The organism is Xanthomonas sp. LMG 12459 (assembly GCF_009192905.1).
Classification (GTDB): Bacteria; Pseudomonadota; Gammaproteobacteria; order Xanthomonadales; family Xanthomonadaceae; genus Xanthomonas_A; species Xanthomonas_A sontii.
The window spans coordinates 1-57,172 of the sequence record NZ_NSGT01000015.1 but is presented as its reverse complement, the minus strand read 5'-3'; the positions used below and the strand labels follow the sequence as shown (position 1 = coordinate 57,172).

48 protein-coding genes and 1 tRNA gene (1 of these 49 cut by a window edge) are annotated in these 57,172 nt (G+C 70.1%); 32 read left to right on the top strand and 17 right to left on the bottom strand.

Features of this window, described 5'->3' with window-relative positions; all coding sequences use genetic code 11:
- Positions 1-877, top strand: partial view of a cation:proton antiporter gene (locus CEK65_RS03530; RefSeq protein WP_152180789.1) — the 3' portion only. The gene continues 407 nt to the left of window position 1, outside the view; only the last 877 of its 1,284 coding nucleotides appear in the window; its start codon lies beyond the left edge, outside the window; its stop codon occupies positions 875-877.
- 74 nt (positions 878-951) lie between these two features.
- A complete protein-coding gene (locus CEK65_RS03525; protein ID WP_152180788.1) occupies positions 952-1,293 on the top strand; it encodes a zinc ribbon domain-containing protein in 342 nt (113 codons plus the stop codon).
- Between the two features lie 167 nt (positions 1,294-1,460).
- On the opposite strand, the gene CEK65_RS03520 is transcribed toward CEK65_RS03525, so the two are convergent.
- Positions 1,461-2,420, bottom strand: coding sequence for a DUF3011 domain-containing protein (locus CEK65_RS03520; protein WP_152180787.1), 960 nt, complete (start codon positions 2,418-2,420; stop codon positions 1,461-1,463).
- 157 nt (positions 2,421-2,577) lie between these two features.
- Between CEK65_RS03520 and aspS the strand changes: the two genes are divergently transcribed.
- From aspS to CEK65_RS03495, 5 genes are all read left to right on the top strand, one after another.
- Entirely contained in the window at positions 2,578-4,329 is a 1,752-nt protein-coding gene (gene aspS, locus CEK65_RS03515) for an aspartate--tRNA ligase (RefSeq protein ID WP_017912694.1), read from the top strand.
- 34 nt (positions 4,330-4,363) lie between these two features.
- Positions 4,364-4,675 (top strand): DNA primase, encoded by a 312-nt coding sequence (locus CEK65_RS03510; RefSeq protein WP_152180786.1) that lies wholly within the window; start codon positions 4,364-4,366, stop codon positions 4,673-4,675.
- Between the two features lie 3 nt (positions 4,676-4,678).
- A complete protein-coding gene (locus CEK65_RS03505; RefSeq protein ID WP_043091795.1) occupies positions 4,679-5,197 on the top strand; it encodes a GNAT family N-acetyltransferase in 519 nt (172 codons plus the stop codon).
- 97 nt (positions 5,198-5,294) lie between these two features.
- Positions 5,295-5,606 carry an I78 family peptidase inhibitor gene (locus CEK65_RS03500; RefSeq protein WP_223875595.1) on the top strand — a complete coding sequence of 104 codons (312 nt, stop codon included), beginning with the start codon at positions 5,295-5,297 and terminating at the stop codon, positions 5,604-5,606.
- A 7-nt stretch (positions 5,607-5,613) separates the two neighbouring features.
- A complete protein-coding gene (locus CEK65_RS03495; protein ID WP_226980460.1) occupies positions 5,614-6,240 on the top strand; it encodes an alpha/beta fold hydrolase in 627 nt (208 codons plus the stop codon).
- Between the two features lie 100 nt (positions 6,241-6,340).
- On the opposite strand, the gene CEK65_RS03490 is transcribed toward CEK65_RS03495, so the two are convergent.
- Complete coding sequence (locus tag CEK65_RS03490) at positions 6,341-7,237, bottom strand: hypothetical protein (protein ID WP_152180784.1); 897 nt, start codon at positions 7,235-7,237, stop codon at positions 6,341-6,343.
- 283 nt (positions 7,238-7,520) lie between these two features.
- Here CEK65_RS03490 and CEK65_RS03485 point away from each other — a divergent pair, with 283 nt between their 5' ends.
- The 16 genes from CEK65_RS03485 (at position 7,521) to CEK65_RS03410 (ending at position 21,035) form a co-directional block, all read left to right on the top strand.
- Positions 7,521-8,255: a YebC/PmpR family DNA-binding transcriptional regulator gene (locus CEK65_RS03485; RefSeq protein ID WP_148828955.1), complete on the top strand. Its 735-nt coding sequence runs from the start codon at positions 7,521-7,523 to the stop codon at positions 8,253-8,255.
- Positions 8,256-8,337: 82 nt separating this feature from the next.
- Positions 8,338-8,934, top strand: coding sequence for a crossover junction endodeoxyribonuclease RuvC (gene ruvC / locus CEK65_RS03480; RefSeq protein ID WP_226975086.1), 597 nt, complete (start codon positions 8,338-8,340; stop codon positions 8,932-8,934).
- A gap of 124 nt (positions 8,935-9,058) precedes the next feature.
- The gene (ruvA, locus tag CEK65_RS03475) at positions 9,059-9,643 is read left to right on the top strand and encodes a Holliday junction branch migration protein RuvA (RefSeq protein WP_017907444.1); all 585 of its coding nucleotides are present in this window, start codon (positions 9,059-9,061) and stop codon (positions 9,641-9,643) included.
- Positions 9,644-9,773: 130 nt separating this feature from the next.
- The gene (locus tag CEK65_RS03470; protein WP_225851637.1) at positions 9,774-11,615 is read left to right on the top strand and encodes a potassium transporter Kup; all 1,842 of its coding nucleotides are present in this window, start codon (positions 9,774-9,776) and stop codon (positions 11,613-11,615) included.
- A 182-nt stretch (positions 11,616-11,797) separates the two neighbouring features.
- Positions 11,798-12,835 carry a Holliday junction branch migration DNA helicase RuvB gene (gene ruvB, locus CEK65_RS03465; protein ID WP_152180783.1) on the top strand — a complete coding sequence of 346 codons (1,038 nt, stop codon included), beginning with the start codon at positions 11,798-11,800 and terminating at the stop codon, positions 12,833-12,835.
- 39 nt (positions 12,836-12,874) lie between these two features.
- Positions 12,875-13,348 carry a tol-pal system-associated acyl-CoA thioesterase gene (gene ybgC / locus CEK65_RS03460; protein WP_039725849.1) on the top strand — a complete coding sequence of 158 codons (474 nt, stop codon included), beginning with the start codon at positions 12,875-12,877 and terminating at the stop codon, positions 13,346-13,348.
- The gene (tolQ, locus tag CEK65_RS03455) at positions 13,345-14,121 is read left to right on the top strand and encodes a protein TolQ (RefSeq protein ID WP_017907448.1); all 777 of its coding nucleotides are present in this window, start codon (positions 13,345-13,347) and stop codon (positions 14,119-14,121) included. Before ybgC ends, tolQ begins: the two co-directional genes overlap by 4 nt.
- A 37-nt stretch (positions 14,122-14,158) precedes the next feature.
- Positions 14,159-14,596, top strand: a complete 438-nt coding sequence (gene tolR, locus CEK65_RS03450) for a protein TolR (protein WP_017907449.1) — start codon at positions 14,159-14,161, stop codon at positions 14,594-14,596.
- Positions 14,597-14,642: 46 nt separating this feature from the next.
- Positions 14,643-15,587: a cell envelope integrity protein TolA gene (gene tolA, locus CEK65_RS03445; RefSeq protein ID WP_193314681.1), complete on the top strand. Its 945-nt coding sequence runs from the start codon at positions 14,643-14,645 to the stop codon at positions 15,585-15,587.
- 165 nt (positions 15,588-15,752) lie between these two features.
- Entirely contained in the window at positions 15,753-17,072 is a 1,320-nt protein-coding gene (tolB, locus tag CEK65_RS03440; protein WP_017912301.1) for a Tol-Pal system beta propeller repeat protein TolB, read from the top strand.
- 68 nt (positions 17,073-17,140) lie between these two features.
- Complete coding sequence (pal, locus tag CEK65_RS03435; RefSeq protein WP_010344309.1) at positions 17,141-17,659, top strand: peptidoglycan-associated lipoprotein Pal; 519 nt, start codon at positions 17,141-17,143, stop codon at positions 17,657-17,659.
- A gap of 7 nt (positions 17,660-17,666) precedes the next feature.
- The gene (gene ybgF / locus CEK65_RS03430; protein WP_193314680.1) at positions 17,667-18,494 is read left to right on the top strand and encodes a tol-pal system protein YbgF; all 828 of its coding nucleotides are present in this window, start codon (positions 17,667-17,669) and stop codon (positions 18,492-18,494) included.
- Positions 18,495-18,540: 46 nt separating this feature from the next.
- Positions 18,541-19,218, top strand: coding sequence for a 7-carboxy-7-deazaguanine synthase QueE (queE, locus tag CEK65_RS03425; protein WP_152180781.1), 678 nt, complete (start codon positions 18,541-18,543; stop codon positions 19,216-19,218).
- A 189-nt stretch (positions 19,219-19,407) separates the two neighbouring features.
- Positions 19,408-20,073, top strand: a complete 666-nt coding sequence (queC, locus tag CEK65_RS03420) for a 7-cyano-7-deazaguanine synthase QueC (RefSeq protein ID WP_026143259.1) — start codon at positions 19,408-19,410, stop codon at positions 20,071-20,073.
- Positions 20,074-20,137: 64 nt separating this feature from the next.
- A tRNA-Lys gene (locus CEK65_RS03415) sits at positions 20,138-20,213 on the top strand.
- A 483-nt stretch (positions 20,214-20,696) separates the two neighbouring features.
- Entirely contained in the window at positions 20,697-21,035 is a 339-nt protein-coding gene (locus CEK65_RS03410) for a hypothetical protein (RefSeq protein WP_152180780.1), read from the top strand.
- A 255-nt stretch (positions 21,036-21,290) separates the two neighbouring features.
- Here the strand turns inward: CEK65_RS03410 and CEK65_RS03405 are convergent, their stop codons facing one another.
- Positions 21,291-21,908, bottom strand: coding sequence for a LysE/ArgO family amino acid transporter (locus CEK65_RS03405; RefSeq protein ID WP_152180795.1), 618 nt, complete (start codon positions 21,906-21,908; stop codon positions 21,291-21,293).
- A 107-nt stretch (positions 21,909-22,015) separates the two neighbouring features.
- Between CEK65_RS03405 and CEK65_RS03400 the strand changes: the two genes are divergently transcribed.
- Positions 22,016-22,924, top strand: coding sequence for a LysR family transcriptional regulator ArgP (locus tag CEK65_RS03400; protein WP_152180779.1), 909 nt, complete (start codon positions 22,016-22,018; stop codon positions 22,922-22,924).
- Between the two features lie 278 nt (positions 22,925-23,202).
- On the opposite strand, the gene CEK65_RS03395 is transcribed toward CEK65_RS03400, so the two are convergent.
- From CEK65_RS03395 to CEK65_RS03380, 4 genes are all read right to left on the bottom strand, one after another.
- Positions 23,203-23,829, bottom strand: coding sequence for a TetR/AcrR family transcriptional regulator (locus CEK65_RS03395; protein ID WP_017908754.1), 627 nt, complete (start codon positions 23,827-23,829; stop codon positions 23,203-23,205).
- 577 nt (positions 23,830-24,406) lie between these two features.
- Positions 24,407-24,901, bottom strand: coding sequence for a hypothetical protein (locus CEK65_RS03390; protein ID WP_017908753.1), 495 nt, complete (start codon positions 24,899-24,901; stop codon positions 24,407-24,409).
- Between the two features lie 148 nt (positions 24,902-25,049).
- Entirely contained in the window at positions 25,050-26,858 is a 1,809-nt protein-coding gene (gene recQ / locus CEK65_RS03385; protein WP_152180778.1) for a DNA helicase RecQ, read from the bottom strand.
- A gap of 250 nt (positions 26,859-27,108) precedes the next feature.
- Positions 27,109-27,675 carry a Dps family protein gene (locus CEK65_RS03380; protein ID WP_010344296.1) on the bottom strand — a complete coding sequence of 189 codons (567 nt, stop codon included), beginning with the start codon at positions 27,673-27,675 and terminating at the stop codon, positions 27,109-27,111.
- Positions 27,676-27,768: 93 nt separating this feature from the next.
- Between CEK65_RS03380 and hrpA the strand changes: the two genes are divergently transcribed.
- Positions 27,769-31,905, top strand: coding sequence for an ATP-dependent RNA helicase HrpA (hrpA, locus tag CEK65_RS03375; protein ID WP_152180777.1), 4,137 nt, complete (start codon positions 27,769-27,771; stop codon positions 31,903-31,905).
- Positions 31,906-32,286: 381 nt separating this feature from the next.
- Here the strand turns inward: hrpA and CEK65_RS03370 are convergent, their stop codons facing one another.
- The 6 genes from CEK65_RS03370 to pqqB form a co-directional block, all read right to left on the bottom strand.
- Positions 32,287-34,062 carry a chloride channel protein gene (locus CEK65_RS03370; protein WP_150409796.1) on the bottom strand — a complete coding sequence of 592 codons (1,776 nt, stop codon included), beginning with the start codon at positions 34,060-34,062 and terminating at the stop codon, positions 32,287-32,289.
- Between the two features lie 11 nt (positions 34,063-34,073).
- Positions 34,074-34,586: a hypothetical protein gene (locus tag CEK65_RS03365; protein ID WP_017912272.1), complete on the bottom strand. Its 513-nt coding sequence runs from the start codon at positions 34,584-34,586 to the stop codon at positions 34,074-34,076.
- Between the two features lie 96 nt (positions 34,587-34,682).
- Entirely contained in the window at positions 34,683-35,804 is a 1,122-nt protein-coding gene (gene pqqE, locus CEK65_RS03360; RefSeq protein ID WP_152180776.1) for a pyrroloquinoline quinone biosynthesis protein PqqE, read from the bottom strand.
- A complete protein-coding gene (gene pqqD, locus CEK65_RS03355; protein ID WP_148829440.1) occupies positions 35,801-36,079 on the bottom strand; it encodes a pyrroloquinoline quinone biosynthesis peptide chaperone PqqD in 279 nt (92 codons plus the stop codon). Before pqqD ends, pqqE begins: the two co-directional genes overlap by 4 nt.
- The gene (gene pqqC / locus CEK65_RS03350) at positions 36,076-36,822 is read right to left on the bottom strand and encodes a pyrroloquinoline-quinone synthase PqqC (RefSeq protein ID WP_152180775.1); all 747 of its coding nucleotides are present in this window, start codon (positions 36,820-36,822) and stop codon (positions 36,076-36,078) included. Before pqqC ends, pqqD begins: the two co-directional genes overlap by 4 nt.
- 34 nt (positions 36,823-36,856) lie before the next feature.
- Entirely contained in the window at positions 36,857-37,756 is a 900-nt protein-coding gene (pqqB, locus tag CEK65_RS03345; RefSeq protein WP_152180774.1) for a pyrroloquinoline quinone biosynthesis protein PqqB, read from the bottom strand.
- Positions 37,757-38,169: 413 nt separating this feature from the next.
- Here pqqB and CEK65_RS03335 point away from each other — a divergent pair, with 413 nt between their 5' ends.
- Together CEK65_RS03335 and CEK65_RS03330 are read left to right on the top strand one after the other, a co-directional pair.
- On the top strand, positions 38,170-40,326 hold the full coding sequence (locus CEK65_RS03335) for a bifunctional (p)ppGpp synthetase/guanosine-3',5'-bis(diphosphate) 3'-pyrophosphohydrolase (protein ID WP_193314678.1): 2,157 nt from the start codon (positions 38,170-38,172) through the stop codon (positions 40,324-40,326).
- A gap of 228 nt (positions 40,327-40,554) precedes the next feature.
- Entirely contained in the window at positions 40,555-41,967 is a 1,413-nt protein-coding gene (locus CEK65_RS03330) for a hypothetical protein (protein ID WP_152180794.1), read from the top strand.
- A gap of 251 nt (positions 41,968-42,218) precedes the next feature.
- Here the strand turns inward: CEK65_RS03330 and CEK65_RS03325 are convergent, their stop codons facing one another.
- Positions 42,219-44,315 (bottom strand): glycosyltransferase, encoded by a 2,097-nt coding sequence (locus CEK65_RS03325; protein ID WP_152180772.1) that lies wholly within the window; start codon positions 44,313-44,315, stop codon positions 42,219-42,221.
- 93 nt (positions 44,316-44,408) lie between these two features.
- Here CEK65_RS03325 and mrcB point away from each other — a divergent pair, with 93 nt between their 5' ends.
- The 4 genes from mrcB to tsaB all read left to right on the top strand — a co-directional run bounded on the left by mrcB (position 44,409) and on the right by tsaB (position 50,320).
- Positions 44,409-46,838, top strand: a complete 2,430-nt coding sequence (gene mrcB / locus CEK65_RS03320) for a penicillin-binding protein 1B (RefSeq protein WP_152180771.1) — start codon at positions 44,409-44,411, stop codon at positions 46,836-46,838.
- A gap of 23 nt (positions 46,839-46,861) precedes the next feature.
- Entirely contained in the window at positions 46,862-47,383 is a 522-nt protein-coding gene (locus tag CEK65_RS03315) for a tetratricopeptide repeat protein (RefSeq protein ID WP_010343249.1), read from the top strand.
- Between the two features lie 162 nt (positions 47,384-47,545).
- Positions 47,546-49,555, top strand: a complete 2,010-nt coding sequence (locus CEK65_RS03310; protein ID WP_152180770.1) for an ATP-dependent DNA helicase — start codon at positions 47,546-47,548, stop codon at positions 49,553-49,555.
- 60 nt (positions 49,556-49,615) lie between these two features.
- On the top strand, positions 49,616-50,320 hold the full coding sequence (tsaB, locus tag CEK65_RS03305) for a tRNA (adenosine(37)-N6)-threonylcarbamoyltransferase complex dimerization subunit type 1 TsaB (protein ID WP_152180769.1): 705 nt from the start codon (positions 49,616-49,618) through the stop codon (positions 50,318-50,320).
- A gap of 25 nt (positions 50,321-50,345) precedes the next feature.
- Here the strand turns inward: tsaB and CEK65_RS03300 are convergent, their stop codons facing one another.
- Both CEK65_RS03300 and CEK65_RS03295 read right to left on the bottom strand, forming a co-directional pair.
- Positions 50,346-52,346 (bottom strand): pyridoxamine 5'-phosphate oxidase family protein, encoded by a 2,001-nt coding sequence (locus tag CEK65_RS03300; RefSeq protein WP_152180768.1) that lies wholly within the window; start codon positions 52,344-52,346, stop codon positions 50,346-50,348.
- Positions 52,347-52,376: 30 nt separating this feature from the next.
- Complete coding sequence (locus CEK65_RS03295; protein ID WP_152180767.1) at positions 52,377-53,036, bottom strand: glutathione S-transferase; 660 nt, start codon at positions 53,034-53,036, stop codon at positions 52,377-52,379.
- Positions 53,037-53,162: 126 nt separating this feature from the next.
- On the opposite strand from CEK65_RS03295, the gene CEK65_RS03290 reads away from it, so the two are divergent.
- Positions 53,163-54,143, top strand: coding sequence for a LysR family transcriptional regulator (locus tag CEK65_RS03290; RefSeq protein WP_152180766.1), 981 nt, complete (start codon positions 53,163-53,165; stop codon positions 54,141-54,143).
- A 26-nt stretch (positions 54,144-54,169) separates the two neighbouring features.
- Here the strand turns inward: CEK65_RS03290 and CEK65_RS03285 are convergent, their stop codons facing one another.
- Positions 54,170-57,169 (bottom strand): TonB-dependent receptor, encoded by a 3,000-nt coding sequence (locus tag CEK65_RS03285; RefSeq protein ID WP_152180793.1) that lies wholly within the window; start codon positions 57,167-57,169, stop codon positions 54,170-54,172.
- Positions 57,170-57,172: the final 3 nt, after the last annotated feature.

Sequence of the window (57,172 nt, the reverse complement as noted above, 5' to 3'; positions counted from 1 at the left end):
GGACGAAGAAGAGCGCTTCTGGGTCACCAGCAAGGCCATCGCCGGCGAACTGCTGGCGCTGGCGGCGCTGTTCGTGATCCTGCAGGCCGGCGATCCCTGGCAGATGGGCCTGTCCAGCCTGGCGCTGCTGGCGATGCTGGTCGGCCTGCCGCTGCTGTTCGTGGCCCTGGGGCGCTGGGTGGCGCCGCAGGCGCCGGGGTCGGAGTTTTCGCTGCTGGTGATGGTCGGCCTGATCGCCGCCTACATCACCTATTCGTTGGGCGTGTACTACCTGGTCGGTGCGTTCATCGCCGGGCTGGTGGCGCGGCTGCTGCGCCAGCGCATGCCGCTGCTGGCCTCCGACGAGAACCTGCAGGCGGTGCGCCTGTTCGCCTCGTTCTTCGTGCCGTTCTACTTCTTCAATGCCGGCACCAAGGTGCCGAGCGGGGCGCTGAGCCTGCAGGCGCTGGGCCTGGGCCTGGCCATGACCGCCTGCGTGCTGCCGCTGCGCATCGGCATCCTCTGGCTGCAGCGGCGGGTGCTGTTCGGCGAGGGCGCGCGCAGCAGCCTGCGGGTGTCGCTGGCGCTGTCGCCGACGCTGATCTTCACCCTGGTGCTGGCCGGCATCCTGCGCGACCGCTTCGCCATCGCCGACGCGCTGTTCGGCGCCCTGCTGCTGTACGCGGCCCTGACCACGCTGCTGCCGGCGCTGCTGCTGCGCATGCCGTTCGATGTCAGCCCGCTGGAGGCGGCGCCGGCTGCATTGGCAGATCCCGCGTCGGCGCAGGCACCGACGGCGCCGGACGAGCCGGTGGCCGAGGCGCCGTTGGCGGACGCAACGACGCCGCCTGCCGGCGCGCCGGAAACGGCGCCGCGGCCCCAGCCCGGGCCGGCGTGATGAGCGGGAACGCTTGAAAGCCAGCGTGCGGCCCCCATACTGGCCGCCTCCGTTGCTCTCGCGTTTTTGCCGCCATGCCGATCTACGCTTTCCAATGTGCCGCATGCGGTCACAGCTTCGACCGCCTGCAGAAACTGTCCGATCCCGATCCGGAGACCTGTCCGGCCTGTTCCGCTACGGCGGTCAAGCGCCAGCTCACCGCGCCGGCGTTCCGCCTGTCCGGCAGCGGCTGGTACGAGACCGACTTCAAGAAGGACGGCGACAAGAAGCGCAACCTGGCCGAGTCGGGGAGTACGGCCAGCAGCGGGGAGAGCAAGCCCGCAGCCGCCGCGACGACGTCCGACGCGCCGGCCAAGCCCGCTGCGGCGGCCACGCCTGCCGCCGCGCCTGCCGCGGCCAAGCCTGCGGCGACCTGAGTCCCGCCAGGCCGCGCCAAGCCCGCGGCCTCTCGTAGGAGTGGCTTCAGCCGCGACCGAGCCTTGCCCGGTCGCGGTCGATCCAAAAGGGGCAAGCGCCGCCCCAACTCGACTTGTCACGCCACGCATCCGGCCGCGCAGCACGCCGCGCGGCCCCTTGCCTTGGCTCAGCGCGCCCCGAAGCGTGCCCGGCAGCCGCCGTTGACCCACACCGTATTGCCTTCGTAGCCCCAGGTGCGGCCTTCCGCGCAGGTGGTGCCGGACAGCTGTTCGATCACTTCCGGGCGGCCCTGGCGGCGGTCCCAGGCGCAGGTGCGCAGGCGCTTGTCGTCGCTGCTGCAGGTCACCGTGTAGCCGCTGTCCAGCGGCGGCCGGCCCGGCCCCCAGCCACCGCCGCCGCGGCCCTGGGCGAACTCGCCGCGACAACCGTCGTCGACCCATACCGCGCCATCGCGCGAGCCCCAGGTGCGGCCCTCGATGCAGCGGGTGTCCGACAGCTGCCGCACCAGCATGGCGTTGCGCCAGCCGGTCGGGCAGATGCGCTGGCGCTGGTCCTGGCTCTCGCAGCGGACGGTGCCGGCCACGCCGCCACTGCCGCCGCCGTCGCCCCAGTTGCCGCCCCAATTGCCGCGACCTTCGACGAAGCGACCACGGCAGCCCTGGTCCACCCACACCACGCCGGGCGCCGAGCCCCAGGTGCGGCCTTCGATGCAGGGCGAATCGGACAGGGTGCCGACCAGTCGCGCAGGCCCGCGAAACGGCGTGGCGCATTGCTGGCGGCGGCGGTCGTTGCTGGAGCAGGCGACGGTGCGGCCGTCGAAGCCCGGTTCCTGTCGCCAGCCGCCGCCGCTGCCGCTGCCGCGCAGCGAGGTGGCGATGTCCTGCTGGATGTTGCCGAAGCCCCAGCCGCGGTCGATCTGGTCCAGGTAGAACTCGAGCTGGTCGTCGGGGATCTGCCGCCCGCGCGACTGGTCGGCGTACTCGCGCTCGATCACCCGGACCCGGCCGGGGACCGACAGTTGCCGCAGGTCCTGCGGCGCGTAGGCGCGGGTGCTCTGGGCCGCGGCCGGGGCGCTGGCCAGGGCCAGCGCGGCGATCACCAGCCAGCCACCAAGGTGCTTCAACATGGGTTCTCTCCTCCCCGTGAATGGTGCGCGGACTATAGCCGCAGTCCAACTTAAGCCAGGATGAGTCATGCGCGATTTGCCCGGGCCGACGCGCCGCCGCAGAATACCGGGCTTGCCGGCGCCTTCTGCGCCGGGCGCCCCCTGTTTGGAGCTAGCGATGCGTACCCACTTCTGCGGCCTGGTCGACGAGACCCTGATCGGCCAAACCGTCACCCTGGCCGGCTGGACCGACGTGGCCCGCAACCTCGGCGGCGTGTGCTTCATCGACCTGCGCGACCACGAAGGCATCGTGCAGGTGATGGTGGAGCCGGAGAACGCGGAGGTGTTCAAGGTCGCCGCCAGCCTCGGCTACGAGGACGTGCTGCAGGTCGAGGGCGTGGTGCGCGCGCGGCATGCGGTCAACGACAAGCTGCGCAGCGGCAAGGTCGAGGTGATCGCCACCGCCATCACCGTGCTCAACAAGGCCGCGCCGCTGCCGTTCCACGCGCACGAGAATCCGGGCGAGGAAACCCGCCTGAAGTACCGGTATCTGGATCTGCGCCGCCCGGAGATGCAGCGCATGCAGCGCACCCGCATCAAGCTGGTGCAGGCGCTGCGCCGCTACCTGGACGAGCGCGGCTTCCAGGACATCGAGACGCCGATCCTGACCAAGGCCACCCCGGAAGGCGCGCGCGACTTCCTGGTGCCGGCGCGCATGCATCCGGGCGAGTTCTACGCGCTGCCGCAGTCGCCGCAGCTGTTCAAGCAGATCCTGATGGTGGCCGGCTTCGACCGCTACTACCAGATCGCGCGCTGCTTCCGCGACGAGGCGCTGCGCGCCGACCGCCAGCTCGAATTCACCCAGCTCGACATGGAGTTCGCCTTCGTCCGCGAGCGCGACGTGCAGGACTTCGTCGAAGCCATGGTCCGCGCCATCTTCAAGGAGGTGGTCGACGTCGAGCTGGCCGCCGAATTCCCGCGCATGACCTGGGCCGAGGCCATGCGCCGCTATGGCTCTGACAAGCCGGACCTGCGCATCGCCCTGGAACTGACCGATGTCGCCGACTTGGTCAAGGACAGCGACTTCGCGGTGTTCACTGCGGCGGCCGCCGACCCCGACGGCCGCGTCGCCGCGTTGCGCATTCCCGGCGGCGCCAGCCTCTCGCGCAAGCAGATCGACGAGTACGCCGCGCACGCTGCCAAGTACGGCGCCAAGGGCCTGGCCTACGTCAAGATCGCCGACAGCGGCGAGATCAGCTCGCCGATCCAGAAGTTCTTCGGCGAAGCCGCGTTCGCCACGCTGCTCGCCCACGTCGGTGCCGGCAACGGCGACATCGTGTTCTTTGGCGCAGGCGCCTACGGCAAGGTCTCCGACTTCATGGGCGCGCTGCGCCTGAAGGCCGGCAAGGACTTCAACCTCATCGCCGATGGCTGGCGGCCGCTGTGGGTCACCGATTTCCCGATGTTCGAATGGGACGAGGAGGCGCAGCGCTACGTGGCCTTGCATCACCCGTTCACCGCGCCGGCGGTGGACGACATCGCCGAACTGCGCACCCACGCCAAGACCGCGGTGTCGCGCGGCTACGACATGGTGCTCAACGGCAACGAGATCGGCGGCGGTTCGATCCGTATCCACCGCCCGGACATGCAGAGCGCGGTGTTCGAGCTGCTCGGCATCGGTGCCGAGGAAGCGCGCGCCAAGTTCGGCTTCCTGCTGGATGCGCTGAACTACGGCGCGCCGCCGCACGGCGGCATCGCCTTCGGCATCGACCGCATCGCCGCGCTGATGGCCGGCACCGAGTCGATCCGCGACGTGATCCCGTTCCCCAAGACCACCGGCGCGCAGGACCTGATGACCGACGCGCCGTCGCCGATCGCCGACGCGCAGCTGGCCGAAGTGCACGTGCAGGTGCGCCCGCAGGCGCAGTGATCCCCTTTCTTCCAACCGTAGCGCAGGCCGACACATGAGCGAGACCGCATTCAATCTGGAGTGGGAAACCCTCGGCAACGAGGGCGCAGTGGAGGCCATCGTCACCCAGCGCGCGCGCGTGTTCGGCGGCTGGCTGGTGCGCGCCGGCAGCGGCGCCAACGCGCCGCTGGCGTTCGTGCCGGATCCGGAGGGCCGTTGGGACGGCGAGGACTTCGGCGAGGACGACTACGAGTACGAGGAAGACGACGAGGAAGAAGAGGACGAGGAAGAGGAAGGCGACGACGAGGACGAAGACGAGGGCGACGGCGAAGAGGCCGACGCCGACGCCGCGCACCCGGCGCGCTGAGCCGTGCTGATTCGTCGCGCCACGCCGGACGATGCCGCGGCGGTGACCCGCATCGCCACGGCCACCTTCTGCGAAACCTTCGGCCATCTGTATCCTGCGCAGGACCTGCAGGCCTTCCTCGACGAAGCCTATTCGATCGAGCGCGCCCAGGTCGTGCTGGCGCATCCGGACTACGCGATCTGGCTGGTCGAGCACGACGGCGAGGTGGTGGGACACGCTGCCGCCGGCCCTTGCGGCCTGCCGCATCCCGACGTGACGCCTGGCGATGGCGAACTGAAGCGGCTGTACCTGCTGCGCGCGCACCAGAACGGCGGCTGGGGTGCGCGGCTGTTCGATACCGCCCTGGCCTGGCTGGAGCGCGACGGCCCGCGCACGCTGTGGCTCGGCGTGTGGTCGGAGAACCTGGGCGCGCAGCGTTTCTACGCGCGCTACGGTTTCGAGAAGGTCGGCACCTACGAATTCCCGGTAGGGCAGGTGCGCGATCTCGAATTCATCCTGCGCCGGCCGCCGCGCGCGGCCTGACGCCTGCAGCCGGACGTCGTCCGGGCATGCCGCGTCGACACAGCGGCAACGAGCGCGCGCTACAGTGCTGGCCTGTCCAGCTTGAGGAGAGCACGCCATGTTCCGACCGTGGATGGGAATCGCCGCCGTGGTGCCGCTGCTGGCCGCGTGCGCGCCACCGGCGTCGCTGCAGCCGGCCAGTGCCGGGCCGACGGTGCAGGGCGATGGCCGCTGCAACGTCGAGGCCGTGGCCTGGGCGGTGGGCCAGGAGGCCACCCAGGCGACCATGAGCCGGGTCTGGAAGGAGAGCGGAGCCGGCGTGGTGCGGCCGATCGCGCCGGGCCAGGCGGTGACCCGCGACCTGCGCCTGGATCGGCTCAACGTGTTCCTGGATGGCAGCAATCACATCGTCCGTACCACCTGCGGCTGAGTCGCCGATGGCCGCCGCGCCCCAGGTGCTATTGCTGCACGGCATCTGGAACGCGCGGCCGTGGCTGCTGCCGCTGGCGCTGCGCCTGCGCCGCGAGGGCTGGCGCGTCGCCAGCTTCGGCTATTCGACCGCGTTCGGCGGCGCCGAGGCCGCGCTCCCGCGGCTGCAGGCCCGCATCGAACGTATGGCCGCCACCGGTCCGGTGGCGCTGGTCGGGCATAGCCTCGGCGGCCCGGTCGCCTTGCAGGCCTTGCAGGAGGTGCCCTCGCTGCCGGTGACCCGGGTGGTGTGCCTCGGGAGCCCGCTGGCCGGCAGTGCCGCCGCGCGCGCCCTGGCGCAACGGCGGCTCGGACTGGCGCTGGGCCGCAGCGCGGCGCTGTTGCAGCAGGGTGTGGCGCGCTGGGACGGGCCGGCCGAGGTCGGCGTGGTCGCCGGCACCGTGGCGCGCGGGCTGGGCGCACGCTTTGTCGCGCTGGGGCCGGAGTCCGACGGCAGCGTAGCCCTGGCCGAGACCCGCGTGCCCGGCCTGGGCGATCACTGCCGGGTGCGCGCCAGCCACAGCGGCTTACTGTTCTCGGCGCAGGCCGCGCGGCAGACCGCCGCCTTCCTGCGCGACGGCCGCTTCGCCGCCTGAGCCGGTCGCCAGACATCGAGCGTCCGGCGGCGGCGGTGGCCGGCGCCGCGTCGCGGTGTCCGCCCGATCGCCTTGGTGCCGGCACAGGCGATGCCGCCGCTTACGGCGTCACGAAGGTCTTCAACCAGTCCAGCGTGGGGTTGAGCGCCCAGGCGGCGGTGCCGCTGCGGTAGTTGCCGTCGACCAGCACGCCCGTGCACTGGGTGCCTGGATAGCCGCCGAAGCCCATGAAGCAGTGGTCGGCGTAGAGGTCCTGCACCTCCCGGTCCTTGACGACGTACCAGCCGCTGCCGTTGCTGCGGAAGCACGACTGCTGCCCGTCGCAGCGCAGGCCGGTGACCAGTTGCGCCTGGGTGCGGGCGACGTTCTCGGTGCCGCCGACGAACATGTCGCGCTCGCCGTTGATGATGCGCAGGCGATCGGACGGCAGGCTGTGGTTGCCGTCGGCGATGCAGGAGGCCAGGTTGTAGTAGGCGGTGTAGGTCGTACCGGTGCCCTGGCCGAACGAGGCGGCGACCCGGGGATCGTAGTCGTGCGCCAGCACCGAGATGATCGAGCCCTGGCTGAGCCCGCCGGTCACCACGCCCTTGGAGCAATCGGCCTTGTCGCGGGCGCAGAGCTGGGCGATGGCGCTGTTGATGTTCTGCGCGTCGAAGATGGCCTTGGCGCGGTTGCCGATGACGCCGCAGCTGCCGAAGCTGGCGTTGTCGTACTCCACCGAGGCCGCCACGAAGCCCTTGGCCGCGGCGGCATTCACCGCGGCCATCGCCCAGTTGCTCTGGTAGTTCTCGCCGGTCCCGCCGATATGCACGTAGACCGGGTACTTGCCCGTCGTGCGGGGTTCCTGGCCGCTGATCGCATAGGTGCTGACGCCGGCGTTGTAGCGGCCCCTGAAGGCATCGGTCTGGGCGCTGGCCAGGCCCGGGGCGGCAAGGGCGAGCAGGCCCAGGCAGCGCAGGGCCAGCGACAGGAACGGGGCGGAGGTGGTGCGGGACATGAGGGATCTCCTTTCGGTGCGATGGAAAGCGGGCGCGACTTACGCGTTCAGCCTCCAGGTGGGGCGTGACAGTTCTGGCAGCGATGTGGCGCGCATGGGTAGACAGTCCGCCAAGGTTCGACCGGCGGCACGGGCCGGTGCGCGCTGGAGTGGGCGCCGGCCGGGGAGCGGGCGGCATGCGCCGGTCGCACGCGCGGTCGGTCGTCGGCCCAGCCGGGCCGCGGGATGTGCGCGGCATCAGGTAAAATCCGCGTCTTGTCCTTACAACTGTCCGGAACGCCCCATGGGTAGAGGCCCCTCGATCGAAGCCCGCAAGAACGCATCCGATGCGAAGCGCGGCAAGATTTTCACCAAGATCATCCGCGAGATCGGCGTCGCCGCGCGCGCCGGCGGCGGCGATCCGTCCAACAACCCGCGGCTGCGCGTGGCGATGGACAAGGGGCTGGCCTCCAATATGTCCAAGGACGTGATCGAGCGCGCGATCAAGAAGGCCACCGGCGAACTGGAAGGCGTGGAGTACGAGGAAGTGCGCTATGAGGGCTATGCCCCGGGCGGGGTGGCGGTGATCGTCGACTGCCTGACCGACAACCGCGTGCGCACCGTGGCCGACGTGCGCCACGCCTTCAGCAAGTGCGGCGGCAACATGGGCACCGACGGCTCGGTGGCCTTCATGTTCAAGCGCCTGGGCGTGCTCAGCTTCGCCGCCGGCGCCGACGAGGAGAAGATCACCGAGGTGGCGATCGAGGCCGGCGCCGACGACATCGTGGTCTACCCCGAGGACGGCGCGATCGACGTGCTGACCGCGCCGGAGGCGTTCCAGGCGGTCAAGGACGCCATGGACGCGGCCGGCCTGTCCGCCGACCATGCCGAAATCACCTTCCGCGCCGACAACGACATTGCCGTGGACGGCGACACCGCGGTGCAGGTGCGCAAGCTGCTGGACATGCTGGAAGACCTGGACGACGTGCAGAACGTCTATTCCAACGTCGACCAGGCCGCGCTGAGTGACGGGGGCTGACATCATGAAACCCGGGGCCCGGGGCCCAAGACCCGGAACCCGGAGCGGCGTCGTGCCGGTGCCGGAGGCATCGCCGACGTCGATGGCTGCCACGGGCATCTCTGCCCGCACGGGCGCTGCTTTCACGATTCCCGATTCCCGATTCCCCAATCCCGGCTCCACCCGCATCCTCGGCATCGACCCCGGCTCGCAGCGCACCGGCGTGGGCATCATCGACGTGGACGCGGCCGGCCGTACCCGCCACGTGCACCACGCGCCGCTGGTACTGCTGGGCGAGGGCGACTTCGCCCTGCGGCTCAAGCGCCTGCTGCACGGGCTGGATGCGCTGATCGAGGAGTACCGGCCGCAGGAAGTGGCGATCGAACGCGTGTTCATGGGCAAGAGCGCCGACGCGGCACTGAAGCTCGGCCATGCCCGCGGCGCGGCGATCTGCGCGGCGGTGCTGCGCGAGTTGCCGGTGCACGAGTACGCCGCCAAGGAGATCAAGCTCGCCGTGGTCGGCAAGGGCGCGGCGGAGAAGCAGCAGGTGCAACACATGGTCGGTCTCATGCTGAGCCTGACCGGCAAACTTCAGGCCGACGCCGCCGACGCACTGGCCGTCGCCATCACCCATGCCCACGTGCGCGCCACCGCGCAGCGCCTGGGCGTCAGCACGCAGCAGGCGTGGAGCAGAAAATGACAAAGGCTGGGAGTCGGGAGTCGGGAATCGGGAATCGGAACAGCAGAAGCGGTGAAGCGGTCGCCCGCTTTGCCGATTCCCCATTCCCCATTCCCCAATCCCGGCGCCTCGCACGAGGCGCCCAATGATCGGCCGTCTGCGCGGGATCCTGGCCTACAAGCAGCCGCCGTGGCTGGTGATCGATGTGGGTGGGGTGGGGTATGAACTGGAGGCGCCGATGAGCACCTTCTACGACCTGCCCGACGTCGGCCGCGACGTCATCCTGTTCACCCACTATGCGCAGAAGGAGGACAGCGTGTCGCTGTACGGCTTCCTGCGCGAGGGCGAGCGGCGGCTGTTCCGCGACGTGCAGCGGGTCAGCGGGATCGGCGCGAAGATCGCGCTGGCGGTGCTGTCCGGGGTCAGCGTCGACGAGTTCGCGCGGCTGATCACCGCCGCCGACGTCACCGCGCTGACCCGCATCCCCGGTATCGGCAAGAAGACCGCCGAGCGCATGGTGGTGGAACTGCGCGACCGCGCGGCCGACTTCAGCGGCGGCGCGCCGATCACCGGGCAACTGGGCACCGACGCGGTCTCCGAGGCCACGGTGGCGCTGCAGCAGCTCGGCTACAAGCCGGCCGAGGCGGCGAAGATGGCGCGCGACGCCGCCGCCGACGGCGACGAGGTCGCCACGGTGATCCGCAAGGCCCTGCAGGCGGCGCTGCGCTGACCTCGGGTCGGCTCGGCTTCCCGTTCTTTCTTCACGTTCTGGCGCTACTCTTCCCACCATGTCCAGCTCCTCCAGTTCCGCCGCCCGCCCGGGCAGCCACGATCCGCACGCCAAGACGGGCTTTGGGGTGATGCTGACCGCCATCGGCGTGGTCTTCGGCGACATCGGCACCAGTCCGCTGTACACGCTCAAGGAAGCGTTCTCGCCGCACTACGGGCTGACCCCGGACCACGACACCGTGCTGGGCATCCTGTCGCTGGTGTTCTGGGCGCTGATGCTGGTGGTCACGGTCAAGTACGTCACCGTGATCATGCGCGCCGACAACGACGGCGAGGGCGGCATCATGGCGCTGACCGCGCTGGCCCAGCGGACCCTCCCGGGCGGCTCGCGCTCGATGTACGTGGTCGGCATCCTCGGCATCTTCGGCGCCTCGCTGTTCTTCGGCGACGGCGTGATCACCCCGGCCATCTCGGTGCTGTCGGCGGTGGAGGGCCTGGAGGTGGCCGCGCCCAAGCTGGAACCGTTCGTGGTGCCGATCACCCTGGTGGTGCTGGGCATGCTGTTCATGGCCCAGCGCTACGGCACCGAGCGGGTGGGCAAGGCGTTCGGGCCGATCACCCTGGTCTGGTTCGTGGCGCTGGGCGCGATCGGCGTCTACAACATGACGCGCGCGCCGGAAGTGCTGCACGCGCTGAACCCGTGGTGGGGCGTGCGCTTCTTCGCCGAACATAACTGGCACGCGGTGTTCGTGCTCGGTGCGGTGGTGCTGGCGGTGACCGGCGGCGAGGCGCTGTACGCGGACATGGGCCATTTCGGCGCCAAGGCGATCCGCCGCTCGTGGCAGTGCGTGGTGCTGCCGATGCTGACCCTGACCTACCTGGGGCAGGGCGCGCTGGTGCTGCGCGACCCGGCCGCGGTCAGCAACCCGTTCTACGAGGCGGTGCCGGAGTGGGCGCTGTACCCGATGATCGTGCTGGCCACCGCGGCCACGGTGATCGCCTCGCAGGCGCTGATCACCGGCGCCTACTCGGTGGCCAGCCAGGCCATGCAGCTGGGCTACATCCCGCGCATGCACATCCGCCACACCTCGCACTCCACCATCGGCCAGATCTACGTGCCGGCGGTGAACTGGTGCCTGCTGGCGCTGGTGGTGGTGGCGGTGATCGGCTTCGGCGACTCCACCTCGCTGGCCACCGCCTACGGCGTCTCGGTCACCGGCACCATGCTGATCACCACCGTGCTGATGGTCATCTACGCGCGCGCCAACCCGCGCGTGCCGGCGCCGCTGCTGTGGCTGTTCGCCCTGGTCTTCCTGGCGGTGGACTGCGCGTTCTTCTACGCCAACATCATCAAGTTCCTGGACGGCGCCTGGTTCCCGCTGCTGCTGGGCCTGATCCTGTTCACCCTGATGCGCACCTGGCGCCGCGGCCGCAAGCTGCTGCACGACGAGATCCGCAAGGACGGCATCAAGCTCGACACCTTCCTGCCCGGGCTGATGCTGGCGCCGCCGGTGCGCGTGCCCGGCACCGCGGTGTTCCTGACCGCCGACCCGATGGTGGTGCCGCATGCGCTGATGCACAACCTCAAGCACAACAAGGTGCTGCACGAGCGCAATGTGTTCCTGACCGTCGAAACCCTGCAGGTGCCGTACGCGGCGGCCGGGCAGCGGTTGAAGATCGACGCGATCGGCGACGAGTTCTATCGCGTCTACGTGCGCTTCGGCTTCATGGAGACCCCGGACGTGCCGCTGGCGCTGATGCGCTCCTGCGACCAGGGCGGGATCTACTTCGACCCCATGGACACCACCTATTTCGCCAGCCGCGAGACCATCGTGGCCAGCGCCAACCGCGGCATGCCGATCTGGCGCGACAAGCTGTTCGCAGTCATGCACCGCAACGCCGCCCCCGCCACCGGCTTCTTCCGCATCCCCGGCAACCGCCTGGTGGAACTGGGCGCGCAGGTGGAGATCTGAGGCCGCGACGGTGTCGCGGCCTTGGGAATGGGGAGGCGGGAATGGGGAATAGGGAAAGGCAACGGCCGCGGCGTCTGGCCTGAAAGCAGGCGGCGACCATCAAAGTAAGCGCCAGCCGTGCCGCCAACCGCTACTATTGTCCGCTCGATTCCCCAATCCCGATTCCCCAATCCCGGCTTTCCATGGACCGCATCATCGCCAGCAGCGCCACCCGCGAGGATGACGCGGCCGAGGCCAGCATCCGCCCCAAGCGGCTGGACGACTATCTCGGCCAGCAGCCGGTGCGCGAGCAGTTGTCGATCTACATCGAGGCGGCCAAGGCGCGCGGGGAGGCGATGGACCATGTGCTGATCTTCGGGCCGCCGGGCCTGGGCAAGACCACGCTCAGCCACGTCATCGCCAACGAGCTGGGGGTCAATCTGCGGGTCACCTCCGGTCCGGTGATCGAGAAGGCCGGCGACCTGGCAGCGCTGCTGACCAACCTGCAGCCGCACGACGTGTTGTTCATTGACGAGATCCACCGCCTGTCGCCGGTGGTCGAGGAAGTGCTGTACCCGGCGATGGAAGACTTCCAGATCGACATCATGATCGGCGAGGGCCCGGCCGCGCGCTCGATCAAGATCGACCTGCCGCCGTTCACCCTGATCGGCGCCACCACCCGCGCCGGCCTGCTGACCGCGCCCTTGCGCGACCGCTTCGGCATCGTCCAGCGCCTGGCCTTCTACACCCCGGACGAGCTGGCGCAGATCGTGCGCCGCTCCGCCAGCATCCTCGGCATTGCCTGCAACGCCGATGGCTGCGCCGAGATCGCGCGCCGCGCGCGCGGCACCCCGCGCATCGCCAACCGCCTGCTGCGGCGGGTCCGCGACTTCGCCCAAGTCCGCGCCGGCGGGCAGATCGACCTGGCCGTGGCGCAGGCCGCCACGCAGATGCTCAAGGTCGATGCCGAGGGCTTCGACGAACTGGACCGGCGCATGCTGCGCACCATCATCGAGTACTTCGACGGCGGCCCGGTCGGTGTCGAGTCGCTGGCCGCCTCGCTGTCGGAGGAGCGCGGCACCCTGGAGGACGTGATCGAGCCTTACCTGATCCAGCAGGGCTACCTGATCCGCACCGCCCGCGGCCGCATGGCCACCAACAAGGCCTATCTGCACTTGGGCTTGCAGCCCAAGCACCGTGAATTGGGAATCGGGAATGGGGAATCGGGGGTGCTGTTCTAGGATGTTCTGGTTACCCAGCTATCGACAGGAGCGCCGCTCTTGACTGCCGATTCCCCATTCCCCGTTCCCGATTCCCGGCTATTCAGTTGGCCGACACGCGTCTACTGGGAAGATACCGACGCCGGTGGCGTGGTCTACCACGCGCGCTACGTGGCCTTCCTGGAGCGGGCGCGCACGGAGTGGTTGCGGGCGCTGGGGTATGGTCAGGAGCGTCTGCGCCTGCAACACGATCTGGTGTTCGCGGTGCGCGCGATGCAGCTCGACTTCCTGCGCCCTGCACGCCTGGACGATTCCCTGCAGGTCGGCGTCGCGCTGTCGCAATGCAAGCGCGCCAGCCTGGTGTTCGCGCAGTCGATCCGCCGCGACGACGGGGAGTTGCTGTTGCGCGCGCAGGTGCGGGTGGCCGCGCTCAGCGCCGGCAGCTTCCGCCCGCGCGGCATGGACGACGCGCTGCACGATGCATTGAAAGTTCTTGAAATCACTGAAGCCGAATTACTGAGGAACGACGGATGATCGCATTGCTCCTGGCCCTGCAGGACACGGTGGTGGAGGCGCTGCCGCAGGACGTGACCCAGACCGCCACCCAGGCCGTCGCCAGCACCGCTGCCCACGGCGGCATCAACTACCTGGACCTGATGGTCAAGGCCAGCCTGCCGGTCAAGGTGATCGTGCTGCTGCTGCTGCTCGGCTCGCTGATCAGCTGGGTCATCATCTTCCGCAAGGGCAAGGTGTTCAAGGACGCCAACCGCGAGGCCGACGACTTCGAGAACCGCTTCTGGTCCGGCACCGACCTGAGCAAGCTCTACGCCGGCGCCACCGACCGCAACCGCGTGGTCGGCGGGCTGGAGGCGATCTTCGAGGCCGGGTTCCGCGAATTCACCCGCCTGCGCGACAAGCGCCGGCTCGATGCGCGCATCCAGCTGGAAGGCGCGCAGCGGGCGATGCGCGCCACCTACGCGCGCGAGGTCGACCGCCTGGAGCGCAACCTGGAACTGCTCGCCAACATCGGCTCCACCGCCCCGTACGTGGGCCTGGTCGGCACCGTGTTCGGCATCATGGTGACCATGCACGACATGATCAACAGCGGTCAGCAGGCGGGCATCGCCGCGGTCGCGCCGGGCATCTCCGAAGCGCTGTTCGCCACCGCCATCGGCTTGTTCGTGGCGATCCCGGCGGTGTGGGCCTACAACCGCTTCACCACCCGGGTCGAGCGCCTGGCCGTGCGCTTCGAGACCTTCTCCGAAGAGTTCAGCTCCATCCTGCAGCGCCAGGCCAGCGGCGACTGAGCGTCGCCCGCCTGTCCACGACTCCCAGGATTCCCGCATGACTGCCGCCATTTCCCGCCGCAAGCGCCGCAAGCTCAAGTCCGAGATCAACGTCGTGCCGTACATCGACGTGATGCTGGTGCTGCTGATCATCTTCATGGTCACCGCGCCCTTGCTCAGCCTGAGCGTGGACGTGGACCTGCCCGATTCCACCGCGCGCTCGGTGGAGAGCAAGAAGGATCCGGTGATCGTCACCGTCGACGCCGAAGGCCGCTATACCCTGACCCTGCAGGACGGCAAGCCGGAGAAGATCGCCGCGCCGGAGCTGAAGGCGAAGATCCAGGCCTTCGTCGGCCAGAACAAGGACGTGCCGGTGTTCGTCGCCGCGCCCGGCACCTCGAACTACCAACTGGTCATGGACACCATGGTCATGCTGCAGCAGGCCGGCGTGCCCAAGGTCGGCCTGATGAGTCAGCCCGGAAACAATGCGCGCTGAAGCCGAAAACCGACCGCCGCTGGCCAGGGGCGACAACGACGGCCTGATGTACGGCATCGCGCTGGCGGTGGGCGTGCACGTGCTGATCGCACTGCTGTTCTTCCTGGCCTGGTGGTGGTCGCCGGTGCGTCAGGTCGAACCCGCCGCCGGTTCGCCGATGGTCGAGGCCTCGCTGGTGGTCTCGGCCGCCGACGTGCGCTCGGCGCAGAAGGCGGTGAAGGATGCGCCCAAGCCCTTGCCCGAGCCGCTGCCCGAACCGGTCAAGGACGTCGCCGAAGAGGACACGGTGCCGCCGCCGCAGCCGCTGCCCACGCCCAAGCCGCAGCAGGCGCCGACCCCGCAGCAGCAGAAGGCGCAGGACTTCGTCCCGGTGCCGGACAAGGTCGACCAGGACCGCGCCACCCGCACCGCGATCTCCCAGGAAAAGGAGAAGCAGGAGCAGGAGGCCAAGCGCCGCCAGGAACAGATCGACCTGACCGAGCAGAAGCGCCAGCAGGAGGCCGAGCAGAAGCAGCGCCTGGCCGCGCAGCAGGAAGAGGAGCGGCAGAAGAAGATTGCCGACATCCGCAAGCAGCGCGAAAAGCTGGAGCGCGAGGCCCAGCTGGCGCAGCAGAAGCTGCAGCAGATCGCCGACCTGAACGCGAAGAAGGCGTCGGCGGCCGCGGCCACCACGCCGCAGCAGGCGCCGGGCCAGAACGGTACCAACAACGACCTGCTGGCCAAGTACGCCGCGGCGATCCAGCAGGCGGTGCTGAGCCAGTGGGTGCGCCCGGATTCGGTGCCGCTGGGGCAGAAGTGCAAGATCGCGATCCGGCAGGGCGTGGGCGGGCATGTGATCGACGCAAAGGTCAGTCCGGACTGCCCTTACGACGAGGCCGGGCGACGCTCGATCGAGGCGGCGGTGCTGCGCGCACAGCCGTTGCCGTACCGCGGCTTCGAACCGGTGTTTTCGCGAGAGCTGACCTTCAACTTCACCGCCCAGGACCAATGACACCGGCGGCTGGCGCCGCATCGCGCGCGCCATCCACCCGACATGCGATGGGCGATAATGTGCTGCGTCCTGCCATCGGCTTCACATGGCGATGGTTCATGATTGCGAATACGTTCACCCGCGCATTGCTATCTCTTGCGCCTTTCCGATCCTGCTGAGCGACCCATGAAGAAACTGCCGCGCTGGCTTGCCGTTCTCACCGCCCTGTTGCTGCCTCTCGCTGCGTCCGCGCAGGACAAGGGCCTGGAAATCGACATCGTCGGCGGCAATGCCTCGGCGACCCCGATCACCGTCGTGCCGATGCCGTACCAGGGATCGGCGACCCCGCCGAGCACCGACGTCGCCGCGGTGGTGCGTGCCGACCTGGATCGCTCCGGCCAGTTCCGCAACCTGCCCGAATCGCAGATCGTGGAGCGCCCGACCCGCGGCAGCGAGGTGCAGTTCGCCACCTGGCGTGCGCTGAAGCAGAGCTATCTGGTCGTCGGCCGTGTGATGGATGCCGGCGAAGGCGCCTATCGCGTCGAGTACGAACTGTTCGACGTGGGCAAGGGCGAGCGCATGCTCGGCCTGGCGATGACCGCTCGCGCCAACGCCATGCGCGACGTCGCCCACCAGATGGCCGACGCCATCTACGAGAAGATCACCGGCGTGCGCGGCGCATTCTGGACCCGCATCGCCTACGTCACCGCCAGCGGCAAGGGCGGGGCGATGCGTTATGCGCTGATGGTGGCCGACTCCGACGGCTACAACCCGCAGACCATCGTCCGCTCGGCCGAGCCGCTGCTGTCGCCGAACTGGAGCCCGGACGGCAAGAAGCTGGCCTACGTGAGCTTCGAGCGCGGCAACTCGTCGATCTACATCCAGGACATCGCCACCGGTGCGCGCCAGCTGGTGTCCAGCTTCCGCGGCATCAACGGCGCGCCGTCGTTCTCGCCGGACGGCAAGAAGCTGGCGCTGGCGCTGTCGCGCAGCGGCAACCCGGAGATCTACGTGATGGACCTGGGCAGCAAGCAGCTGACCCAGCTGACCAACCACTTCGGCATCGACACCGAGCCGACCTGGGCGCCGGACGGCAACAGCATCTACTTCACCTCCGACCGCAGCGGCCGCCCGCAGATCTACCAGGTGCCGGCCACCGGCGGCAGCGCCACCCGCATCACTTTCCAGGGCAACTACAACGCGACCCCGAGCGTGTCCTACGACGGCAACAAGCTGGTCGTGGCCCAGGGCAGCGGCAACACCTACAAGATCGCGATGATGGACCGCAGCCTGGGTTCGCCGCGCTGGAGCACGCTGTCGACCGGTTCGCTGGACGAGTCGCCGAGCTTCGCCCCCAACGCCAGCATGGTGCTGTATGCGGCGCGTGAAGGCGGCCGTGGCGTGCTGTACGCGGTCTCGGCCGATGCCCGCGTGCGGCAGCGCTTGGTGCTCGCCGATGGCGACGTGCGCGAACCGTCCTGGTCGCCGTATCGCACCGCACGTTGACATGTAAGTTTGGTGTTAATATTTCGCTGTTGAACCCCTCATCGGCCCAGGAGCCACAAGGTATCGCCATGAACAAGACCACCCGCGTTCTGCTTGTTTCGCTGTTGTCCGTTGCAGCTCTGGCCGGCTGCGCCAAGAAGGTCAAGGAACAGCCCCAGACCGACACCACCGGCACCACCGGTACCACCGCCCCGACCGGCCCGTCGACCTCCGGTCTGTACGGCCCGGGCGACCTGGACACCGATTCCTGCCTGCGTCAGCGCGTGGTCTACTTCGACCTGGACAAGGACACCGTGAAGCCGGAGTTCCAGGCGATCATGGCCTGCCACGCCAAGTACCTGCGTGACCGTCCGTCCTCGCGCATCACCCTGCAGGGCAACACCGACGAGCGCGGTTCGCGCGAGTACAACATGGGCCTGGGCGAGCGTCGTGCCAACGCCGTGTCCTCGGCGCTGCAGGCCAACGGTGGCTCGGCTGCGCAGCTGACCGTGGTCAGCTACGGCGAAGAGCGTCCGGTCTGCACCGAGTCGAACGAGTCCTGCTGGTCGCAGAACCGTCGCGTCGAGATCGTCTACACGGCGCAGTAAGATAAAGATGCGTATCGGTGTCCTTACATCGATGATCGTCGCGGCGGCCCTCGTGGCCGCCGCGCCGGCTCATGCGCAGCGCGCAAGCCTGGCCGACCGCGTTTCCGCGCTCGAGCAGCAGGCCATGAATACCCAGGCCAACACCGACATCCTGAACCAGCTCAACCAGCTGCGCACGCAGATGCAGTCGATGGAAGCCACGATCGAACAACTGCAGCACAGCAACGACCAGCTCAAGCAGCAGATCAAGGACCAGTACCTGGACCTGGATGGCCGCGTGGGCCGGCTGGAGAGTGGTGCAGGGGCAGGGGCGACGCCGTCGCTGCCGCCGGCCAGTGGCACCGCACCGGCTGTCGCGCCGGCCGCGCCCGGAGGCAAGCCGTCCGCCGTCGCCGAGCCGCCGCCGTCTGTGCACGGCGACGCCGGCACCCTGGCCGCCGCGGGTGACGAGCGGGCCGCCTACAATGTCGCCTTCGATGCCCTGAAGGCGGGCAAGTACGCCGACTCGGCGAACCTGTTCCAGAACTTCCTGCAGGCCTACCCGAACGGCGTGTATGCGCCGAACGCGCTGTACTGGCTGGGCGAGAGCTACTACGCCACCAAGAACTTCCAGTTGGCCGAGGCCCAGTTCCAGGACCTGATCGGCCGCTATCCGACCCACGACAAGGCGCCGGGCGCGCTGCTCAAGCTGGGCCTGTCCCAGTACGGCGAAGGCCGCGTCCAGGATGCCGAGCAGACCCTGCAGCAGGTCGGCGCGAAGTATCCTGGGTCCGATGCCGCGCGGACCGCGCAGGACCGCCTGCAGTCGATCCGTCTCGGCCAGCAGCTGCGCTGACCCCCTTACGCTGCCGCCGCCGTCGCGGGAGCATCTTTCTCCCGCCATGGCCGCCGTTCCCAGCGATATCGTCCAAAGCCCGCTGCCCCGCCTGAAGCTGACGGAGATCTTCCTGTCGCTGCAGGGCGAAGCCGAGAGCGCCGGCTGGCCCACCGTGTTCGTGCGCCTGACCGGCTGCCCGCTGCGCTGCAGCTACTGCGACACCGCCTACGCCTTCCATGGCGGGCAATGGTGGGACATCGACGCGATCCTCGACGAGGTGGCGCGCCACGGCGTGCGCCACGTCTGCGTCACCGGCGGCGAACCGCTGGCGCAGAAGCGCTGCCTGCAGCTGCTGCAGCGCCTCTGCGACGCCGGCTACGACGTGTCGCTGGAGACCTCCGGCGCGCTGGATATCGCCGAAGTCGACCCGCGGGTGTCGCGGGTGCTCGACATCAAGACCCCGGCGTCGCAGGAAGCGCACCGCAACCGCTGGGAGAACCTGCCGCTGCTGACCGCGCGCGACCAGATCAAGTTCGTCCTGTGCGGCCGCGCCGACTACGAATGGGCGCGCGCCGTGGTCGCCGAACACCGACTGGACACGCGCTGCACCGTCTGGTTCTCGCCGAGCAAGAGCGAACTGACCGCACGCGACCTGGCCGACTGGATCGTCGCCGATCGCCTGCCGGTGCGGTTCCAGATGCAGTTGCACAAGCTGCTGTGGAACGACGAGCCGGGGCGGTAGCTGCACGCTGGCGCGCAGCTGGGAATCGGGAATGGGGAAACGGGAATCGGAGAGCACCGCGCGGTAGGCGTGGCTCTACCTGATCCGCTTTCGCTTCTCGAAGACCTTCGATCTTCCCGGTCCAGCCTGACTGCTACGCTCTTCTCATTCCCGTTTCCCCATTCCCCATTCCCCACTCCCGGCACCCAGATGAAAAACGCCGTCGTCCTTCTTTCCGGTGGCATGGACTCCGCCGTCGTCGTCGCCATCGCCCGTGCGCAGGGGTTCGCGGTGCATGCCTTGAGCGTGCGCTACGGCCAGCGCCATACCTCCGAACTGGATGCGGCCGCGCGCGTCGCCTCGGCGCTGGGCGCGGTGGCACACAAGACCGTCAACGTCGACCTGCGCAGCATCGGCGGCTCGGCGCTGACCGACGACATCGAGGTGCCGGACGCCGGTGGCGACGGCATCCCGGTCACCTATGTGCCGGCGCGCAACACCATCATGCTGTCGGTGGCGCTGGGCTGGGCCGAGGTGCTGGGCGCGGCCGACATCTTCTGCGGGGTCAACGCCGTGGACTATTCCGGCTATCCCGATTGCCGCCCCGAGTTCATCGACGCATTCCAGACCCTGGCCAACCTGGCGACCAAGGCCGGGGTGGAGGGTGCCGGGCTGCGCGTGCATGCGCCGTTGCAGCACATGAGCAAGGCCGACATCGTGCGCGAAGGCGTGCGCCTGGGCGTGGACTTCGGCCTGACCGTGTCCTGCTACCGCGCCGACGACGCCGGCCGCGCCTGCGGCCACTGCGATGCCTGCCGCCTGCGCGCGGCCGGCTTCGCCGACGCCGGCGTCGCCGACCCGACCCGCTACGCCTGATTTCGCGAAACGCCCCGTGCTGGGGTAGACTACGCGCCCCGGTGCAACGCCGGGGTCTTGTTTTGGGCCGTTAGCTCAGTCGGTAGAGCAGAAGACTTTTAATCTTTTGGTCGATGGTTCGAATCCATCACGGCCCACCACTCCGCTCAGCGGGTCACGCGTCGCATTTGGCGGTTTTTTCACCGCCTCCTGAAAACTACGGAGATTTCGCTGGTTCCACGGTCGGCAGCGCAGTCGTCGCCTTGCCGCATCACCTCTGTCTTTGGATAGCCCAGTTCTCTGATTTACATGAGAGCTGCCCAGATGCTTCATGCACTGCTTTGCAACGCAACGCAACGCGGCCGCCAGCGGCGATCGCGCTCTCCGTGATCGTGTGCTTCGTCGAGCGCTGTTGAACCCGCTCTTCGGAAGCTTGCTTTCGTTTGCGACACGTGGGCGATCTTCCGGCTGCACCGGATCGCGAGGCCGCTGCATGCGTATCTCAATGTCGGATCGCCGGCAGCGTCAGCTGCAGACATCCGGAAGAGCCAACCGAAGCTGCGCGCATCGGGCAACTGGACGCACTGCTGAAATTGCTATGCTAGAAGCTGTCTACGGGGGAATTTGTTTTGCGATCAAACGCTTTGATTCTTGCCGCTGTCCTGGCGGTTCTTTCCGTGCCGGCGCATGCCGCCCAATCCGGCCGCTATGTGGTCGTGCGCAAGCAACTCACGATTGCGAGCCTGCCGGATGACGACATGCGCCCGCAGATCGTCGGGACCGTGGTCGCCGTGAGCGCCGAAGGCACCACTCTGAAAGGCGGCGCCCGCGTACCTGCCAAGGGCGCAAAGAAGGGCGACTTGGCGACGTTCGCCTGCCGTTCGATCGATGCCGATAACCCGCCGGTCTCGACCGACTGCGAACTGGTCAGTTCCCAGGCACCAGACAAGAAGGCGCGCGACTACAACAACTTCTGGGACTGACCCGACGCCGTTGGCGCCGCGATCAGTACCTTTCTAACCCTGGCCGCGCGCCGGGGTTTTTGTTGCTCGCTTCATGCGCGTCGCGGCGGACAGCTAAAACGCACGCACTCGCGCGATCATCGGTCGTATTGAAAGTCTGCGCCCGCCGAGCGGTGATCCGGTGTGGGCGGAGCTGGCACGTGCATGGCGTCTCGGACGCCGGCGTAGTTGCATCGGCGCAGTCGGGCTTTGTCGGTGGTCAATGCTTCCGATCGCTCACCCCAAAGGCTGCAGGAGCAACGCGAGGCACAAGCCCAGCATGAACAGCGCGACCGCCGCGTCCAGCAACCGCCACGCAGCGGGCTTGCGGAACACCGGCTGCAGCAGCCGCGCGCCGTAGCCCAGGCTGCTGAACCAGGTCGCGCTGGCCAGGCAGGCGCCGAGTGCGAACGCCCAGCGCAGCTGTCCCGGGTAGCGCGTGGAGAGGCTGCCCAGCAGCACCATGGTGTCCAGGTAGACATGCGGATTGAGGAAGGTGAAGGCCAGGCAGGTCAGCAGGACGCGTTGCCAGCTCCGCTGATCCTCGCCGTGCGCCAGCAGGCCGCTACTGCCGCGCCAGGCGCGTCGCGCCGCCAACAGCGCGTATGCGCCGAGGAAGGCCGCACCGCCGAAGCGCAATGCCTGCAGCACGCCGGGCCAGGCATCGACCACCGCACCGATGCCGGATACGCCGAGGACGATCAGCGCCATGTCGCTGGCGGCGCATACGGCCACGACCAGGCCAACATGCCGACGCTGCAGTCCCTGGCGCAGCACGAAGGCGTTCTGCGCACCGATGGCGACGATCAGGCCGGCGCCGGCGACGAAGCCGGCCAACAGTGCTTGCAGCCACATAGCGATGAGGTCCTGGGACATGGGGCGAGCATGCTGCACGCGTCGCTGTGATTAGCCAAACTCGTTTTTCTGTACGCTCTGAAGAATCTCTAATCCGCATAACCGCCATGGATCTGCTCCACCCCCAGCTGTCCGCCTTCGCCGCCGTGCTGGAAGAAGGGAGTTTCGAGGCCGCCGCACGCCGGCTGGCGCTGACGCCGTCGGCCGTCTCGCAGCGGATCAAGGCGCTGGAAGACCGGCTTGGCCAAGTGCTGATCGTGCGCCAGGCTCCATGCCGGCCGACCCCCGCCGGGGAGCGCCTGCTGCGCAGCGTGCGGCCGATGCAGGTGCTGGAGGCCGAGGCGGTGGCCGACCTGTTGCCCGCGCCTGCGAGCAGTGCAGTGGCACGCAGCATCGCCATCGCCGTCAACGACGACTCGCTGCAGACCTGGTTCCTGGACGCGCTGGCGGCGCTGCACGACGCGCATGGCTACCTGTTCGACATCCAGGTGGACGACCAGGACCACACGCTGGAGCTGGTGCGCAGCGGCGCGGTGCTCGGCGCCGTCACCTCCGTCGGCAAGGCGTTGCAGGGCTGCAATGTGCTGTCGCTGGGCGCGATGCGCTACCGTGCGATCGCCTCGCCGGCGTTTTTCGCCCGCTACTTTGCCGACGGCCTGGATGCGGCGGCGCTCGCCCGCGCCCCGATGATCGTCTACAACCGCAAGGACGCGCTGCAGGCGCGCTTCGTGCGGCGCATCACCCGCGCGCGGTTGCACCCGCCGATCCATTACCTGCCGACTTCCATCGGCTTCGTCGAGGCGGCCGCGCGTGGACTGGGCTGGTGCCTGGCGCCGGAGCCGATGCTGGTGGCCGCGCTGCGGCAGCGGCAGATCGTGGTCGTCGATGCGCAGCGCTGGCTCGACGTGCCGCTGTACTGGCAGCATGTCGCGGTCCGTTCCAGGACGCTGCAGCACATCGCTCAGGCGCTGCGTGCCGCAGCGGAGGGCATGCACGCGTCAGCGCCGCTTGCCTGAGCGTCGCTCGCGGTGGGTCGCTTGCTCCGGCGCCGATCATCGTCCAGGGCGACCTCCTGCTTGTGACGGCATGCTTGTGACGGCAGCAGTGCATCGACGTCGAGTGCTGCTGTGGATCAGTCAGGGTCGTTTCGCGGATGACGCCGCTCGGCCTCATGCCGCCTCGTGCAGTAACGCAGCGCCGCCGTCTGTATCCGCAGAGCGCATCAGGATCCCGGTCAAGGCTTCGGTGATGGGGGGACGAGCCGTCAGGGAGAAGGGAACGGCGGACGACGGCGTCAGGCCTGCGCCGTGCTGAAGATCCCGGCCAGGCTCTCGCTCAGGATCAACTGCAGATGCATGCGGTTGAGCTCCACGCCGGTGGTCATCATCATGTGCAGGCCGCCGCACATCGCCGCGACCGCGTAGACGCGGGCCTGGAATTCGGCTTCGCTGCCGCTCCAGCCGTGGTCGCGCAGCATGCGCCGCAGCAGGTCGCCGAGGTTCTGCACCAGGGACACGTTGAGCCGGCGCGCGTACTGCGCCAGTTCGGGGTCGCGTGCGGCGGCCAGGTCCATCTCCAGATCCAGGCGCCGCCGCCGCTGGTTGGCATCGGCCACCAGCCAGTCTTCCAATGCCCCGGCGATGAACGTGGTCGCGTCCTGGTGCGGCGGCGGTTGCAGCAGCCACATGGTGCGGATCGCACGCTCGTAGCCGCGTTCCATCAGCGCCTGGACCAGGCTGCGCTTGTCGTCGAACTGCCGACGTACCGCGCTGCAGGAGACGTCGGCAGTCCCGGCGATCAGTTCGAAGGTGGTGGCGCCGAGGCCGTTCTCGACGATGCAGCGCTCGGCCGCATCGAGGACGTCATCGTGCAGGCGCTGCTCGCGTTCGCGGGCGCTGTGCAGCCGGACTACGTTGGACATGGCGTGAGCTCGGGGGGAAGCGATGCCACATGAAGGGGAGGGATGCCAGGCGACCGGCGGCGACGCGCACGCGATGCGTGACGCCGCCGCGGACGGCATGCCGACAAAGGCAGCGCGATTGTAGACGCGATGCGTCGCGGTCGCGCGTGCGGCGGCAAGTCGGTCGATCCCATAGCCACCACCGTGACGGGCGGCACTCTCGAGTGGGGGTGTCGATGCGCACTTCGCGCGCAATGGACGCAGCGGGCACGGCTGCATGACCGGGTGCGTTTGCCCGCAGTGGAGCGCGAGCGTGGGAGCGGGCGGTTTCAGTGGTGCCGGCACGACACGGCGCACCGCGGGATGCTGCGATTGCGGATGTGAACAGGGGGACACGCGCTGTCGGAAAGTTCCAGGCCGCGTGCGGACCAGCCTGGGAGTCCGGCGGGCACTACTGTCAACTTCGGGAAGTGCGCGGTAGGAGTGCCTTCAGCCGCGACGGGCGTTACCGGGAACGCTCCGTGGGGGGATGACGCAACGTACATCGGTTCGAGCGTGGCGAGAGCGGATCATTGGCGCTGCCCTCGTGTCGCCGTGCTTACCAGCCGAACGGCGGCGGGCCGTAGGCGCCGGGATAGTAGCCGCGGCCGAACACCGGGCCGTCGCCGCGGCCGACGCTGATGCTGATGCCCATTTGCCGCGGCTTGCCGTCATCGGTGTAGGAGGTCTTGCACAGGTTCAGATTGGCGGCTTGGTAGTTGCTGTTGCCGCCATGCGTTGAATAGCCGATGCCGGTGGCGACGCTGCCGTGCACGTCGCCGTTGCAGCGGTCGGCCTGCGCCTGCAGGGCCTCGGCGCGCGCCTGCGCTGCCGCCGCCTTCTGCGCCGAGGCCGAGGTGCCGCTGGTATCGCCGTAGTACGTGCCCGGCGGATCGGCCTTGGTGCCGGGATCGGCGTAGGTGATCGGTTGTTGCGGCACGCTCAGGTCGAGCTTGCGCTTGGCCGCCTCGCTGTCGCTGGTGGCATCGGCGGTCTGGGCCAGGGCCGGGCCGGCAAGCAGGGCGCAGGCGAGGAGAAGGAGGCTGCGGTTCATCGGGCATCCGCCAGAAGAGAGGGGCCCGGCGGAGCCTGTCAGACGCTCCGCCGTGACGCTGACGCTATCAATACCACGTTGAACCCGGCCTGTCGGCGCCGCGGGCCGCGCCGCGACGTGCCGATGCTGCAGGCGCCGGTGCCGCGCTTCAGTCCTGCCCGTGCACCACGTCGAGCAATTGCTGGCCGTAGCGGGCCAGCTTGCTGCCGCCGATGCCGCCGACCCGCGCCAGTTCGTCCAGGCTGCTCGGGCGCTGCTCGGCGATGTTGCGCAGGGTGCTGTCGTGGAAGATCACGAAGGCCGGCACGTTCTGTTCCTTGGCCAGGCCGGCGCGGAGGTCGCGCAGCGCGTTGAACAGGGGCAGGTCCTGCGCCTGCACCGGCACGCCGGTGCGCGGGCTGCCGCTGCGGTCGCCGCGTTCGCGGCCGCGGCTGGGCAGTTCGCGGCGCATCATGATCTTGCGTTCGCCCTTGAGCACCTGGCGGCTGGCGTCGGTGAGGCGCAGGCCGCCGTAGGCGTCGCTGTCCACTTCCAGCAGGCCGGTGGCGACCAGTTGCCGGAACACGCCGCGCCAGGCGCGCGCGTCCAGGTCCTTGCCGATGCCGTAGGTGCTGAGCTGGTCGTGGCCGAACTGCTTGATCTTCTCGCCCTCGTTGCCGCGCAGGATGTCGATCAGGTGGCCGACGCCGAAGCGCTGGCCGCTGCGGTACACGCAGCTCAGTGCTTTTTGCACCGCGACCGTGGCGTCCCAGGCGTCGGCCGGCTGCAGGCAGTTGTCGCAGTTGCCGCAGGGCTGCGGATAGGTCTCGCCGAAGCCGGCCAGCAGCACCTGGCGGCGGCATTGCATCGATTCGCAGTAGCCCAGCAACTGGTCGAGCTTGCGCCGTTCCACGCGCTTGCGTTCTTCGCCGGCCTCGCCCTGCTCGATCATCTGCTTGAGCAGCACCACGTCGCCCAGGCCGTAGCACAGCCAGGCCTCGGCGGCCTCGCCGTCGCGCCCGGCGCGGCCGGTCTCCTGGTAGTAGCCCTCCAGCGACTTGGGCAGGTCGGTGTGGGCGACGAAGCGCACGTCGGGCTTGTCGATGCCCATGCCGAAGGCGATGGTGGCGCACATCACGATGCCGTCCTCGCGCAGGAAGCGGCGCTGGTTGTCGGCGCGCACCTCGGCCGGCAAGCCGGCATGGTAGGGCAGGGCGTTCAGGCCCTCGCGGGCGAGGAAGTCGGCGGTCTCCTCGACCTTGCGCCGCGACATGCAGTAGACGATGCCGGCGCTGCCGCGGTGCGCGCGCAGGAAGTCCAGCAGCTGGCGCCGCGCATTGTCCTTCTGCACCACCGTGTAGCGGATGTTGGGGCGGTCGAAGGAGCTGACGAAATGGCGCGCCTGGGCCAGGTCCAGGCGCTCGGCGATCTCGCGCTGGGTCGGCGGGTCGGCGGTGGCGGTGAGGGCGATGCGCGGGGTCTGCGGCCAGCGCTCGTGCAGCACGGTGAGCTGGCGGTATTCGGGGCGGAAGTCGTGGCCCCATTGCGACACGCAGTGCGCCTCGTCGATGGCGAACAGGGCGATGCGGCTGCGCTCGATCAGCGACAGGAAGCGCGGGGTCAGCAGCCGTTCGGGAGCGACGTACAGCAGGTCCAGTTCGCCGGCCAGCAGGTCGCGCTCGACCCGCTGCGCGGTCTCGCCGTCCAGGGTGGAATTGAGGTATTCGGCACGCACGCCGAGCTGGCGCAGCGCCTCGACCTGGTCCTGCATCAGCGCGATCAGCGGCGAGATGACGATGCCGGTGCCGTCGCGCAGCAGCGAGGGAATCTGGTAGCACAGCGACTTGCCGCCGCCGGTGGGCATCAGCACCAGCGCGTCGTGGCCGGCGGCGACGTGTTCGACGATGTCCTGTTGCAGGCCGCGGAACTGGTCGTAGCCGAAGACGCGGCTGAGCAAGGCGTGGGCGGGGGAAGACATCTGTGTAGGATACCGCGCCGCGCAAGGGCGGTTGGCTTCCTGGTGTGCGCAAGCGCGTGTCAGGCGAACGCGCGCTGGTCTGTAGGTGGCGACTGTCTTGCGGTCGCGGCAGACGAAGCCTGCCGGGGCCGAGATGGAAAGGCGTCGGGACTGAAGTCCCTCCCACAGTGCACCCAGCCAACGTCTCGCTCCGCGCGAAGGCGCGCGCGGGCGGCGCGCCCTGCCTGCCAGGCAGGCAGGGCGGAATCCCTTACTGCAGCAGCGAGCGCAGCATCCAGGCGTACTTCTCGTGGGTCTGCAGGCGCTGGGTCAGCAGGTCCACCGACGGGTCGTCGCCGGCGTCGTCGGCGGTCTTGAGCACCTTGCGCGCGGTGCGGCACACCGCTTCGTTGCCGACCACCAGCTGGCGCACCATTTCGCGCCAGTCGGCGCTGTCGCTGAGGCCTTCCTCTTCCGGGATCGAGGTCAGCGCGGCGTATTCCTTGTAGGAGCCCGGGGCGTTGAAGCCCAGGGCGCGGATGCGCTCGGCGACGTCGTCCAGCGCCGCCCACTGCTCGGTGTACTGGGTCTCGAACATCAGGTGCAGCGAGTTGAACATCGACCCGGTCACGTTCCAGTGGAAGTTGTGGGTCTTCAGGTACAGGGTGAAGGCGTCGGCCATGTAGTGCGACAGGCCGTCGGCGATCTTCTTGCGATCGCCGCCGCCGATCCCGATATCGATGTTGGGCGCTGACGGCGCCAGGCCGGCCAGCGGCTGGCCGGCGACGGCCTTGCTGGCGGCGTTCTTGGTCTTGCCGGGGGTCTTGTTCTTGGCCATGGGAGTTCCTCTTTGGGGGTTACAGACGAGATGGCGTCACAATAGACAGACTAAAGCATGTGCTGTGATTCAACGTTCAATGGCATCCGATTGATGAACGCTATCGAAAAACCTTCCGTGCCGGCACGCCTGCGCGAACGCCGCGCCGCGATCGACGGCGCGCTGACCCGCGACCGTGGCCGCCTGCTGGGCCTATGGTCGCGCTGGCAGGCCGCGCCCGGCAATGCTGCGTTGGAGACGGCGTTCGAGCAGGCGCTGCAGGCGTCGCAGGCGCGTTGCGCCGCGCGCGCGGCGCAGCAGCCGGCGATCACCCTGGATCCGCAGCTGCCGATCGCGCGCGAGGCCGAGCGCATCGTCGCGCTGATCCGCGAGCACCAGGTGGTGGTGATCGCCGGCGAGACCGGTTCGGGCAAGACCACGCAGTTGCCGAAGCTTTGCCTGGCCGCCGGGCGCGGCGCCGCCGGCATGATCGGCTGCACCCAGCCGCGGCGCATCGCCGCGCGCGCGGTGGCCAGCCGCGTGGCCGAGGAGCTGCGCACGCCGGTGGGCGAGACGGTGGGCTTCCAGGTGCGCTTCAACGACCGCGTCGGCGAGCAGACCCGGATCAAGTTCATGACCGACGGCATCCTGCTGGCCGAGATCGCCAGCGACCGCTGGCTGTCCAGCTACGACACGATCATCGTCGACGAGGCGCACGAGCGCAGCCTCAACATCGATTTCCTGCTCGGTTACCTGAAGCAGCTGCTGCGCAAGCGACCGGACCTGAAGGTCATCGTGACCTCGGCGACGATCGACACCGCGCGCTTCGCCGCGCATTTCGACGATGCGCCGGTGATCAGCGTGGAGGGCCGCACCTATCCGGTGGAGGTGCGCTACAGGCCGCTGGAGGAGGCGGGCGGCGAGGAGGCCGACGCCGAGAGTGGCGACAACGCCGGCGACCGCACGGTCAACCAGGCGATCGTGGCGGCGATCGACGAAATCACCCGGCTGGATCCGCGCGGCGACGTGCTGGTGTTCCTGCCCGGCGAACGCGAGATCCGTGATGCGCACCATGCGCTGGAACGGCGCAAGTACCGCGAGACCGAGGTGCTGCCGCTGTACGCGCGGCTCTCCAACGCCGACCAGGACCGGGTGTTCAACCCTGGTCAGCGGCGGCGCCTGGTGCTCGCCACCAACGTCGCCGAAACCTCGCTGACGGTGCCGCGCATCCGCTACGTGGTCGATCCCGGCTATGCCCGGGTCAAGCGCTACAGCCCGCGGCAGAAGCTCGACCGCCTGCACATCGAGCCGATCTCGCAGGCCAGTGCCAACCAGCGCAAGGGCCGCTGCGGCCGCATCGCCGAGGGCATCTGCTACCGGCTGTACGCCGAGGCGGATTTTACGGCGCGCCCGGAGTTCACCGATCCGGAGATCCGCCGCTCCAGCCTGGCCGGGGTGATCCTGCGCATGTTGCAGCTGGGGCTGGGACGGATCGAGGATTTCCCGTTTCTGGAGCCGCCGGACGAGCGTGCGGTGGCCGATGGCTGGCAGCAGTTGGTGGAGCTGGGGGCGGTCGGCGAGCCGGACCGCCACGGCCTGCGCAAGCTCACCGAGATCGGCCGCAAGATGGCGCGGCTGCCGGTGGACGTGAAACTGGCGCGGATGCTGGTGGCGGCGCAGCAGCACGGCTGCCTGCGGCCGATGCTGGTGATCGCGGCGTTCCTGGGCATCCAGGATCCGCGCGAGCGCCCGCCGGAGGCGCGCGAGGCCGCCGACAACGCGCATGCCAAGTTCGCCGATGCGCGCTCGGAATTCGTCGGCATCCTGCGCCTGTGGGACGGCTACCGGCAGGCGCACGAGGACCTGACCCAGTCCAAGCTGCGCGACTGGTGCGGCCGGCATTTCCTCGGCTTCCTGCGCATGCGCGAGTGGCGCGAACTGCACCGCCAGCTGCATCTGCTGTGCGCGGAACTGGGCTGGACCGAGGAGCCAGCGGAGGCCTCCCTGCGGCCGCTGCTGGCCGGCGCTTCCGCGCCCGCGCCGGCGCGCGATGCCGAGACCGCGGCGCGTGCGACCCGCGGGCAGTTGCACCGCGCCGCGCGCCTGGCCCGCGAAGGCCGCGGCACCGGTACGCCGGCCACGCCCGCACCTGCGGCTCCGCCCCCGCCACCGGCGCCCGCCGAGGCAGGGGAGGCGCCGCGCGCCAGCGAACGCGAGCGTGCCGCCGCCTACCAGGCGCTGCACCGCGCCTTGCTGGCCGGGCTGCCGACCCAGGTCGGCCACCGCACCGAGAAGGGCGATTTCCTGGCGCCGCGGCAGCGCCGCTTCCTGTTGTTCCCCGGCTCGACGCTGTCGCGCAAGCCGCCGCCGTGGGTGCTGCCGGCGACGCTGCTGGACACCCAGAAGGTGTGGGGCCTGACCAATGCGGCGATCGAGCCGGATTGGGTGATCGCCGAATTGCCGCACCTCCTGGCGCGCAAGCATTTCGATCCGCACTGGTCGCGCGCGCAGGGGCAGGTGCTGGCCTCCGAGCAGATCAGCCTGTTCGGGCTGGTGCTGGCGCCGAAGAAGCCGGTGCACTACGGCCGCATCGATCCGCCCGGCGCGCACGAGCTGTTTGTGCGCCAGGGCCTGGTGCCGGGCGAGATCAACACCCGCGCCAGCTTCGTCGCCGACAACCAGAAGGTGCTGGCGCAGGCGCACGAGGAGGAGGCCAAGCTGCGTCGCGCCGGCATCGTCGCCGACGAGGACTGGCAGGCGCGCTGGTATCTGGACCGGATTCCCGGCGAGATCCATTCCGCCTCCGGCCTGGACGCCTGGTGGAAGGCGCTGGCGCCGGAGCAGCGGCGCGCGCTGCACTGGTCGCTGGCCGACCTGTTGCCGGGCGAGGGCAGCGCCGCCGAGCGCTATCCCACGTACTTCCCGCTGGGCGATGCGCGGCTGCCGCTGCACTACCGGTTCGAACCGGGCGCGGCCGACGACGGCGTGACCCTGGAGGTGCCGGTGCACCTGCTCAACGCGCTGGACCCGGCGCGGCTGTCGTGGCTGGCGCCTGGCTTCGTCACCGACAAGGCGGCGGCGCTGATCCGCAGCCTGCCCAAGGCGCTGCGCCGCAACTACGTGCCGGCGCCGGACTTCGCGCTTGCGTTCTACGAGGCGTTCCCGCAGCCCAGCGCCGACGACATCCGTGGCGAGCTGGCGCGGTTCCTGCAGCGCGCCACCGGCGTGCCGCTGAGTGCGCTGGAGTTCGACGAGAGCACGCTGGAGCCGCATCTGCGCATGAACCTGCGCCTGCGCGACGAGGCGGGCAAGGTGCTGGCCGAATCGCGCGACCTGGACGCGCTGCGCGCGCGCTTCGGCGAACGTGCCGGGCAGGCCTTCGCCGCGCGCGCCGGCCGCGCCATGGCCGCGACCGGGCTGCGCGAGTTCCCGGCCACGCCGATTCCGCTGCAGGTGCCGGGCGAAGCCGGCGTGCCGGCGTATCCGGCACTGGTGGACGAGGGCGACAGCGCCGCCCTGCGCATCTTCGCCGACCGTGCGCAGGCCGAGGCGGCGCATCCGCGCGGCGTGCGTCGGCTGCTGGAGATCGCCCTGGCCGACAAGGTCAAGCAGGCGCGCAAGCAGTTGCCGGTCTCGCCCAAGACCGGGCTGTTGTACGCGGCGATCGAATCGCAGGAACGCCTGCGCGGCGACCTGGTGGAAGCGGCGTTGAATGCGCTGCTGGAACAGGGGCTGGAGGCGATCCGCGATGCGGACGGTTTCGCTCAGCGCCGCGACGCCGCCGCCAAGCAGCTGTTCGGCGAGGCGATGGAGCGGCTGAAACTGGCCGAGGCGATCATGGGCGCGGCCGCGGAACTGAAGCCGCAACTGGAATCGCCGCTGATGGGCTGGGCCAGCGGCAACCTCGACGACCTGCGCGCGCAACTGGCAGCCTTGCTGCATCCGGGCTTCCTGCGCGAGACCCCGGCCACGGCGCTGGCGCAGTTCCCGCGCTATTTGCGCGCGATGATCCTGCGCGCCGAGCGCGCCAAACGCGATCCGGCGCGCGACCAGGCGCGGATGCTGGAACTGAAGCCGTTCGTCGACGCACTGGCCGACGCGGCTGCGGCCGGACGTGGCGACACGCCGGAGTGGCAAGCGCTGCGCTGGGACCTGGAAGAACTGCGGGTGTCGCTGTTCGCCCAGGAACTGGGCGCCCGCGCCGGCATCTCGGCCAAGAAGCTGGCGCAGCGAGTGGCTCTGCTGCGGTGATTGGGGAGTGGGGATTCGGTGTGAGATTCCACCGCTGTCCCGTACCACCCGCGTGACCAGCATTCTTGTGGGAGGGACTTCAGTCCCGACGCGTTCAGCGGCAGGCGTCGGGGCTGAAGCCCCTCCCACAACGGGGATGCGCCGCTTGGACGGTCAAGCGATCTGCTCTGCAACGGCGCGTGGTGTTGGTGCCACGCGCCAACGCAGTCGCGTCTTGTTGTGTGGCAGGAGCGGCTTCAGCCGCGCCCATCGTGGCGCCATGCGTCGGGGCTGAAGCCCCTCCCACAGCAGCCGCTCCTGCGACATGCGATCACGGCCCTCAACGTTTCAGCCCGCAGCAATCCAACGAATCCCGAATCCCCACTCCCCAATTCCTGCCGCTCAATCATCCACCCGCTCGCCCATCAGCTCGCGCTGGCGCTTGTCCAGTTCCTCGGCGTAGCGCTTGCGCACGAAGCTTTCGCTGAGCACGCCCAGGACCTTGCCCTGGTCGTCGACCACCGCCAGCTCGTCGCTCTGGGTCAGGTCGAACTGGCGCATGGCGGTGACCACGTCGGTGTCGGCGGGCAGGGCCACGTCGCGGTTGCCGGCGTAGTCGACGATGGCTGCGTCGGCGTTGACGCCATCGGCGTAGGCGGCGGCCAGGGTGACCAGACCGGCGTAGTGACCGTTCTCGTCTTCCAGCACCACGCGGGTGCCCGAGCCTAGCGGGAAGCGGCGGCGGAACTCGGCCACGCTGGTGGTGGCGGCCAGCGGATGCACGTCCTTCTGCATCATCCGCCCGGCGCTGAGGTGCTTGACCCAGCCGACGTCGCGCGCGCTCTTGATGGTCTCGCCGCGCAGGTGCAGGCGCCAGGTGGAGAACGAGTAGCCGAAGATCTGGCGGACGATGGTGTTGGCGACCAGCACCGCCACCATCACCGCGCTGGCCAGCACGAAATCGTGGGTGCCTTCCAGTACCAGCATCGCCATCGTCATCGGCGCGCCGATCACCGCGGCGGCCATCGCCGCCATGCCGGCCAGCGACGCGGCGGTGCCGTCGACCAAGGCCATGCCGCTGCCGAGATTCAGCACGCCGGCGAACAGCCCGCCGACCAGCGAACCCATGAACAGCGAGGCGAAGAACAGGCCGCCGCGGAAGCCGAAGCCCAGCGAGATCGCCGAGCCCAGGCACTTGAGCAGCAGCAGGATGCCCAGCCAGCGCAGCGAGGTCGGGCTGGTCAGGTCCAGGTGCAGCGCGCCGTGTCCGGAGGACAGCACCTGCGGGGTGATCAACGCCAGCGGGATCAGCAGCAGGCCGCCGGCGACCGGGCGTGCCCAGCGCGGCAGCGGGCTGCGGTTGATCGCCTGTTCGATCGCGCCGATCAGGCGCATCACCGCCACCGCCAGCAGCGCGCAGAGCACGCCGAGCAGCGCGTACAGCACGTAGTCGCGCGCCTCCAGCGCCGAGGCCGCCGAGGCCGGCAGCAGGTACGGCTGCACCCCGGCCAGCTGCGACACGAACACCGCGCCCAGCGAGGCCACCGCCACCGGTGCCAGCGCCGATGGCGAGTAGGCGCCGATCACGATCTCGAACGCATAGAACGCGCCGGCCAGCGGCGCGCCGAAGGCCGCGGCGATGGCCGCGCCGGCGCCGGCGCCGACCAGGGTGCGGATGTCGGCGCGGCGCAGGCGCAGCACGCGGCCCAGGTGCGAGCCGCTGCCGGCGCCCATCTGCGTGTACGCCGCCTCCAGGCCGACCGAGGCACCGACGCCGTTGGAGAACAGGGTCTGCACGGAGACGATCAGGTTGTCGCGCATCGACATGCGCCCGCCGTACAGCGCGTTGGCTTCGACGGCGTCGACCAGTTGTCGCTTGCGCGCGCGTGCGGCCATGCCCAGCAGGCCGACCAGCAGCCCGCCCAGCGGCAGTACCAGCAACTGGTGCACGCTCAGTTCGGACATGGCGCTGAGCCGCTCGTCGGCCTCCAGGCCGTACAGCAGAGCCTGCGCGCCGTGTGCCAGGCTGCTCTGCAACAGGGTCAGCAGGCCGGCGATCACGCCGACCAGCAGGGCCAGGGCGATGAACCAGACATCGCTTGCGCGCAGGCGCCGGCGCAGCGCGTCGGCGAGGCTGTGCGAGGCGTCGGCCAGTCCCGGCCGCGGACGCAGGTTCACGGCGCGCGATCCTATTTGATGCGACGGACCTTGGCGCGGGTGTTGTAGTTGTCGATCTGCATGTACCACACGCCCATGATGCCGGGGGTGATCTTCACCTTGGGCGCGGTGCGGTGCACGCTGGGCAGGCTCGCCGCCTCGGTCTGCTCCCATTCCTGACCGTTGGCCAGCACGTACTTGCGGCCTTTGGCGAAGCCGGAGAACTCGCCCACCAGGGTGCTCTCGATCGGCTCGGCGCTGCCGAAGTCGAAGAAGCCGCGGTTCTTGGTGATCACCTCGCGGCGGCCCTCTTCCTTGGCCTTCTCCAGCGCCACCGCGGTTTCCTTGGCGACCTTGCCCTGCAGCCAGTCGTTCAGCGCAGCCAGCTCCTGCGGCGAAAGCTTGTCCAGCCCGGCCGCCTTGAACTCCTGCGGCGACATCTGCGTCTGCAGATCGCCGGAGACGGTGCGCTGGGCGAGCGCCGGGGCGGCGGACACGGCGAGCGCCGCGCACAGGACCAGGGGAGCGAGACGCGCAAGGGACATGGCGAGGATCCGGGCAGTGGGATGCGCCGTAGTGTAGTCGCAAGCGGTGACTGCGCACGGGATACCGGGCGCGCCGGGACCGCGTCGGCGCCCGGTTCAGTCCTCGGCGGCGGCGGGCACGTCCGACCTGCGCGGCGGTCGCCGGTACACGAAGTCCGGCGCCGGCGCGGCGGCTTCGCGCTGCGCCAGCGCCTGCAGCGCCGCGTGCGCCGGGGCGCGTTCGCACACCGGGTCCAGGGTTGCGGCATCGCCGCTCAGCGCCAGCGCCTGGCAGCGGCAGCCGCCCCAGTCGACCTCGCGTTTCGGGCAGCCCTGGCACACCTCGGGCATCCAGGCGCTGCCGCGGAAGCGCACGAAGGCCTCGCCGTCTTCCCAGATCGCCGCCAGCGGGCGCGCGCGCAGGTTCTCGAAGCGCATGTCCGGCAGGGTTTCGGCGGCGTGGCAGGGCAGCACGTCGCCGCGCGGGGAGATGTTGACGAAGCGCTGGCCCCAGCCGCCCATGCAGGCCTTGGGCCGGTGCGCGTAGTAGTCGGGGGTGACGAAGTCGATGTGCAGGCGGTCCTGCAGGCGCAGCCGCGCGGCCTCCACCGCGGCCACGGTCGCGTCGATCTGCGCGCGGCTGGGCATCAGCGCAGCGCGATTGCGCAGGCCCCAGCCGTAGTATTGGGTGTGCGCCACTTCCAGGCGTTCGGCGCCGAGTTCCAGCGCCAGCTCGATCATTGCCGGGACACGTTCGGCGTTGTGGCGGTGGATCACCGCGTTGATCGTCAGCGGCAGGTCGAGCGCGCGCACCGCCGCGGCGAAGGCGCGCTTCTTGGTCAGGCTGTCGCGGTAGCCGGCGATGCGGTCGGCGCCGGCGGCGTCGGCGTCCTGGACGCTCAGTTGCACGTGTTCCAACCCGGCCGCGGCAAGGTCCGCCAGCATCGGCGCGCCACCGGCCACGCCGGAGGTGATCAGGTTGCTGTACAGGCCCAGTGCGCGTGCATGCGCGACCAGCTCGGGCAGGTCCTTGCGCAGCATCGGCTCGCCGCCGGAGAAATGCGCCTGCAGTACGCCCATCGCCGCCGCCTGGTCCAGCGCCGAGCGCCAGCCGGCCGTATCCAGTTCCTCGCGCAGGCCGGCCAGTTCGATCGGGTTGGAGCAATACGGGCAGGCCAGCGGGCAGCGGTGGGTCAGCTCCAGCAGGATCGACAGCGGCGGCGGCACCGGCGTGTTCATGCGCGCAGCAGCCGCTTGGCGTGCAACTGCTGCGCCAGCTCGCGCACGTCGCGTTCGACCTCGGCCGGGTCGGCCTCGAATTCTGCGGCCAGTTCCGCGGCGATCGTCGCCAGGCTGCGGACGCCGTCGCAGCGCGAGACGATGGCGTGGGCGATGGCGTCCAGTTCGATCACCCGCTCCGGTGCCAGCAGCACCCATTGGTCGCGCGCACGGTCGTGCTGCAGGCGCACGCCGGCGGCGAGCCGCGGTTGGCTGCTGGCGTCCAGCGTGCTCATGCCGCGGCCTGCGCGGCGTCCGGCACGAACGCGTCCGGCCAGGCCACGCCCGGCTGCACGTAGGCGAAGTGCAGCGCATCCAGTTGCGACCACAGCACGCCGCACTTGAAGCGCAGCGCGTCCTGCACCAACTGCTGCTTCTCCACGGTGTCGGCATGGCGCTTGACGTAGTCCAGGGCGAAGTCCGAATCGCGCGGCGCCTCGTGCAGGCGATGCTCGAAATACGCCAGCGCCTCGCGCGAGACGAAGTCGTAGTGCTGCAGCATGCCGGCCACGCGGTGGCCGATGATGCCCGGGGCGAACAGTTCGGTCAGCGACGAGGCGATGGCTTCCAGCAGGCTCTTCTCGCGCACGAAGTGCAGGTAGGCCTGCACCGCGAAGCGGGTGCCGGGCAGCAGGCCGCGGCCGGACTGCACCAGGTCGCGGTCCAGTCCCAGCGCGTCGGTCAGGTGCAGCCAACGGGCGATGCCGCCTTCGCCATCGGCGCTGCCGTCGTGGTCGACGATGCGCTGGCGCCAGATCCGGCGCAGTGCCGGGTCGTCCATCCGCGCCAGGATCGCCGCGTCCTTGAGCGGGATGCAGCGTTGGTACTCGTAGCGGTTCAGCGCCCAGGCCTGGACCTGGCCGCGGTTCAGGCGCCCGCTGTGCAGCAGGGCGTGGAAGGGGTGCTGGTCGTGGTACAGCCGCGCGCCGATCGCGCGCAGCGCGGCTTCCAGTTGATCGGGGCTGAGCAATGCGCTCACGGGCTTGGTCTCGCAGGTGATGCGGGAAGGCGGGTCACAGCGCGATCTCCATGCCGTCGTGGGCCACGTCCCAGCCGTGCGCGGTGACGGTGGCGCGCTCGGCGGAGCCGGCGTCGAGGATCGGGTTGGTGGTGTTGATGTGGATGAAGACCTTGCGGGCCACACCCAGGTCGGCGAAGGCACGCAGGGTGCCGGCTTCGCCGTCGATGCTCATGTGGCCCATGCGCTGGCCGGTCTTGGCGCTGATGCCCAGTTGCACCAGCTCGTCGTCGCGCCACAGGGTGCCGTCGAAGAACACCAGTTCGGCACCGCGCAGGCGCTCGCGCAGGGCGTCGGTCAGCGCCGCGCAGCCGGGGATGTAATGCAGGCGGTGCGTGCCGTCGTCGATGGTCAGGCCCAGCGTCTCCTCGGCCGAGCCGGCCAGGTCGCCGCTGTGGCGGGATTCCATGAACAGCGGCACCTTGCCCGGCACCGCGAATGGTGTGACCTGCAGGCCGAGCAGCGATAGCGGTGTGTCCAGGGCGAACGGATGGCGGTGCACGTAAGCTGGGTGCAGCGCGTCGAACACCGGGTTCTGCGCCAGCAGGTCGAGCACGCGGCTACTCGCGTACAGGTCGAAGCGCTGGCTCTCGCGCATCGACAGCAGCCCGGCGATATGGTCGATCTCGCCGCTGGTCAGCAGCACCGCCTCGATCGGCGAATGGCGCTGGTCGCGCTGCGGCCATAGTGCGGGGGTGGCCAGCACCTGCTGGCGAAAATCGGGCGAGGCGTTGATCAGCAGCCAGCGCTGGCCATCGACGCTGACCGCGATGCTGGCCTGGGTACGGCGTTGGGCACCCGGGTGTTGCTGCCACGCGCGCTGGCTTGCAGGCGTGTGGCAATTCCACTGCGGATGCCCTCCGCCTGCCGCCGATCCCAAAACGATGAGGTGCATCCGGTCTCCGTTGATGGCGCCTGGCCGGTCGCGCTTCGGTCGCGGGAAGGGGGGAGTGCGCGGGTCAGAGCTCGCCGGAGGCGTAGCAGTTGATTTCCGCGCCGACGCAGATCTCGCGGATCACAGGCTTGTTCCACTTTTTCATGTACGTTCCTCTTCGAGTCGGGCTAGGGGACGACGGCAGCGACGCATGCATGTGCATGACAGCAGCGTGGCACCGTCGCGTTCGAGCATAGGCGCGGGGATTGGGGCGGTTGTGAAATTCCGGTAAAACCGCTGCAAGTCGCAACCGGATCACAGTGACGCGGCGGTGCGTATCCGCGGGGCGCCCCCGGCGCGCGGCCGGCGCAATTGTGAGAACGCGCTCAAGCGCGTTAGTGTAGGCGGCACCGTTTCGTCGACTGCGTCCGTCCTTGAACCACACCGTCCACTCCGGCCTGGAGGCGTTGCTGCAGCGCCCGTCGGCCGCGACCCTGGCGCCCGCCCTGCGCGCGGCGCTGCTGCAGGCCTGGCAGGCACAGGCCGAGCCGCTGCCGCGGCTGCCGTGGCCGGTGCTGGCCGACACCCTGGACGCGCTGGCGCTGCTGTCCGCCGACGAGGCCTCGCTGCTGGCGGCGTTGCTGTTCGACCTGCCGGCCTTGCGCGCACAGTTGCCGCAGCTGCCGGTGGCGCCACCGGCGCGGGCGCAGGCGGTGGCCGGCCTGCTGGAGGCGCAGGACGCCGCCGACCCGGTGTGGGCGCTGCATGCCGGGCGCGAGGCCGGGCGCAACAGCGAAGGCCTGCGCCGGCTGCTGCTGTCGATCGTGCAGGACCTGCGGGTGGTGCCGATCCTGCTGGCGCGGCAACTGGCGCAGATGCGCGTGGCCGACAAGGCGCCGGAGGCGCAACGCCGCGCGCTGGCGCAGCTGACCCGCGACATCCACGCGCCGCTGGCCAACCGCCTGGGCATCTGGCAACTGAAATGGGAGCTGGAGGACCTGGCGTTCCGGCACCTGGAGCCGGACACCTACCGGCGCATCGCCCGCGAGGTCGACGAGAGCCGGGTGGCGCGCGAGCGCTACATCGAGGCGGTCAAGAAGATCCTGTCCAAGGCGCTGGCCGAGCAGGGCCTGCGCGCGGAGATCAGCGGGCGGCCCAAGCACATCTACAGCATCTGGCGGAAGATGCAGAAGAAGCGCCTGGCCTTCGACCAGCTGTACGACCTGCGCGCGGTGCGGGTGATGGTCGACGACGTCGCCGCCTGCTATGCGGCGCTCGGCGTGGTGCACGCGCTGTGGGCGCCGGTGCCCAGCGAGTTCGACGACTACATCGCCCGGCCCAAGGCCAACGACTACCGCTCGCTGCACACCGCCGTGGTCGGCCCGGAAGGGCGCACGATCGAGGTGCAGATCCGTACCCACGACATGCACGCGCAGGCCGAGCTGGGCGTGGCTGCGCACTGGAAGTACAAGGAAGGCGGCAAGGGCGCGGAGAAGGCCTTCGACCGCAAGATCACCTGGATGCGCCAGCTGCTGGAACAGTCGCAGGACAGCGAGCAGGGCGGCCTGGCCGGGGCGCTGGACGCCGAACTGGTCGAGGACCGGGTCTATGCCTTGACCCCGATGGGCGAGGTGATCGACCTGCCGCAGGGCGCCACGCCGCTGGATTTCGCCTACCACGTGCACACCATGGTCGGGCACCGCTGTCGCGGCGCCAAGGTCAACAACCGCATCGTGCCGCTGACCCACAAGCTGCGCAGCGGCGACCGCGTGGAGATCCTCACCGGCAAGGAGGCCGAGCCGCGCCGCGACTGGCTGCTGCCGGCCAATGGCTACCTGGCCAGCGGGCGTTCGCGCGACAAGGTGCGCGCCTGGTTCCACAAGCTGGACCGCGCGCGCAACGTGCAGGCCGGCAAGGAACTGCTGGAGCGTGAGCTCAAGCGCCTGGGGCTGCAGCACGCCGACCTGTTGCCGGCGGCGAAGAAGTTCCATGCCGACGGCGTGGAGGAACTGTACATCCAGGTGGCGCTGGGCGACGTCGGCCCGAGCCAGGTCGGGCGCGCGCTGCACGAGGCCGAGCGCGCCGCGGCGCAGCCGGCCGCGCCGTCCATGCCACGGCCGACTGCCCGCCGCACCGGCCTGGGCAAGTCCAAGTTCACCGTGCAGGGCGTCGGCAATCTGCTGGTGCAACTGGCGCGCTGCTGCCAGCCGGTGGCCGGCGAGCCGATCGCCGGCTACCTGACCCGCACCCGCGGCGTCACCGTGCACCGCAGCGACTGCGCCGCGTTCGCGCGGCTGGCCGCCAGCCATCCGCAGCGGGTGCTGCCGGTGGAGTGGGGCCAGGCCGGCGGCGGTTACGAGGTCGACGTGCTGGTGCGCGCGGTGGACCGGCGCTGGTTACTCAAGGACATCACCAACCTGATCGCCCAGGAAGAGGCGCACGTGCTGGAGATCAACAGCGAGAACGTGCGCGACAGCGGCCTGGCGCAACTGCGGCTGCGGCTGAAGGTCGGCGATTACGGGCAGCTGTCCACCTTGCTCGGCAAGCTCGACGCGCTGCCGGGCGTGCACGAGGCGCGGCGGCTGGGCTGAGGGGCGGCGGCATGCCGGCCGGGAGGCCTGCCAGCGGATGGGCCACCTACCGTGCGCGCGGTCGGCGCGACGCACAGCTGTTCGTCATCGGGGCAACGCTAAGCTTGTGCGGTGAGCATGCCGCCGGATCAGGTCAGGGACGAACCCACGCGCAGGCAGCGGCCGGTGCCGCTGTGGCGCGATCTGCGTGTCTGGCGCTGGGCACTGGCGGTGCTGCTGGTGCTGGGAATGACCGTGGTGGTGTTTCGCCGCCCGCTGGCCGACCTGATCTGGCCGGAGACGCGCATCCAGCAATTGCTCGATCAGGGCCACGCGGCGCTGCGTGCGGGCCGGCTCAGCGCCGCCGACGGCAGCGGCGCGCGCGAGCGCTTCGAGGCCGCGCTGGCGCTGGACAGCGACCGCATGCAGGCACGCGTCGGCCTGGCCGCGACCGGGCGCGCAGCGCTGGGGCAGGCGCGCGCGGCGCTGGCCGCCGGCCGCTTTCCGCAGGCGCGCGAGGCGCTGGCGCTGGCGCGCGCGCTGCAGGTGCCGCGCGCCGATGCCGATCGCATCGAGGCGGCCTTGCGCGCGCGCGAGGCCGCGCACGCCGGCATCGATCAACTGCTGCAACGGGCGGCGCAGGCGCGCCGCGATGGGCATCTGGACGACGGCCCGGACGCGGCCTTGCCGCTGTACCAGCGTGTCCTGGAGTACGCGCCGGAACGCACCGCGGCGCTGGAAGGCCGCGAGGATGCATTGTCGGAACTGCTGCAGCACGCACGCGGCGATCTGGCGCGCGGCGACCTGGCCGCTGCCGCGGCGCTGGTGGAGCGCGCGCGTGGCTATGACCCCGGCCATGTCGACCTGCCCGAGACCCAGGCGGAACTGAACCGGGCGCTGGAACGCCTGCAGCGCGAGGCCGAGCAGGCCCTGCGCCGGCAGCGCCTGGATGCGGCGGCACACGCGTTTGCACAGTGGCACGCGGCGGTGCCGGACGCAGCCGGCGCCAGCGACGGCCTGGAGCGGGTGGCGGCAGCCTATGCGCTGCAGGCGAGCCGTGCCGCCGCCGATTTCCGTTTCGGCGAGGCCGAGCGCGCCTTGCGCAAGGGCCAGGCCCTGGCACCGGACAGTCGTGCGCTGGCCGATGCCAGGCAGGCGCTGCAGCGCGCCCGGCAGAGCCAGGCCACGCCGCCCTCGCGGATGTCACCGGCCGAGCGCGAGCGCCGCCTGCAGCGCCTGCTGGCCGATCTGCAGGCTGCCGAGGCGCGCGGTGCCTGGCTGACCCCGCCCGGCGCCAGCGCCTACGACACCTTGCTGGCGGCGCAGACCCTGGCGCCGCGCGATGCGCGGGTGCGCGCGGCCGAGCAGCGCGTGCTGGCGGCGCTGCGACGCTGTTTCGACGATGCCATGCGCGGCAATCGGGTGCTGGCGGCGAGCGCCTGCTACGACGCCTGGCGCGCGCTGGCGCCGGGCGGCAATGGCCTGGCCACCGCACGGCGACGCCTGGCGCAGCGCTGGCTGGCGGTCGGCGACGAGCGCCTGAGTGGCGGCGATGCCGCCTTCGCGCGGCAGGCGTTGCAGCGCGCCCGCGCGATCGATCCGGCGACCCCGGAGCTGGCCGCCTTCGAGCGCCGTTTGCGTAGCCTCAGTCCGGGGCGTTAGTGGGCGCAGTGAAGTGGGAGCTTCCCCAGGCTGATGGTGCGGCGCGTCGGGACTGAAGTCCCTCCCACTGGGGGTGTTGAGAGGTTCCGGCGATCGGTTGTATATCCGGGGCTGCGAGCGTCTTGGTTTGCAGTGCGCACGTGGGTGCGCGACAGCGCCTGCCGGGTGCCGGCCATAGCGGCGATGCTCGCAACACCATTGTGGGAGGGACTTCAGTCCCGTCGCGATCGAGGACGGTGCGCCAACGCGGCTCAGGCCAGGAACGCCTCGCGCACCGTAGCGCGGGCGGCATCCAGCGAGAAGTGGGTTTCGATGTTGCGCAGGCCGTTGTCGGCCAGCCGCTGCCACAGCGCCGGATCGGCGTACAGCTGCGCGATGGCGTCGGCGAACGCGGCGGGGTCGTCGGCGATCAGCACGTCCTCGCCGTCGCGCAGGTGCATGCCTTCCACCGCGCAGGCGGTGGCCACCACCGGCTGGCCATGGGCCATGCTGAGGTTGACCTTGCCCTTGACCCCCGCGCCGAACCGTAGCGGCGCCACGGCGATGCGCATGCCGTCCATGTAGGCAGCGATGTCGGGCACGTGGCCGAGCAACTCGACGCCCGCGGTGGCCTCGCCGAGGCGGCGGATGTCCTCCGGCATGTCCGCACCGATGCAGTGGAAGCGCACCTCGGGCAGGCGCAGGCGCACCGCCGGAAACACCTCCTGCAGGAACCAGCGCACCGCGTCTACGTTGGGCGCATGGCGGAAGCCGCCGACGAACACCAGGTCGCGGCGCTGCGCCCACGGCAGGCCGGGGCCGGCGACCTCGTGCAGGTTCGAGATCAGCGCCGTGCGCACCTGTGGCGCCTCGCGCTGCAACTGTTCGCGTTCGACCGCGCTGACCAGCACGGTCACGTCCACCTGCGCCATCACCTCCAGTTCGCGCGCGCGGGTGCGCTCGGCCTCGCGCAGCAGGCGCGCATCGCCGGCGAGTTCGGCGCCGCGGCGTTCGCGCAGGTAGTGCAGGTCCACGGTGTCGAACAGGCGCCGTGCCTGCGGCGCGAACCGGCGCAGCAGCGGCAGGCAGGCGTGGGCGACGTGGTGGCGCACCAGCAGCACGCTGTGGAAGCGCGCACCGTGCTGCTGCAGGAACCAGGTCAGGTTCTTCAGGTACGGCGCGTACCACACCTCCACGCCGAGCCGTTGCAGGGTCTCGCTATGGCGGCTGGCATAGCTGCGCTCGCTGGGCACGAACACCACGTGCGCGCCTTCCTCGAGCAGCAGGCGGATCAGGTTGAGCTGGCGCAGCGAGGCGGAGTCGCGGTCCGGCTGCGGCAGCGCTTCGTCGAGGATCAGCACCTGGCGCTGCCGGCGGTGCAGCAGCGCCGGCACCGGCACCTCGCCGGGAGCGAGGTGTTGCGGCAACACCTCGACCCACTTGGCCGCGAAGACCGCACGGTTGCGTACCTGGTAGGCCTTGATCCCGCTGCCGGTGTCGGTGCCGTTGCTGGTGCCCTCGTCGTGCACCACGCGGCTGGCCGGTTGCACCAGCGTGCGCAAGCCGGCGGCGCGTACCGCGAAGGCCAGGTCGGTGTCCTCGTAGTAGGCCGGCATGTAGCGCGTGTCGAAACCGCCCAGCGCCAGGAAGCGCGCGCGCTCGATCGCCAGCGCCGCGCCGCTGCCGTAGTCGACGTCGCGCAGGTAGGCATAGCGCGGATCGTCGGGCGACTCGAAGCGGCCGTAGCTCCAGGCGCTGCCATCGGCGAAGACCACCCCGCCGGCATCCTGCAGGCGGCCGTCGGGATACAGCAGTTGTGCGCTGACCAGGCCGGCCTGCGACAGCTGCGCGAACGTGTCCAGCAACGCGTCCAGCCAGCCCGGTTGCGGCACCGTGTCGTTGTTGAGGAACACCAGGTAGCGGCCCTGCGCGCGCGCGGCGCCGTCGTTGCAGGTGACGATGAAGCCGCCGTTGCGCTCGCGCACGTGGTAGTGCAGGCCGACCACCTGCGGCAGCCACTGCGCCGTGTCGTCGCTGCTGCCGTCGTCGATCACCAGGATCTCGCAGGGTGCGGCCGGCGGATGCGCGGCCAGCGCGCGCAGGCAGGCGAGGGTATGCGCGACGTGGTTGTAGACCGGGATCACGATGCTGACCAGCGGCGCAGGACTGTTCGGCACCGCGAACGGCGCGAACGGTGCAGATTCCACCGCGAACAGCGCGCGCTGCGGCGGCGGCAGCGGTTGCGCATGCACGCGCAGGCGCTCCCAGGTGCTGCGCCAGCCGCGCGTGCGCAGGCTGGTCAGGCCGCGCCGGACCAGGCCGGCCAGGCGGTTCAGGGCGTAGCGCGCATTCGCCCACGACATCGACATCCGGTACCACTCCAACTTAAACGAAGAGGCCGTCGCGCCGCGCTGCCCGCTGGGCTGCGCTAGACTCGGCGGAATTTACATTCTCGCATTCCCGTGCCCCGACGCTACGACGATCACGACACCGACGATCAGGACGACGCCCTGGACAGCCCCGCCGCCGTATGGCGCAGGCGCCTGCTCACCTGGGGCCTGGCCGCCGCCGCACTCGGCCTGGGCTTCCTGATTCCGTACACGGTCTATCTGAACAAGCAGGTCACCCAGCGTTTCGGCGAACTGCGCTGGCAGATTCCCACTCGTGTGTACGCGCGGCCGCTGATACTGGCGCCGGACACGGCGATGGATCCGCAGACGCTGAAGACCGAACTGGATGCGGCCAGCTATCGCGCCGACGCCGGTGCCGAGCGCCCTGGTAGCTACCAGCAGGACGGCAGCCGCTTCACCATCGCCAGCCGCGGCTACGTCGATGTCGACGGGCGGGTCGCGCCGCGGCGCATCGAGGTGGGCCTGGCCGGCGGGCGCGTGGTGGCGCTGCGCGATGCGCAGACCCGCAAGGCGCTCAAGGCCGCGCGGCTGGATCCGGCGCGCATCGCCACGCTGTACGGGCAGAAGCAGGAAGAGCGGCGCCTGGTGCGCGTGGACGAGGTGCCGGAACTGCTGGTCACCGGCTTGCAGGCGGTCGAGGACCGCGACTTCAATTCGCACCACGGCATCGACCTCAGCGGCATGGTCCGCGCGGCCTGGGTGATGGTGCGCTCCGGCGGCAAGAGCCGGCAGGGCGCCAGCACCTTGACCCAGCAGCTGGCGCGCAGCGGCCTGCTCGGCATTGGCAAGGAACAGACCGTCACCCGCAAGTTCAACGAGATTCTGTACGCGCTGATCATGGAGGCGCGCTACGACAAGCGCACCATCCTCGAGGCGTATCTGAACCAGGTGTACCTGGGCCAGCGCGGCAGCCAGGCGGTGCATGGTGTCGCGTCTGGTGCGGAGTTCTGGTTCGGCCGCGAACTCGATGCGCTGGCGCCGGAGCAGGTGGCGCTGCTGATCGGCCTGGTCAAGGGGCCGTCCTACTACGACCCGCGGCGCTATCCCCAGCGCGCGCTGGACCGGCGCAACTTCGTGCTCGGCAAGCTGCGCGAGAGCGAGCTGATCGACGAACCCACCTACCGCAAGGCGCTGGCCGCGCCGCTGGGCGTGCCGGCCGAACCCGGCCTGGTCGCGGCTAACCGGTTCCCCGCCTATGTCGACCTGGTGCGGCGCCAGCTGGCGCGCGATTACCCCGAAAGCGCGCTGCAGGGCGCCGGCCTGAGCGTGCTCACCGGCATGTCGCCGTCGGCGCAGGCCTATGCCGAGGGCGCGGTGACGCGCACCATCACCGCGCTGGAAACCAACAAGAAGCGCCCGCCGCTGCAGGCCGGCCTGGTGCTCACCGACACCCACAACGGCGAGGTGCTGGCGGTGGTCGGCAGCCGCGACGTGGCCCAACCCGGTTTCAATCGCGCGATCGAGGCGCAGCGCCAGGTCGGCTCGCTGCTCAAGCCGTTCGTGTACCTGTTGGCGCTGGCGCAGCCGGACCGCTACTCGCTGGCCAGTTGGGTCGACGATACCCCGGTCACCGTGCAACTGGGCCGCGGCCGCACCTGGAGCCCGGGCAATTCCGATGGCCGCAGCCACGGCACGGTGCGCGTGGTCGATGCGCTTGCGCATTCCTACAACCAGGCCACGGTGCGCATCGGCATGCAGGTCGGGCCGGAGCGCGTGGCGCAGCTGGTGAAGGTGCTGGCCGGCATCGAGGCCGAGGTCAATCCCTCGCTGATCCTCGGCGCCACCGACCAGAGCCCGTACGCGATGGCGCAGCTGTACCAGTTCCTGGCCTCCGGTGGCGAAATCCAGCCGCTGCATGCGGTGCGCGGGGTGCTCGATCCGCAGGGCAAGCTGCTCAAGCGCTACGACAAGACCCCGGCGCCGGCGCAGGAGGGCGACTCCATCGCCGCCAACCTGGTGGGCATGGCGCTGCAGCAGGTGGTCAGCAACGGCACCGCGCGGCAACTGCTCAGCGACGGGTTGGGCAAGCTGTCGCCGGCCGGCAAGACCGGTACCAGCAACGATGGCGTGGACAGCTGGTATGCCGGCTACACCGGCGACCACCTGGCGGTGATCTGGATCGGCAACGACCAGAACAAGCAGACCGGCCTGTACGGCGCCACCGGTGCGATGCGGGTGTGGTCGGGCATCTTCTCGCGGCTGCCGAGCGCGCCGCTGCAGGTGCAGGGCAAGGGCATCGACTGGCAGTGGATGGACCCGGTGGGGTACAACAGCACCGACTCGACCTGCCCCGGCGCGCGCCAGTTCCCGTTCGTGGTCGGTTTCGTGCCGGCGTATGCCGCATGCACGCCGCCGCAGGCGCTGCCGGAAGACGCCGCGCCCGCCGAGGGCGAACATCAGGGCGGCTGGCGCAGCTGGTTCGGCCTGGACAAGAAGAAAGACCCGCCTGCCGACGCGGCCGCGCCGCCGCCGGCGCATTGATTCCCGGATCCCGGATACCGCTCATGACCCCACGTCTTCCCGCCATCGCCGCCCTCAGCCTGCTGCTCGCCTCCTGCGTCAGCGCACCGCCGCCGCCGCCCCCGGCCGCACCGGTGGACACCACCACGCCGGCGCAGCGCATCGCTGCGATCGACGCCAGCGGCGGTGCCGACGACACCGAACTGAGCGTGCAGCCGCTGCGCGATCCGGAAGTGGAGGATCTGCGCGAGAGCGCCAAGCGCAAACGCAGCGCCGGCGACCTGGCCGGTGCCGCCGCAGCCCTGGACCAGGCGCTGAAGCTGGTGCCGGACGACCCGGCGCTGCTGCAGGACCGCGCCGAAGTGGCGCTGCTGCAGAAGGACGACGCCCAGGCCGAAGCCTTCGCCAAGCGCGCCATCGACCTGGGCTCGCAGACCGGCCCGCTGTGCCGCCGCCACTGGGCGACCATCGAACAGGCGCGCCTGGCCCGCGGGCAGAAGGAAAACGCCGCCTCGGCGCACGCCCAGATCGCCGGGTGCACGGTGCCGGGGATCAAGAGGTACTGAGGGCTGGGAATGGGGAGTCGGGAATGGGGAATGGGTAAAAGCTGCGTTTCTGGCGGCTCGTCACGCTGGCGGCGCTCGGTCTTCCCGCTCTGCCGGCAGCAGTAACAGTGAGCGGGTAGCGCTGCTGCTCTAACCATTCCCCATTCCCGACTCCCCATTCCCATGTCGTTAGCTCACGCAAGCACCGAAGCCCTCAGCGAAGGCGGGGCGCTTGCGCGTCAGCTCGATGCGTTCGTGCCGCGGCCGGCGCAGTTGCGGTTGACCGCGGCGATCGCCGAGGCGTTCGAGCAGCGCGACGTGCTGCTGGCCGAGGCCGGCACCGGCACCGGCAAGACCTATGCGTATCTGGTGCCGGCGCTGTTGTCGGGGCTGAAGACCATCGTCTCCACCGGCACCCGCGCGCTGCAGGATCAGCTCTACCACCGCGATCTGCCGCGGGTGCGGGCGGCGCTGGGCGTGGGCCTGAGCAGTGCGCTGCTGAAGGGGCGCGCCAACTACCTGTGCAAGTACCGCCTGCAGCAGGCGCGCGGCGAGCCGCGCTTCACCGCGCGCGAGCAGGTCGCGCAGTTCCAGCGCATCGTCGCCTGGAGCGGGCGCACCCGCTTCGGCGACATCGCCGAGCTGGACGCGCTGGCCGACGATTCGCCGCTGCTGCCGCTGGTCACTTCCACCGTGGACAACTGCCTGGGCACCGAGTGCCCGTTCTGGGGCGAATGCTTCGTGGTGCAGGCGCGGCAGCGCGCGCAGGCGGCCGACCTGGTGGTGGTCAACCACCACCTGCTGCTGGCCGACCTGGCGCTGAAGCAGGAGGGCTTCGGCGAAATCCTGCCCGGGGCGCAGGCCTTCGTGATCGACGAGGCGCACCAGTTGCCGGAGCTGGCGGCGAACTTCTTCGGCGAAGGTTTCGGCATGCGCCCGCTGCAGGAACTGGCGCGCGACTGCGTGGCCGAGAGTCGCAATGTCGCCGGCGCGCTGGCCAGCCTGCAGGCGCCGGCGCAGGCGCTGGAACAGACCCTGCGCGAATTGCGCGCGGCGATGGAGGGGCTGCCGGCGCGCGGCACGCAATGGCGGCTGTTGGCCAAGCCGCAGGTGCGCGACGGTTTCGACGCGCTGCTGGCCGATCTGGCCCGGCTGCAGGAGCCGCTGGCGGTGCTGCGCGAGGCTTCGCCCGGCTTCGACGCCTGCGCGGCGCGCGCGCGCGAACTGCGCACGCGGCTGGGCCGCTGGCTCGGCGAGGATGCGCCGATTCCGGATTTCGAGGCCGAGCCGGAAGCGGGCGCGCCATCGAACGACGTGCTGTGGTACGAACTGACCCCGCGCGGCTTCCGCTGCCAGCGCACGCCGCTGGACGTGTCCGGGCCGCTGCGCGCGCACCGCGAGGCCTCGCGCGCGGCCTGGGTGTTCACCTCGGCGACGCTGGCGGTGAAGGGCGAGTTCGAGCACATCGCCACCCGCCTGGGCCTGCGCGATCCGATGACCTTGCTGCAGCCCAGCCCGTTCGACTGGGCGCGGCAGGCGCTGTGCTACCTGCCGGCGCTGCCCGATCCCGCCGCGCGCGGCTTCGGCACCGCATTGATCGCCGCGTTGCAGCCGGTGCTGGAGGCCTCGCAGGGCCGCGCCTTCCTGCTGTTCGCCTCGCACCGCGCGCTGCGCGAGGCGGCCGAGGCGCTGCGCGACGGGCCCTGGCCGCTGTTCGTGCAGGGCGAGGCGCCGCGCGCGACCTTGCTCGAGCGCTTCCGCGCCTCCGGCAACGGCGTGCTGCTCGGCTCGGCCAGTTTCCGCGAGGGCGTGGACGTGGTCGGCGATGCGCTGAGCGTGGTGGTGATCGACAAGCTGCCGTTCGCCGCGCCCGACGACCCGGTGTTCGAGGCGCGCCTGGAGGCGATCCGCCGCGACGGCGGCAATCCGTTCCGCGAGGAGCAGTTGCCGCAGGCGGTGATCGCGCTCAAGCAGGGCGTGGGCCGGCTGATCCGCAGCGAGCGCGACCGCGGCGTGCTGGTGCTGTGCGACCCGCGCCTGCTCTCCAAGTCCTACGGCCGCACCTTCCTGGAGTCGCTGCCGCCGTTCGCCCGCACCCGCGACGTGGAGGACGTGCGCCAGTTCTTCGCCGCCGAGACCCCGGCGCTGGGCGATAATCCCGAGGCCGCGACGCCACCGGCCACGTCAAACTAGCCGACGCGTCGCCTTTGCTTTTCCGATTCCCCATTCCCCATTCCCGATTCCCAGCCCCCAATGAATCTGCTCGCCTTCGAAACCTCCACCGAAGCCTGCTCCGTCGCCGTGCTGGTCGGCGACCGCGTGCTGGAGCGCTTCGACCTGGCGCCGCGGCGGCACGCCGAACTGGCGCTGCCGTGGGCCGAGCAGTTGCTGGCCGAGGCCGGCATCGGCCGCCGCCAGCTCGATGCGGTGGCCTTCGGCCGCGGCCCCGGCGCGTTCACCGGCGTGCGCCTGGCGATCGCCATCGCGCAGGGCATCGCCCTGGCCCTGGACCTGCCGGTGCTGCCGGTGTCCACGCTGCAGGTGCTGGCGCTGCGCGCGCCGGCCGACGCGCCGCGGGTGCTGGCGGCGATCGATGCGCGCATGGGCGAGGTCTACACCGCGGCCTACGCACGGCAGGCCGACGGCGGCCTGCAGGCGCTGACCCCGGAGCAGGTGTTGAGTCCGGAAGCCTTCGTGTTGCCGGAGCCGGATGCGGCCTGGGCTGCGGTCGGCACCGGGCTGGCGGCGGTCGATGGCACCTTGCAGCGCCGCTTCGGCGCGCACTGGCGCAGCGCCGATGCGCAGGCGCTGCCGCATGCCGCCGACGTGCTGACCCTGGCCGCGGCCGCATACGCGCGCGGCGAAGGGATCGCGCCGGAACGCGCCGAACCGGCCTACCTGCGCGACAACGTCGCCCTGACCCTGGCCGAGCAGCAGGCGCAGCGGGCCGCGCGGTGAGTGCGTGCGGCGTGCCGTCGGCGCGTCAGCGGTCGAGTACCAGCGGCGTGGCGCTTTCGTGCGCAGGCCTGGCGACGCACAGCAGCGCACAGCCTGGTTCGATCTGGGTGTCGGGCGGACGCAGGTAATGCACTGCGCCGGACAGCACGCGCGTCGCGCAGGTGCCGCAGGAACCGTAGCGGCAATCGGAGGGCGCAGCGATCCGCTGCGCTTCTGCCAGCTCCAGTAATGTGCCGGCGTCCGGGGTCCAGACCGCCTCGCGTCCCGAGCGCTGGAACCGCACGCGCACCCGTGGCGCATCTGCGGGCGCTGCGGGGGTCGTATCGCGGACGAGGCTCGATGGGCCGAATGCCTCGAAGCGGATGCGCGCGTCCGCCACGTTAAGCGCGCGCAATCCACGGTACATATCGCGCATGAAGTCTGGCGGTCCGCACAGGTAGAAGTCGTAATCGTCGAATGCCAGGATCCGCTGCAACCGCGCGATGCCGATGCGGCCGGCGCCGTGGCCGGCCGCTCGGCTGTCCAGGCAATGCAGCGACAGCCGCGCGTCGGCCGCAGCGAGCCGTGCCAGTGTGGCGGCGAACGGACGATCGGCGGCCTCGCGGGCGCCGTGCACGAAGATCAACCGCCGCCGCGAGGCGGTGTCGGCCAGCGCCTGGCGCAGCATCGCCAGCATCGGCGCGATGCCGATCCCGGCCGAGACGAACACCACCGGCCGCGGGCTGGCGGCATCGAAGACGAAATCGCCGCGCGGCATCTGCGCGTCCAGCGTCGTGCCGACCTGCGCATGGTCGTGCAGCCAGGCCGATGCCCGGCCCTGCCGTTTCACAGTGATCCGGTAGAGCGCGCCACCCGGCGCGTCGGACAGCGTGTAGTTGCGCACCGTCGGCGCGGCAGTGCCGCAGATCGGGAAACGCAGCGTAAGGTGTTGGCCGGCTGCGTACGACGGCAGCGCGCCGCCGTCCTCGGCGGCGAAATGGAACGAGCGGATGGCACGCGCTTCGTCGACGATCCGCACGATCCGCAGCGGCCGCCAGGCGCGTTCGGCGGCAGGCGTCGACGCCGCGGCGAACTGCTCTGGGCGCTGCACCGCCGACCAGCGCCACGGCAACACGGCGCGCGTGTGGCGCACTTCACGGAGATGGAAGCGCACAACGCGCTGCGCGCCCGCGAACGTCGCCAGTAGCGGCCCGTCCCAGACGATCTCCGCGCGGGCGGCCAGGTACAGCAGGTCGCCGCGTTCGAAGTCGATGAACAGCAGCCCCGCGCGCGGATCGTGCAACAGGTTGCCGAGCGTATTGAAGTAGCGGTTGCCGCTGAAATCCGGCGTGGTCAGGGTGCGCGCATCGTCGACGCGCACGAAGCCGGGCAGGCCGCCGCGGTGCGACACGTCCGCGCCGCGCGCGGCGCCGGCATCCTTCGAGGTGTTCGCGCTGGCGATGAAGAAGGTATCGCAGCGCGCGAGTAGCGCGCATTGCGCATCGCTCAGACGCGCCGACACGGCAGTCGCGGTATGCGCGTGGACCTCGCCTGCGGCGAACGTCGGGCTGCGGCTGTTGATGTACTGCGGGCAGTTACCGAAGCTCTGCTCCACCGCGACCGTCAGCGTGTCGCCATCGACTGCGCTGACGCTGCCGTTGACGCGATTGCGTCGTCGCGTTTCGAGCGCGATGCCCAGGCCGCCGAACGGCGCGCCCGGCCGCCAGGTGCCGGCCAGCGGGTCGCCGGGCAGGGGCGGCGCGGCGATGCGCAGCGTGCGCGGGTCCGGTGTGCTCAGGAAGCCGGGCTGGCCCACGCGCAGCGTCGCCCACGGCTGCCCGTGCGCGTCGCTGCCGGCGAGTACGAACAGCGGCAGTTGCGCGAAGAAGTCCCGATGCTGTTCGGGCATGCAGCGGCGGATGCTGCGCCGCCCGGCCGCCGCCGCGACCGCGCTGGCCCCGGCCCGCTGCTGGACGGCAAGTTCGCCGGGGTGGAACGGCGAGGTCTCCAGATCCCAGCCGGCGACGCCAGCGGTCGGCGCGTTCATTGCGGTCTGCGTGCCGTCGGCCGGCAGCGCTCAGCCGGCCGACGCGCCGGGCAGCAGCGCCGGCAAGGCGACGAATCCCGGCAAGGCTTCGATCCGGGCAAGCCACGCCCGCACTTGCGGGTAAGGTTCGAGCGCGATTCCGCCTTCTGGCGCATGCGCGATGTAGGTGTAGCCGGCGATGTCGGCGATGGTCGGTTGCGCGCCGGCGGCGAACGGCGTGTCGACCAATTCCTGGTCGATCGCATCGAGCAACCGGGTCGCCGTACGCCTGGCCGCCGCCAGGTCGAGCGGCATCCCGAATGCGGTCGCCAGCCGCGCCGCGGCGGGCCCGTAGGCGATCGGCCCGGCCGCGTACGACAACCAGCGCTGCACGGTCGCTGCGCCGAGCGGCTCGTCCGGCAGCCACTGCGGATGGCCGTAGCGTTTGGCCAGATAGACCAGGATCGCGTTGGAATCGGCGAGCACCCTGCCGCTGTCGTCGATCACCGGTATCTGTCCGAGCGGATTCAGCGCCAGGAACGCCGGTTGCCGTTGCGCGCCGGCGGCGAGATCCACATCGATGGTCTCGAACGGCAGTCCGAGCAGCGACAGGAACAGGCGCACCCGGTGCGCGTGTCCGGACAGGGGCGCGGAATAGACACGGATCGGAGCGGCGGGACGATCGGTGCCGCGAGGACTGAGGGTGGACATGGAACGGCTCCGCAATCGTGCATCGCCGGGGATCGGCGACGATCGGCTGCAGCCTAGCGCTGGCCGCGGCCTGCAAGAAGACGGACAATGCGAGAAACATTATCCTTTCCGGAAGGACAATCGGGCATGGCCGACCTGCGCGACGTCAACCTGAATCGTCTGGCGATCTTCGTCGCAGTGGTCGAGGCCGGCTCGCTGACTGCCGCGGCCGAGCGGCTCGGCCTGGCCAAGACGGTGGTCAGCACGCACATGCAGCGCCTGGAATCGGAGGTCGGCGCGAACCTGCTGGTGCGCACGACGCGACGGCTGAGCGTGACCGACGCCGGACGCGGGTTCTACGAGGCGTGCCGCGACATCGTGCGCGCGGCCGAGCATGCGCTGCAGACGGTGTCTCCCGACGCCGGCCCGTTGCGTGGCGCGCTGCGGGTCAGCGTGCCGGTCGACTACGGCGCGCAGGTGGTGGCCCAGGCGGTGGTCGCTTTGCGCGACAGGCACCCCCGCCTCGATGTCGAACTGGTCGCGAACGATCGCATCGTCGATCTGGTCGCCGACAATCTCGATGTGGCGATCCGCATCGGCCGTCTCGCCGATTCGACCTACCGCGCGGTACGGCTCGGCAGCTATGCGGTGTGGCCGGTCGCCAGCCCGCAGTTCGTCGCGCGCCACGGGCTGCCGCGCGACCCGGCGGCGCTGGCTGCGCTCCCCTTCGTGCTGCTGTCCAGCATTGCCCGTCCGCGCACCCTGGAGCTGGTCAATGCGCGCGGCGACAGCGTCGCGGTGCGCTGCGTGCCGCACTTCGTCGCCAATACCGCGACCGGCTGCCGCGCGATCGTGCTGGCCGGTGGCGCGTTCGGCCTGCTGACGGATTTCTCCACCGCCGCCGACGTCGCCGCCGGCCGGCTGGTGCGTCTGTTGCCGGCGTGGCGTTCGGCATCGTTCGGCATCCATGCGGTATACCCGCCGACGCGGCTGCCATCGCCGAAGGTGCGCGCCTTCATCGATGCGATGAAGGCGCGGATCGCATCGATGCGCACCGAAGCGGAGGGCGGCACGGCGGCCGTTGCCGGTGCGGCGCCTGCACGTGCGCGGCGACGGCCAGCGCGCTGATCGCGCGCCGGTCGCCGTGCCGCCGATCAATAGTCGTAGCTGACGCTCAAGCGCAGCGACCGCGGCGCCTGGCGCAGCAGGGCCGCGCCATACACCGGGTCCGCCTTACCCGGGTCCGACTCCGAGTACGGATACTTCCACAGCGTGGCCTGGCCGTTGAAGACGTTGAACACGTCCAGGTTGAAGGCCAGTTTGCGGTCGGCGTAGGCCGGCCGCCACGACACGCCGAGATCCAGTTGCTGCAGCCACGGCAGGCGGCCCTGGCTGCCCGGAGGCGCCGGCTGGCCCTGGTAGTAGTGATAGGCGATGCCGTAGCCGGAGGGGTCGCTGTGGTCGGGGCCGTAGGAGCCCAGCGCACTGAACGGCGAACCGGAGATCAACTTGAGGTTCGCCGACACCAGCCATGCGGGGTTGAGCTGGTAGTAGCCGTAGAACTTGAACTGATGGGTGTGGTCGTTGCTCTGCGGGCCGTTGGTGTGCTCCATCAACTGCGCGAAGTCCCAGGCCTGGGTGGTGGACACCGCGGTCTGGCCGATGCCCGACAGCAACTGGCCCTCGGTGGTGCCGTAGCTGCGCGACCAGGTGTAGTCGAGGCGGCCGTACCAGCGCTGGTCGAACGGATGCTCCAGCGACAGGTTGAGCCCGTAGTAGTTGCGCTTGAATTCCGGGAAGCCGAACTGCGCGTTGCTCAGCGGCACCTTGACGTAGTTGCCCGAGGTATCGACCAGGGTGAAGGTGTTGGCCCGGCCCGGGTTGATCAGCCAGCAGCTGACCGGATTGCTGGCCAGGGTCACCGTGTGCCCTTGCGCCGCGGCGGCGGCGAACACGGTATCGCTGTCGCAGTAGTCGTCCACGCCGCTGCGCAGGACGCGGTAGGTGCCCTTGGCGCCGTAGACCCAGCTGTCGCCCCAGGCCTTGGTGAAGCCGAGGATGAACTCGTCCTGGAACGAGGGCTTGATGCCCTGCGTGGCGACGGTCTTCGGGTCGGGCAGGATGCCGTAGTTGTTGTTGGACGAGACCGCACCGGAGATCTGGGTCAGGCCGGTCGGGTAGCCGTTGGCGTCGATGCCGCCATAGGTGTAGTAGGTCGAAGTGGCCAGGGTGGCGCCGGCGGCGTTGAACGCCGGGTTCAGCGGTAGCGCCAGGTAGTAGCGGCCGGCGTTGCCGTACACCTTGAAGCGCGCATCGCCGTCGACGTCCCAGCTGAAGCCCAGCCGCGGCGCCCATTGCCCGCTGGTCTGCTTGATGTACGGCGCGCCGTCGCGGTTGTAGTTGGTGAACTGGTCCAGGCGCAGGCCGAGGTTGAGCAGCAGCCGGTCGTTGACCTGCCAGTTGTCCTCCACGTACTGCGCGCGCTGCGCCGAGCGCACCGAGGCCAGCGCGCTGTAGATGTACTTGCGCACGTAGTAGCCGTCCTGGCCGTTGGGGTAGCCGCCGGTGGCGGGTACGCCGAGGCCGGTGTTGATCGGCACGTTGGGGTTGGCCTGGCCGTAGATCCAGTAGTAGCCGTCGCCCGAAGCCACCGAGCCGCGGTTGAGCGCGCGTGCGTTCTGGTTGTCGATGCCGATGGTGATGCTGTGCGCGCCGATGGCGTAGTTCAGGTCCAGGCGCAGGTTGTCGGTGCGATTGCCGCGCGCCGGATCGACCAGCAACGCGGTGGTCTGCGCATTGGTGATCGGGGTGCCGCCGGTGTAGGCCGGGTTCTGGAAGCCGGGGCTGGAGAGATAGGTCAGCGTGCCGTTGTAGTTGGGGTTGCGGCTGTAGTCGTCGGCACGCTGCTGGCCGTAGAGGGCGCTGAAGGTCAGGCGGTCGGTGAGGTAGCCGGTGTACTTGGCGCTCCACAGGTCGCCGCCGGTCTTGGTGGTGTCGGCGTTGCCGCGCAGGGCGCCGATGTCGCGGCCGCTGTACTGGTAGTACTTGCCGCGGGTGACATAGCGGCTGGAGGCGCCGGTGATTTCCAGCAGCTGGCTGTCGCTGATGTTCCAGTCGAGCTTGGCGTACCAGCTCGGCCGGCGGTACTGGTAGTCGTAGTAGTACGGCCCCGGGGTGGTCTCGCGTGCGCCGTAGAAGCGATCGCCGTCCTGGCGTTGCAGTTCGTAGGCGCCGAAGAAGAACAGCCGGTCCTGGATCAGCGGGCCGCCGGCGTAGACGCTCTGGGTGCTGAGGGTGGAGCCGCTCTTGCTGTCCGGGCGGTACAGCGCGCCGTTGCCGGGCGCGTACACGTCCTTCTTTGCGGAGCGCAGGCCGTCCGGTTCCCAGGTCGCCTGGCCGCCGAAATGCCATTCGTTGCTGCCGCGCTTGCCGACAGCGTTGATCACGCCGCCGTCGGAGCGGCCGTACTTGGCGCTGTAGCCGCCGGTGTAGACCTCCAACTGGTCGATGCTGCCATAGGGCAGGGTCAGTCCGCCGAGGCCGCGCAGCGGGTCGGTGGTGTTGAAGCCATTGATGTAATAGGCGTTCTCCGCGGCCGAAGAGCCGCCGAAGCTGAGCAGCTGCGCGCCGGTCGGGCCGATGTAGGTGCCGCTGCCGCTGTTGCCGGCCACGCCGGGCGCCAGTTGCGCGATGGCCTCGGCCGAGCGGCCCAGCGGCAGGCGCTGCAGCTGTTCGGCATTGATCACGGTACGCGAATCCACGCTGCTCACGTCGATCGCGGCGGCGGCGCGGTCGGCGCTGACCTGGACGCCGGCCAGGCTGGTGGTGGCGGGGCTGAAGGAGACGTCGGTGACGGCACCGACGGTGAGGCCGACGCCGTCGCGGCTGCCCAGCACGCTGCCGTCGGCGCCCTTGGCGATGATGGTGTAGGTGCCCAGCGGCAACTGGGCGATGCTGTAGCGGCCGCGCGCATCCACGGCGACCTCGCGGCTGAGGCCGCTGTCGCTGCGCACCAGGATGCGCTGGGTATCGGCGGGCGCCTGACCGGCGACGGCGCCGGTGGTGGACTGGGCCTGGGCCGGCGGGAGGGCGAGGGCGGCACTCAGGGCCAGGGCGAGCAGGGCGGGCCTGCGGAGGGAGCGATGGTTGTGCATGTG

Coding starts and splice junctions, on each gene's coding strand:
- CEK65_RS03285 (WP_152180793.1), bottom strand. CDS start 57,169: ATGCACAACCATCGCTCCCTCCGCAGGCCCGCCCTGCTCGCCCTGGCC.
- CEK65_RS03490 (WP_152180784.1), bottom strand. CDS start 7,237: ATGTCCCGCACCACCTCCGCCCCGTTCCTGTCGCTGGCCCTGCGCTGC.
- CEK65_RS03300 (WP_152180768.1), bottom strand. CDS start 52,346: ATGAACGCGCCGACCGCTGGCGTCGCCGGCTGGGATCTGGAGACCTCG.
- CEK65_RS03400 (WP_152180779.1), top strand. CDS start 22,016: ATGGATCTGCTCCACCCCCAGCTGTCCGCCTTCGCCGCCGTGCTGGAA.
- tolB (WP_017912301.1), top strand. CDS start 15,753: ATGAAGAAACTGCCGCGCTGGCTTGCCGTTCTCACCGCCCTGTTGCTG.
- ruvC (WP_226975086.1), top strand. CDS start 8,338: ATGGCTGCCACGGGCATCTCTGCCCGCACGGGCGCTGCTTTCACGATT.
- tolR (WP_017907449.1), top strand. CDS start 14,159: ATGACTGCCGCCATTTCCCGCCGCAAGCGCCGCAAGCTCAAGTCCGAG.
- pqqB (WP_152180774.1), bottom strand. CDS start 37,756: ATGCACCTCATCGTTTTGGGATCGGCGGCAGGCGGAGGGCATCCGCAG.
- CEK65_RS03295 (WP_152180767.1), bottom strand. CDS start 53,036: ATGTCCACCCTCAGTCCTCGCGGCACCGATCGTCCCGCCGCTCCGATC.
- queC (WP_026143259.1), top strand. CDS start 19,408: ATGAAAAACGCCGTCGTCCTTCTTTCCGGTGGCATGGACTCCGCCGTC.
- recQ (WP_152180778.1), bottom strand. CDS start 26,858: ATGTCTTCCCCCGCCCACGCCTTGCTCAGCCGCGTCTTCGGCTACGAC.
- tolA (WP_193314681.1), top strand. CDS start 14,643: ATGTACGGCATCGCGCTGGCGGTGGGCGTGCACGTGCTGATCGCACTG.
- CEK65_RS03485 (WP_148828955.1), top strand. CDS start 7,521: ATGGGTAGAGGCCCCTCGATCGAAGCCCGCAAGAACGCATCCGATGCG.
- CEK65_RS03315 (WP_010343249.1), top strand. CDS start 46,862: ATGACCCCACGTCTTCCCGCCATCGCCGCCCTCAGCCTGCTGCTCGCC.
- CEK65_RS03380 (WP_010344296.1), bottom strand. CDS start 27,675: ATGGCCAAGAACAAGACCCCCGGCAAGACCAAGAACGCCGCCAGCAAG.
- ruvA (WP_017907444.1), top strand. CDS start 9,059: ATGATCGGCCGTCTGCGCGGGATCCTGGCCTACAAGCAGCCGCCGTGG.
- ruvB (WP_152180783.1), top strand. CDS start 11,798: ATGGACCGCATCATCGCCAGCAGCGCCACCCGCGAGGATGACGCGGCC.
- CEK65_RS03470 (WP_225851637.1), top strand. CDS start 9,774: ATGCTGACCGCCATCGGCGTGGTCTTCGGCGACATCGGCACCAGTCCG.
- CEK65_RS03405 (WP_152180795.1), bottom strand. CDS start 21,908: ATGTGGCTGCAAGCACTGTTGGCCGGCTTCGTCGCCGGCGCCGGCCTG.
- CEK65_RS03325 (WP_152180772.1), bottom strand. CDS start 44,315: ATGTCGATGTCGTGGGCGAATGCGCGCTACGCCCTGAACCGCCTGGCC.
- tolQ (WP_017907448.1), top strand. CDS start 13,345: ATGATCGCATTGCTCCTGGCCCTGCAGGACACGGTGGTGGAGGCGCTG.
- CEK65_RS03525 (WP_152180788.1), top strand. CDS start 952: ATGCCGATCTACGCTTTCCAATGTGCCGCATGCGGTCACAGCTTCGAC.
- CEK65_RS03310 (WP_152180770.1), top strand. CDS start 47,546: ATGTCGTTAGCTCACGCAAGCACCGAAGCCCTCAGCGAAGGCGGGGCG.
- pqqE (WP_152180776.1), bottom strand. CDS start 35,804: ATGAACACGCCGGTGCCGCCGCCGCTGTCGATCCTGCTGGAGCTGACC.
- ybgF (WP_193314680.1), top strand. CDS start 17,667: ATGCGTATCGGTGTCCTTACATCGATGATCGTCGCGGCGGCCCTCGTG.
- CEK65_RS03290 (WP_152180766.1), top strand. CDS start 53,163: ATGGCCGACCTGCGCGACGTCAACCTGAATCGTCTGGCGATCTTCGTC.
- CEK65_RS03495 (WP_226980460.1), top strand. CDS start 5,614: ATGGCCGCCGCGCCCCAGGTGCTATTGCTGCACGGCATCTGGAACGCG.
- CEK65_RS03500 (WP_223875595.1), top strand. CDS start 5,295: ATGTTCCGACCGTGGATGGGAATCGCCGCCGTGGTGCCGCTGCTGGCC.
- pqqD (WP_148829440.1), bottom strand. CDS start 36,079: ATGAGCACGCTGGACGCCAGCAGCCAACCGCGGCTCGCCGCCGGCGTG.
- pal (WP_010344309.1), top strand. CDS start 17,141: ATGAACAAGACCACCCGCGTTCTGCTTGTTTCGCTGTTGTCCGTTGCA.
- tsaB (WP_152180769.1), top strand. CDS start 49,616: ATGAATCTGCTCGCCTTCGAAACCTCCACCGAAGCCTGCTCCGTCGCC.
- aspS (WP_017912694.1), top strand. CDS start 2,578: ATGCGTACCCACTTCTGCGGCCTGGTCGACGAGACCCTGATCGGCCAA.
- CEK65_RS03330 (WP_152180794.1), top strand. CDS start 40,555: ATGACCGTGGTGGTGTTTCGCCGCCCGCTGGCCGACCTGATCTGGCCG.
- CEK65_RS03390 (WP_017908753.1), bottom strand. CDS start 24,901: ATGAACCGCAGCCTCCTTCTCCTCGCCTGCGCCCTGCTTGCCGGCCCG.
- CEK65_RS03395 (WP_017908754.1), bottom strand. CDS start 23,829: ATGTCCAACGTAGTCCGGCTGCACAGCGCCCGCGAACGCGAGCAGCGC.
- CEK65_RS03365 (WP_017912272.1), bottom strand. CDS start 34,586: ATGTCCCTTGCGCGTCTCGCTCCCCTGGTCCTGTGCGCGGCGCTCGCC.
- queE (WP_152180781.1), top strand. CDS start 18,541: ATGGCCGCCGTTCCCAGCGATATCGTCCAAAGCCCGCTGCCCCGCCTG.
- hrpA (WP_152180777.1), top strand. CDS start 27,769: ATGAACGCTATCGAAAAACCTTCCGTGCCGGCACGCCTGCGCGAACGC.
- CEK65_RS03520 (WP_152180787.1), bottom strand. CDS start 2,420: ATGTTGAAGCACCTTGGTGGCTGGCTGGTGATCGCCGCGCTGGCCCTG.
- CEK65_RS03510 (WP_152180786.1), top strand. CDS start 4,364: ATGAGCGAGACCGCATTCAATCTGGAGTGGGAAACCCTCGGCAACGAG.